Raw genomic sequence first — 57,671 nt, 5'->3', positions numbered from 1 at the left:
GGCAAGCCGGTCGAGGTCCACGACCCGTACAACCTCTACTTCACGCCGAACGGCAAGTACGCCGTCGTCATGGCCTCCCTCGACCGGGAGCTCGTCTTCCGCGACCCGCACACCATGGAGCGCGTCCACACCGAGCCCGTCTCCTGCTACGGCGTCAACCACGCCGACTTCTCCGCCGACGGCCGGTACTTCGTCGTCTCGTGCGAGTTCTCCGGCGAGCTCCTCAAGGTCGACACCGAGAAGATGAAGGTGATCGGCCAGCAGCGGCTGCCCTTCCGGGGCGCCATGCCGCAGGACGTGAAGCTCTCCCCGGACGGCAGGACCTTCTACATCGCCGACATGATGGCCCACGGCATGTGGGTGCTGAACGGCGACACCTTCGCCCCGCCCAGGCTGCTGCCCACCGGCAAGGGCTGCCACGGCCTCTACGTCTCGCGTGATTCCAAGGAGATGTACGTCTCCAACCGGGGCGAGGGCTCCGTCTCCGTCTACGACTTCGCGCGCGGCACGCTCACCAAGAAGTGGCACCTGCCGGACGGCGGCTCACCCGACATGGGCGGTGTCTCCGCCGACGGCAAGGTGCTGTGGCTGTCCGGGCGGTACGACTCCGAGGTGTACGCGATCGACACGACGACCGGCAAGCAGCTCGCCCGCATCCCGGTCGGCGGCGGCCCGCACGGCCTGGCGGTCTACCCGCAACCCGGCCGCTACTCGCTCGGCCACACCGGCGTCTTCCGCTGACCGCGCCTTTCCGGGCGCGGCCCCTGACCGCGGCCTCTCAGGAGGCGATGAACAGGGCCTCCGAGCCGACCGGGCGGTAGCCCGCCGCCTGGAAGGCGCGCACGCTGCGGGCGTTGCCCGGCGACTGCTGGGCCCACACCGCCGCGTCCGGCACCAGATGGCGGGCCGCGACGGCGAGGGCCGTGCCCAGGCCGCCGCCGCGCGCCTCCTCGTCGACCTCGACCGCCGCCTCCCAGCGCCCGGCGACGCCCCGCCCGAGGATCACCACACCGCCGTCGGCGGCCCAGACGCGTACGTCGTCGCGGAACTTCCACGCGCGCGCGACGCGGGGGTGGTCGGGGTCGGCGATCTCCCGCAGGGCGAGCTCCGGGGCGCCGGGCAGGGCGGGGGCGACCGTCAGCAGGTCGACGGTGTTCATGTGGCGGCCCGTACGGGCCAGGACCGCCGCGAGGAACACCGGGTTCATGGTGGCGGCCAGGGGGTCGCTCGCGGTGGCAGCGAGGGTGCCGCGTATCCAGTCCGGATCCTCGTCCGTGAAGATCACCGAGTGCGCGGTGAAGGCCAGCACCCCGGCGTCCCGGACGTTCGGCTGCGGAACCACCGTCACCGAGCCGTCGGCCGGTGGGAAGTGCCCGCGTGCCGCCGCTGCCAGGATGTCCGCCACCGCGTCGCTCATGCGTTCCATGGTGCCGCATGGCCCCCGGACCGGGTGCACGAGCCGCCCCGATAATCTGACCGGCGTCAGTTATGCACCAAGAAGGGGTGGACCTGTGGCGGACATCGAGTCGGCGCGCAAGGCATTCGAGCGGTTCGACGTGAACGGGGACGGGCTGATCTCGGCCGCCGAATACAAGAGCGTCATGGCGCAGCTCGGCGACTTCAACGTCACCGAGACCGTCGCCCAGGCCGTCATCAACAACCAGGACGGCGACGGCGACGGCCTGCTCACCTTCGACGAGTTCTGGGCGCACCTCAACAAGGCGTGACCCTCCGCACTGCCGACGGCGCCGTCCGGCGATCCGGGCGGCGCCGTACGCGTACGGCGCTCCTCGCCGGCGCGGGCACGCTCGTCGCGCTCGCGGTCGCCCTGTACGGCGCCCGCGTCGCCGCGCACGGCACCGGAGAGCTGCGCATCCCGGCCCCCGGAGCCACCACCTTCCTGCGCGCCGTCGTCTTCGCCGCCCTGGCCGTGCACCTCGGGGAACTCGCCTGTGCCCGGCTCGTCGGAGAGGGGCCCCGGCCCCGGCCGTGGGCGGTGTGGGCGGCGCTCGGCGGGGCCGCCGCCTCGGCCGGGCAGATCGTGGTCCTGGCCGCGGTCAGCGACCTCGACCTCACCGCCGCGTACGGCACCCGCGAGGGCGGGCTGCTGCTCCTCATGGCGAACGGCTTCGCCCTGGCGGCCGCCTGCGCCGCCTCCGGTCGTGTCCGCGCCCGGCCCCTCTGGGCGCTCGCGCCGCTCGCGCTGGTGACCGGCGCCGAGGCGCTGCGCGCGCACCCGGAGCCGTACACACCCGAGCTCGGCACGGCGCTCACCGTCGTCCACCTCACCGCCGGGTCCCTGTGGGTCGGCGGTCTGCTGTATGTGCTGCGCGTGGCGCACCTGCGCGGCGGCGGCGTACGGGGCGCCCGCGAGGCCCTGACGCGGTACGCGCGCCTCGCCGGCTGGCTCTACGCGGCGCTCGCCACCACCGGCACCTGCTCCACGCTGAGGCGCCTGCCCGCCGACGTCGTGCTCTCCAGCGCGTACGGCAGGGTGCTGATCGCCAAGCTCGCCCTGGTCGCGGTGGCGAGCGCCCTGGCGCTGACCGCCCGCCGCCGCATGCTCCGCCGCCGGGCCCGGCACGCCGGCGACGCGACGGGCCCCGCCCGCGCCGAGCTGGCGGTGCTCGCGGGGGTCGTGGTGGTGTCCGCGCTGCTGACGGTGGTGCCCGACCCGCACTGGATCAGCACCCGGCTCACCCTGCAGTGAGGAACAGTGATCACAGGTGGCCTAAAACGGCCACCTGTGATCACTGTTCCTTCACAAACAAGATCGCTTACTGTCCTCGTCGACAGCTCACGTGATCAAGGGAGTGCGACAGTGCGCAAGACCGGCAGATTCCTCACCACCGCGGCGGCCATCGCGGGTGGCCTGCTCCTCACCGCCGCACCTGCCGAGGCCGCACCGTACTGGCAGAGCGTGTCCACCAGCTCCAACTGGAGCTGCGCCCGAACCGTCGTCCACACCGCGAAGGCCGGTGTCGGCTTCCAGGCGTGCACCGTGCGGAACCACAACAACGACGCTCAGGTCGTGCTGGTCGTCGTGAACAACTCCACCTCGGCCGTGAACATCTCCGGCATCGTCGACTCGGACTTCGGGGACGGGAGCTGCGGCTCGTACAGCCTCGCGGTCGGCGAGCGCCGTGGCTGCTTCGGTCCCACCTCGACCGTTCCGTCCTGCCCGTTCGGAGCCGGGGTGCCGGATGACGCCGTGACGTACCACAACGGCACCGTGCGGCTCACGGTGAACGGCGTCGTCAACTCCATGGAGTCTCCCGAGACGCAGTGCGTCTACGGCTGATGCCGAGGTGAGGGGTGAGGGCCCCGCCCGGGGCCCTCACGCTCAGGCGGCCGGTCCGCGGCTCAGCACTCGATGATGTTCACCGCGAGACCGCCGCGCGCGGTCTCCTTGTACTTGACCGACATGTCGGCGCCCGTCTCCTTCATGGTCTTGATGACCTTGTCCAGGGAGACCTTGTGGCTGCCGTCGCCGCGCATCGCCATCCGCGCCGCCGTCACGGCCTTGACCGCCGCCATGCCGTTGCGCTCGATGCACGGGATCTGGACCAGGCCGCCCACCGGGTCGCAGGTCAGGCCCAGGTTGTGCTCCATGCCGATCTCGGCGGCGTTCTCCACCTGCTCCGGGCTGCCGCCCAGCACCTCGGCGAGCGCCCCGGCCGCCATCGAGCAGGCCGAACCGACCTCGCCCTGGCAGCCGACCTCGGCGCCGGAGATGGAGGCGTTCTCCTTGAAGAGCATGCCGATCGCGCCCGCCGCCAGCAGGAAGCGGACCACGCCCTCCTCGTCGGCGCCCGGCACGAAGTTCATGTAGTAGTGCAGGACCGCCGGGATGATGCCGGCGGCGCCGTTCGTCGGCGCGGTGACCACGCGGCCGCCCGCGGCGTTCTCCTCGTTCACGGCCATCGCGTACAGCGTGATCCACTCCATGGAGAGGGCCTGCGCGTCGCCCTCGGAGCGCAGCTTGCGCGCGGTGTTCGCGGCGCGGCGGCGCACCTTCAGGCCGCCCGGCAGGATGCCCTCGCGGGACATGCCGCGGTCCACGCACGCCTGCATGACGCGCCAGATCTCCAGCAGGCCCGCGCGGATCTCGTCCTCGGTGCGCCAGGCCTTCTCGTTCTCCAGCATCAGCGCGGAGATCGACAGGCCGGTCTCCCTGGTGAGGCGCAGCAGCTCGTCACCGGTGCGGAAGGGGTACTTCAGCACGGTGTCGTCGGGGACGATCGGGCTCTCGCCCTCCACCGCGTCCTCGTCGACGACGAAGCCGCCGCCCACCGAGTAGTACGTCTTCTCCAGCAGCGTCGCGCCGTCGGCGTCGTACGCCCACAGGGTCATGCCGTTGGCGTGGTACGGCAGCGCCTTGCGGCGGTGCAGGATCAGGTCGGCGTCGAAGTCGAAGGCGATCTCGTGGACGCCCAGCAGGCTGATGCGCCCGCCGCTCTTGATCCGCTCCACCTGCTCGTCGGCGGTCTCGACGTTCACCGTGCGCGGCGAGTTGCCCTCCAGGCCCAGCAGGACCGCCTTGGGGGTGCCGTGGCCGTGGCCGGTGGCGCCCAGGGAGCCGTACAGCTCGGCGCGTATCGAGACCGTGTGGGCGAGCAGGCCCTCGTTCTTCAGCCGGCGCGCGAACATCCGGGCGGCGCGCATGGGGCCGACCGTGTGGGAGCTGGACGGGCCGATGCCGATCGAGAACAGGTCGAAGACCGAGATGGCCACGGGGGACTCCTTGTGTGGAAGACGTCGCTGTCTGCCGGGGTGGTGCAGGGACAACGCGGGGTGGGGCGGGTGGGGCGGTGAGCGGGGGCAAGAGACGGGGCACCGCACTCACTGTTCAGTGTGCGCGGTGCCCCGCAGTTCAGTCTGTTGCGTACGTTACGTAACGCTTGAAGAGTTTACAGACCGGGGTAAAGCGGGTGCTTCTCGGCGAGCGCGGTGACCCGGGCCTTGAGCGCGGCCGCGTCGTAGTCCGGCTTCAGCGTCTCGGCGATGATGTCGGCGACCTCGCGGAAGTCCTCGGCCTGGAAGCCGCGGGTGGCCAGGGCCGGGGTGCCGATCCGCAGGCCCGAGGTGACCATCGGGGGCCGGGGGTCGTTCGGGATGGCGTTGCGGTTGACCGTGATGCCGACCTCGTGGAGCCGGTCCTCGGCCTGCTGGCCGTCCAGCTCGCTGTTGCGCAGGTCGACCAGGACCAGGTGGACGTCCGTACCGCCGGTCAGGACGGAGACGCCGTGCTCGGTGACGTCCGGCTGGACCAGGCGCTCGGCCAGGATGCGCGCGCCGTCCAGGGTGCGCTGCTGGCGCTCCTTGAACTCCTCGCTCGCGGCGACCTTGAACGCCACGGCCTTGGCGGCGATCACGTGCTCCAGCGGACCGCCCTGCTGGCCGGGGAAGACCGCGGAGTTGATCTTCTTGGCGAGCTCGGCCGTCGAGAGGATCACGCCACCGCGCGGGCCGCCCAGCGTCTTGTGCGTCGTCGTCGTGACCACGTGGGCGTGCGGCACCGGCGAGGGGTGCAGACCGGCCGCGACCAGGCCCGCGAAGTGCGCCATGTCGACCATGAGGTACGCGCCGACCTCGTCCGCGACGCGGCGGAAGGCGGCGAAGTCCAGCTGGCGCGGGTAAGCGGACCAGCCGGCGACGATCAGCTTCGGCTTGTGCTCCTTGGCGAGGCGCTCGACCTCGGCCATGTCGACCTGGCCGGTCTTGTCGTCGACGTGGTACGCGACCACGTTGTAGAGCTTGCCGGAGAAGTTGATCTTCATGCCGTGGGTCAGGTGCCCGCCGTGCGCGAGGTTCAGACCCATGATCGTGTCGCCCGGCTTGAGCAGCGCGAACATCGCGGCGGCGTTCGCCTGGGCGCCGGAGTGCGGCTGCACGTTGGCGTGCTCGGCGCCGAAGAGCGCCTTGATGCGGTCGATGGCGATCTGCTCGACCACGTCGACGTGCTCACAGCCGCCGTAGTAGCGGCGGCCGGGGTAGCCCTCGGCGTACTTGTTGGTGAGGACCGAGCCCTGGGCCTCCATGACCGCGACCGGAGCGAAGTTCTCCGAGGCGATCATTTCCAGGGTGGACTGCTGGCGGTGGAGCTCGGCGTCGACGGCGGCGGCGACGTCCGGGTCCAGCTCGTGGAGAGGGGTGTTGAGAAGCGACATCGGGAAGGGGTCCTTACTCGCCGGAGAACGCGGTGTACTCGTCGGCGGAGAGCAGGCCCTCCGGCTCCTCCGCGACGCGTACCTTGAAGAGCCAGCCGCCCTCGAACGGTGCGGTGTTCACCAGCGAAGGGTCGGCCACGACGTCCTCGTTGATCTCCGTCACGTCACCGGTCACCGGCGAGTACAGGTCGCTGACGGACTTGGTCGACTCCAGCTCACCGCAGGTCTCGTTCGCGGTCACCGTGTCACCGACCTGCGGGAGCTGGACGAACACCACGTCGCCGAGCGCGTTCGCCGCGTGCTCCGTGATGCCGACCGTCGACACGCCGTCCTCGGCGGCCGACAGCCACTCGTGCTCCTTGCTGTAGCGCAGCTGCTGGGGGTTGCTCATGACTGGGATTCTCCTGTACGCGGGGGAGTGCTGGTGAACGGGGGACTGGTCCGGAAGGGGCCGGAGGTCACTTCTGGCGCTTGTAGAACGGAAGCGCCACGACCTCGTACGGCTCATGGGTACCGCGGATGTCGACACCGACGCCCGCCGTGCCCGGCGCGGCGTACGCGGCGTCCACGTAGGCCATGGCGATCGGCTTGCCCAGCGTCGGGGACGGGGCTCCGGAGGTGACCTCGCCGACGACCTCGCCCTCGGCGACCACCTGCATCCCGGCGCGCGGGATCCGGCGGCCTTCGGCGACCAGGCCGACGAGCTTGCGGGGCGGGGCGATCTGGGCGCGCTCGGCGGCCGCCTCCAGCGCCTCCCGGCCCACGAAGTCGCCCTCCTTCTCGAACTTGACCACCCGGCCGAGGCCCGCGTCGAAGGGGGTGAGGGCGGTCGTCAGCTCGTGCCCGTACAGCGGCATGCCCGCCTCCAGGCGCAGCGTGTCGCGGCAGGACAGGCCGCAGGGGATCAGGCCGGCCGGGGCGCCGGCCTCCGTCAGCGCCTGCCAGAGCTTCTCCGCGTGCTGAGGCTCCACGAACAGCTCGAAGCCGTCCTCGCCCGTGTAGCCGGTGCGGGCGATCAGCGCGGGCACGCCCGCGACGGTGCCCGGCAGCCCCGCGTAGTACTTCAGCCCGTCCAGGTCCGCGTCGGTGAGCGACTTCAGGATGCCGGGGGACTCCGGGCCCTGGACCGCGATCAGGGCGTACGCGTCCCGGTCGTCGCGTACGACGGCGTCGAAGCCCGCCGCCCGCTCGGTGAGGGCGTCCAGCACCACCTGGGCGTTGGAGGCGTTGGCGACGACCATGTACTCCTGCTCCTGGAGCCGGTACACGATCAGGTCGTCGAGGATCCCGCCGTCCTCCTGGCAGATCATGGTGTAGCGGGCGCGGCCGACACCGACGCCGCCGATGTTGCCGACGAGCGCGAAGTCGAGGAGGGCGGCGGCCTGCGGGCCCGTGACCGTGATCTCGCCCATGTGGGACAGGTCGAAGAGGCCGGCCTGCGTGCGGACGGCGTTGTGCTCGTCGCGCTCGCTGCCGTACCGCAGCGGCATGTCCCAGCCCGCGAAGTCGGTCATGGTCGCGCCGAGCGCGCGATGCGTGGCATCGAGGGCGGTGAGGCGGGGGGAAGTGCTCATGGATAGGGCTCCCAGGGCATGGCTCGAAGACGATCCTCCCCATCTGTCATCGGAACCTGAGAGGTTCACCGTGACCGTACGGGGACGGCCTTCGGCTTGCACCTTGGGTGGAGCCGCCGCGGCGGCCCGCTTTTCAGATCTGCCTCATCCACGCGGTACGGGGCCTGAGAGATTCAAGGGAGGAACTTGCTCCTTCGGCGCCCGGGCGGGACCCGGGACTCTCCCGCGCGGATTCAAGCGGCCGGTATGCGGTTGTGCGCACCTGCGTGCGGTGGCGCGCACATCATTGCACGCGGGGTCTCATCGGCAAATCGCTTGTGCCTTATTACCCTTTCTTTACACTTCTTGGGCAAGGGTCGGGGAAGGCCGAGCCCGAGCAGGGGGAGTACGCGATGAGGTTCCAGCGGACAGGTGCCTGCGCGGCCACCGGTGCGGTGAGCGGCGCGATGACCGGCGCCGTGCCCGGCGCGGTGAACGGCGCCGTGACGGGCGCCGTGACCGGCGTGGGCGCGGTCGCCGTGCCCGCGCCCGTCCGCCCGCCCGCGCCCGTGCTGCGCGACCTGCGGGACCGCGCCGGGCGCTGCCCGCGCGAGCTGGGCTTCGCCGCCGGCGACCTGGTGGTCGTCTCCGGCCTGCCCGGCAGCGGCAAGTCCACCCTGATCGCCCGCGCGGCCGAGGGACGCGGCATAGATTCCCAGGACGCCCGCGAGCGGTGGGAGCGCCGCATGCCGCGCCTCCTGCCGTACGCGGTCTACCGCCCCCTCGTCCGGATCGCCCACTACGCCGGCCTGCGGCGCGCCCTGCGGTCCGGCGAGAGCGTCGTCGTCCACGACTGCGGCACCCAGGCGTGGGTCCGGCGCTGGCTGGCCCGCGAGGCCCGGCGGCGCGGGCGCGCCCTGCACCTCGTCCTGCTGGACGTCACACCCCAGGCGGCCCGCGAGGGCCAGCGGGAGCGGGGCCGGGGCGTCTCCGGATACGCCTTCGCGCGGCACCGCAGGGCGGTGGGGCGGCTGGTGCGGGACGCCGAGAAGGGCGTGCTGCCCGGCGGCTGCGCGTCCGCCGTGCTGCTCGACCGGCCGGCGGCGACGGCGCTGACCCGTATCACGTTCGGCTGAGCCGGGCGGTTAGGGTGCCCTGAACAAGCGCCGCACGGGTGGGAAGGACGAGGGGACACCAGTGGACACCGCATGGCCGGCCAATGAGCTCGAAGAGGTGCTCGCCGCCTCGCTCGGCAACCCCGCCGCCGGAGCCCGGCTCGTCGAGGTCCTGGGCCGCAGCCCCCTGTGGATCCCGCTCCCCAAGGGCGGCGGCCCCGACAGCCCGGACCTCGACCTGCCCACGCTGGAGCTGGACGGCCAGGCGTACGTCCCCGTCTTCAGCTCCGAGCAGCAGTTCCTGCGGTGCGTCGGGCCCCACATGTCGTACACCGTCGCCCCCGCCGTCGAGTTCGCGCGCGGTCTGCCCCCGCAGCTCGGCATCGCCGTCAACCCCGGCGGAGCCGTGGGCGCACCCCTGCCGCCTCCGGCCGTCGCCGAGCTGTGCCGGGTGGGCCGTACGCCGCTGGACGGGCCCGCGAGCGGCGCCCGGGTGCGGCTGTTCGAGCCCGACTGGCAGGAGGACCCGGTCGACTTCCTCGCCGCGGCGGCCGCCGAGTTCGAGGCCACCGGCACCGTGCTCACCGCCCGCCGGACCCTCGCCTCCATCGAGGGCGGCGCCCCCACGCTCTTCGTCGGCGTCCAGCTCTCCTCCTGGGAGGGCGCGGACCGCACCGTACCGATGGACGCCCTCGGCCGGGCGCTCGGCCGCGTGGCGGTGCCCTGGCCGGTCAACCTGGTCCTGCTCGACATCGCGCAGGACCCGGTGGGCGACTGGATGCTGGACAAGGTACGGCCGTTCTACCAGCGGCCTTAGCCCGCACAGCCGCCGGCTACAGGGCCACATACGCTGTGCTTCAGTTCCCGGTCGACTCGGACTTGTTCCACACCCTCTTCATGCCGCCTTCGCGCAGCCTCCGGACCTCGATCAGGGAAGGTCCTCCGCGCAGGCACCACAGGGCGATGACCGGATCACAGACGGCACATGCCAGGGATGCGTCGTGGTAGAACGGCAGGATCGGATAACCCTTGAGGTGGTGGGCCAGGTCCCAGGCCGTGTGGAGCAGCCAGCCGACGCCGATGAAGGTCCAGGAGTCCAGGCCGCGGTAGGCGACGTAGGCCATGAGTGCGACGAATGGGACCTCCCACGGGCCGAATCCGCCCCCGCTCAGATAGGCAGCGCCGGCTCCGCCCACCATGATCGCGTTGAAGTGGCGTCGGTGCGGTTCTCTGATCAGGGACATCAGCAGGCAGTAGATGATGCCGACGATCACCGGTGACACGAGGTTCATGAGGGGATGACTTCTTCCTCCACGCCGGCTGCTCCGGGGTGGTCTGGCGTTCGCCGGTGACCTTCGAAGACGGAAGGCGGCCGGCCAGCGATGCTCCGAAGTCAACCGGCTTCCCGGTTTCTCGCCCAGTGGCACTGGTGACACGTTTCGACGGAATAGTGCCAACACCTTCTCGAAGGGCGTGAACCGCGATGACATGGAGCTTCCGGAAGGGCGGCCCAGGTCCGTCAGGCTGATGGGGAGGTAGGTGCCGGCCATGCATACGGTCGCCGTTCTCGCGTTGGATCAGGTGATCCCGTTCGACCTGTCCACCCCGATCGAGGTCTTCTCCCGGACCCGCCTGCCCGACGGGCGGCCCGGCTACCAGGTCCGGGTGTGCGCCGAGCGCGACGAGGTGGACGCCGGAGCCTTCGTCCTGCGTGCCCCCTGGGGTCTGGAGGGCCTTCAGGGCGCGGACACGATCATCGTGCCGGGCGTCACCGATCTCGCCGCCCCGCTCTCTCGCGCCTTGCACGACGCGCTGCGGTCGGCCGCTGCCGTCGGCACCCGGATCGCGTCCATCTGCGTGGGCACCTTCCCCTTGGCTGCCACCGGGCTCCTCGACGGGCTGCGCGTCACAACCCACTGGCGCGCGGCCGGTCTTCTGGCCGCCACTCACCCGGACATCGACGTCGACCCGGACGTCCTCTACGTCGACAACGGCCAGTTGCTCACCTCGGCCGGTGCCGCGGCGGGTATGGACCTGTGTCTGCACATGATCCGCCGTGACTACGGCTCGGCCGTCGCCGCCGACGCCGCACGCCTGTCAGTGATGCCTCTCGAACGGGAGGGCGGACAGGCGCAGTTCATCGTCCACGATCACGCACCCACACCGCAGGGCTCCGAACTTGAGGTGCTGCTCACCTGGCTACAGGAGAACCTGGCCCGCGACCTCCCTCTTGCCGACATCGCCGAGCGGGCCGGGACCAGCACCCGAACCCTGATCCGGCGCTTCCGCGACCAGACCGGCACCACCCCGCTCCAGTGGCTCCACCGAGCCCGCATCCGCCAGGCACAGCACCTGCTGGAAACCACGGAGCACTCCGTGGAGCACATCGGCCGCCAGGTCGGCTTCGGCTCACCGACCACTTTCCGTGACCGCTTCAAACGCACCACCGGCGTCAGCCCGCAGACCTACCGACGCACGTTCAGCTGAACATGTACCGGGGAGCCGCCGTCGATCCGGACACCCCCTAGGGGTGTCGTTGGACCCCGCCGGGCTCGGCCCGATCCGCGGGACACCCCCTAAGCTGGTGCGGTGGACCGAAGAGGGGGACCCAGGGTGAGCGTGCAGAGCACCACGGCGGCGGGGCCGATCGAGCAGCTGCTGAGCAACGTCACGCCCGGACGCTACGACGCGTACGAGGCGTTGCTCACGGCCCTCGCCGAGGCCCCGCTCATGATGCTGCTCTGGCACGGCCAGGCCGGCTCGCCCGACGCCCAGTACGGCAACATGGAGGTCGACGGGCTGGGCTACGCGCCCTGCGTCACCTCCGCCCAGGAGCTCGCCGTCTCCGGCTGGAACCGCGCCCACGAGGTCATCACCGGCCGCGACATCGCCCGCGCGCTCTACCCCGACCGCTGGGGCGTCTGGCTCAACCCGCACGCCCCCGGTGGCGGCGTCGGCATCCCCTGGCCCGACCTCCGCCGCATCGCCACGGGCCTCGACCGGATGCCCGCGGGACCGCTCAAGCTGTCCGAACCCGGCATCCAGATCCCGCAGTTCTACGCCCTGCTCACGCAGAACGCCCACCGCACCCCGGCCGTCCGCTCCCTGCGCCGCGCCTGGGTCCAGCCCGCGCTCGGCTCGCCGTACCTCGCCATCGGCCTCGACCTGTACGACACGAGCCAGGCCTCGGTCGACGCGGTCCGCGCGATGATGCGCGAGTCGATCGTGGCGGTGCCGGACGGGCTGCCCGTCTCGACGGTCGCCATGTCCGACGAGTACGACCCCGTCACCCTGTGGCTGCGCGCCAACGCGCGCCCCTTCTACGACCGCGAGGCCCACGCGACGGCGCCGATGCTCCCGGGCGGCGGCTACGGCTACCCCCCGCGCGGCGCCTGACGGCCACCGCACGCGAGGGGCACCGCGCCGGGCGGGGGGAGGCCCGGCGCGGTGCGACACGTCCGGCTGTCAGGTGCCGGGCTTGGGGTAGAGCAGGTTCAGCACGCCGAAGTCGTCCGAGGACGGGTGCTGTGGGAACTCGGGTACGGACAGGCAGCTGTTGGTCGACCCGTTGTGGTCGAGGCCGAGCGCGTGCCCCATCTCGTGGCAGGCGACGCTGCGCCGGGCCGCGTAGGTGTTGGGGGTGATCTGGTCGTTGAGCTTGACGGTGACCGACCCGTCGACGAAGTAGCCGCCGGACGTCGTCGCCTCGGTCAGGCCGTACCATTCGCTGCCGTAACTGCCGCTGTACACGTGGACGCAGTGACGGCCGCCCCCGGGGCACCCTGCCGTGTGCCAGCGGTAGTACGCGTCGATGCCGGGCGCCTGGTACCAGTCGACCCGGGCGTCCGTCACCGGCCAGGAGTCGCTGGTGTGGTCGAGGAAGTACACCTGCGGGTCGTTGAACGGCCCGTAGGCCCATTTGGCCCCGCACCACGCGGACGCGGTCCCGACGTAGGGCGCGCAGCCGAACGCGCCGACGCCGGTCTTGCCGGTCTTGCCGTCGGCGTCCTGCACCCCGCGGACGCCCTGCCGCCGCAGGCTGGCCCCACCGCCTGGTGCGGCGGGGGGCGTGAACGGACGCCGGGCAAGACCGGGCAAGCATGGCATGCTCGCGTCAATACGGGAGCCGTGTGATTGCGCCACATCGCCCGCGCGGGCCGGGCCCACCCCTTGGACGCCCACCCCGCGACGCCCGCCTCCGCACCCCGCCGGAGCGGCCCGCCGAACCGCCCCACATGTCACGGGTGTTACGCCTCCCCACGCGCTTGTCCCGGAACTGACCGGTTTGGCGAGTGTCCGGGTCTCAGGTAGGTATCACCGCTATGCGGACTGTTCTCCGTCGACGTACGCCTGGGTAGTGTTCGGCCGGTCAAGACCACCACTCTCCCGTCACGGCGGAACCCCTGGGGGGACCCATGCGAATATTCAAGTCCCGGTCCGTCCGGGCGATCACGGCGGCGCTGGCCGTCGGGATGATCGCCACGGGCTGTGCCAGTGAGCGCGGCAAGGGCGACGACAAGGCCGGTGACAAGGACACCTTCGTGTTCGCCGGCGCAGGTGACCCCTCCTCCCTCGACCCCGCCCTGGCGAGCGACGGTGAGACCTTCCGGGTGACCCGGCAGGCGTTCGAGGCGCTGCTGGAGCACGAGTCGGGCGGCAGCAAGCTCGTCGGCGGGCTGGCCGAGAAGTGGTCGAGCGACCCGACCGGCACGGTGTGGACGTTCAACCTCCGCAAGGGCGTGAAGTTCCACGACGGCGAGGCGTTCAACGCCGCGGCCGTCTGCGCGAACTACGACCACTGGTTCAACTGGAAGGGTACGTACCAGTCCAGCGCGGTCTCGTACTACTGGCAGAGCATCCTCGGCGGCTTCGCCAAGAACGAGGACAAGGAAGCCCCGAAGCCGAACTACAAGTCCTGCGCCGCCAAGGACGAGAACACCGCCGTCATCACGGTGAACGAGCCCTCCGCCACGCTCCCCGGCGGCTTCTCCCTCCAGGCCCTGGCGATCCACTCGCCGAAGGCCCTCAAGGAGTACGAGAAGCAGGAGGCCACCGCCAAGGGCGAGGCCATCACGTACCCCAAGTACAGCCAGGAGGCCGGCACGGTCGCCGGCACCGGCCCGTACAAGATCGTGAAGTGGAACAAGGGCAACAAGGAAGTCACCCTCGAGCGCTTCGACGACTACTGGGGCGAGAAGGCCAAGATCAAGAACCTGGTCTTCCGCACCATCGACACCGAGGACGGCCGCCGCCAGGCCCTCCAGGCCGGTGACATCGACGGTTACGACCTCGTCGCCCCGGCCGATGTGAAGACGCTGGAGAACGCGGGCTTCCAGGTCCCCACCCGTGACGTCTTCAACATCTTCTATGTCGGCTTCTCGCAGGAGAAGAACCCGGCGCTGCAGAAGCCCGAGGTGCGCCAGGCCATCGCGCACGCCATCGACCGCGAGAACATCGTCAAGACGCAGCTCCCCGAGGGCGGCAAGGCGGCCACGCAGTTCATGCCGGACACGATCGCCGGCCACTCGGACAAGGTGAAGAAGTACCCGTTCGACACCAACAAGGCCAAGCAGCTCCTCGCGTCCGCGGGCGCGTCCGGTCTGAGCATCGAGTTCTGCTACCCGACCGAGGTCACCCGCCCGTACATGCCCGCTCCGCAGGACATCTTCGAGCTGATGAAGTCCGACCTGGAGAAGGCCGGCATCAAGGTCACCCCCAAGCCCATGAAGTGGGCCCCGGACTACCTGGACGCCACCGAGGCCGGTGCCTGCCCCCTGCACATGCTCGGCTGGACCGGTGACTACAACGACGGTTACAACTTCATCGGCACCTGGTTCGCCGAGTACGACAAGCAGTGGGGCTTCAAGGACGCCAAGGTCTTCGAGGCGGTGACCGCCGGCTCGAAGGAGGCGGACCCCGTCAAGCGCGTCGAGGCGTACAAGAAGGCCAACGAGGTGATCATGGACTACCTGCCGGGTCTGCCGATCTCCTCCTCGCCGCCCGCCATCGCGTTCGGCAAGAACGTCAACCCGCCGAAGGTCTCCCCGCTGACGCAGGAGAACTTCGCCGAGGTCTCCTTCAAGTAATCGCATCCCACGCGGGGTCCGCCCGGCCACGGCATCGTCGGTGGCCGGGCGGACCCGCATCTCACGCACGTTAAGAAAGGGGCATGCGGGGTGCTGCGACTCGTCGTACGAAGACTGCTACAGCTCATACCCACCCTGCTCGGCCTGTCGGTTCTGCTCTTCCTCTGGCTGAACCGGCTGCCCGGCGGACCCGCCTCAGCGATCCTGGGCGAGCGGGCGACCGAAGCCGAAGTGGCGCGCATCAACCGCATCCTGGGCCTCGACCAGCCGGTCTGGGTGCAGTACGGGCGCTTCCTCAAGCGACTCTTCGAGCTGGACCTCGGAACCTCCACCCAGACCGGGCAGCCGGTGTGGGACGAGTTCATCCTGCGCTTCCCGGCCACGGTCGAACTCGGCTTGGCGGCGATGCTCATCGCCGTCGTCGTCGGCATCCCGCTGGGGTACTTCGCGGCCCGGCGGCGCGGCAGCTGGCTGGACGTCACGGCGGTGTCCGGCTCGCTGGTCGGCATCTGCGTCCCGGTGTTCTTCCTCGCCCTGCTGCTCAAGGGCGTCTTCGCCGTCAACCTGGGCCTCTTCCCCAGCTACGGCCGGCTGTCGACCGGCATGGACGCCACCGAGGTCACCGGCTTCGCCGTCCTCGACGGGCTGCTGACCGGCGAGTTCGACGCCTCGTGGGACGCGCTCATGCACCTGGTGCTGCCGGCCGTCGCCCTCTCCTCCATCCCCCTGGCGGTCATCGTCCGCATGACCCGCGCCAGCGTCCTGGAGGTGCTCGGCGAGGACTACGTCCGCACCGCCGAGTCCAAGGGCCTGGAGAAGCGCGTCGTACGCGGACGGCACGTGCTGCGCAACGCGCTGCTGCCGGTGGTCACCACGATCGGCCTGCTGACCGGATCGCTGCTGTCGGGCGCGGTGCTCACCGAGTCCGTCTTCGCCTTCGGCGGTATCGGCTCCTTCATCCGGACCGCGATCGACGACCGCGACTACCCCGTGCTCGTCGGTTTCATCATGTTCATCGCCATGGTGTACGTCCTCATCAACCTGCTGGTCGACCTGGCGTACAGCCTCATTGACCCGAGAGTGCGGGTGCACTGACGTGAGCACCAAGACTGACAAGATCGACCGCCTCGCCCAGCTCACCGTACGGAGCGAGGCCACCGCCGGCGGCAGCCTGTGGCGTGAGGCGTTCCGCCGCCTCAAAGCCAGCAAGATGGCGCTCGTCGGCGCCGCGGTCATCGCCGTGTTCGTCGTCGTCGCCGTGATCGGGCCCTGGATCGCGCCGTACGCCCCCACCGCGCAGACCTGGCGGGGTGAGGTCTTCCCCAACCAGGGCAAGTTCGTCGGGCCGCGCGGCGACAACTGGTTCGGCCTGGACCACCTCGGCCGCGACCAGCTGTCCCGGTTCCTCGTCGGCGCGCGGCAGACCCTGCTCGTGGGTGTCGTGTCGATGCTCATCGGCCTGATCGTGGGCGCGCTCATCGGCCTGCTCTCCGGCGCCGCGGCGACGCTCGGCGGCCCGGCGGGCCGCCGGATCGACACCGTCGTCATGCGCATCACCGACATCATGCTGTCGCTGCCGTCGCTGCTGCTCGCCGTCTCCATCGCCGCGGTGATGGGCCAGTCCCTCACCACCGTGATGATCGCCGTCGGTGTGGTGCAGGTGCCGATCTTCGCCCGCCTGCTGCGCGGTTCGATGCTCACCCAGGGCGGTTCCGACTACGTACTCGCGGCACGGGCGCTGGGCGTGCGCAAGCGGCGCATCGTCATGACCCAGATCCTGCCGAACTCCCTCAGCCCCGTGATCGTCCAGGCGACCCTCAGCCTCGCCACCGCGATCATCGAGGCGGCGGCCCTGTCCTACCTCGGCCTCGGCAACCCGGACCCGGCCGTCCCCGAGTGGGGCGTGATGCTCTCCCAGGCGCAGCGGTTCTTCGACAACGCGCCCATGATGTCGCTCTTCCCGGCGATCGGGATCATCATCACCGCCCTCGGCTTCACGCTGCTCGGCGAGGCCATGCGCGAAGCCCTCGACCCGAAGCTGCGAGGCTGAACTGCCATGCCACTGCTCTCTGTGGACGAACTCACCGTCACCTTCGGCGGGCGCGGCCGTACGCCCTCGACGGCCGTGGACGGCGTCTCCTTCGATGTCGACCAGGGCCAGGTCGTCGGCCTGGTCGGCGAGTCGGGCTGCGGCAAGTCCGTGACCTCGCTCGCGCTGATGGGCCTGCTGCCGCGCAAGGGCGTCACGGTCACCGGCCGCGCCGCGTTCGACGGCGCCGACCTGCTGACCATGAGCCCCAAGCAACTGCGCGACATGCGCGGCAGCCAACTGGCGATGATCTTCCAGGACCCGCTGTCGTCGCTGAACCCGGTCGTACCGGTCGGGGTCCAGGTCACCGAGATCCTGGAGCGCCACCGGGGCCTGAAGGGCGAGCCCGCCCGCAAGGAGGCCGCGTCCCTGCTCGACCGGGTCGGCATCCCGGACCCGGCCCGGCGCCTCAAGGAGTACCCGCACCAGCTCTCCGGCGGTATGCGCCAGCGCGCGCTGATCGCCATGGCGGTCGCGTGCGCCCCCCGCCTGCTCATCGCCGACGAGCCGACCACCGCCCTGGACGTCACCATCCAGGCGCAGATCCTGGAGCTGCTCAAGGAGCTGGTGGACCAGGAGGGCACCGCCCTGCTGATGATCACCCACGACCTGGGCGTCGTCGCGGGCCTGTGCGACCAGGTCAACGTCCTGTACGCGGGCAAGGTGGTGGAGTCCGCGGGCCGCCGCGAGCTGTTCGCGCACCCCACCCACCCGTACGCGCACGGCCTGCTCGGCTCCATCCCCCGCCTGGACGCCCCCCGCGGCGAGCCGCTCAACCCCATCCGCGGCTCCATCAACGACAAGATCGCCTGGGCCGACGGCTGCGCCTTCGCGCCCCGCTGCGACCACTACACGATGGAGTGCCTCACCGGCACCCCCGAACTGACCGAACCACGAGCGGCCGGACACCAGGTGCGCTGCGTCAACCCGGTCCTGCCCCCGGTCCTGCCCACGGCGGAGGTCTCGGCATGAGCCTGCTCGAACTCAACGACCTCAAGGTCCACTTCCCCATCCGCAAGGGCATGCTCTTCGACCGTACGGTCGGCCATGTGTACGCGGTCGACGGAGTCTCGCTGTCCGTCGAGGCGGGCCAGACGTACGGGCTCGTCGGCGAGTCCGGCTGCGGCAAGACGACGCTGGGGCGCGCGGTGCTGCGCCTGGTCGACGTCACGGACGGCGAGGCCGTCTTCGACGGTACGGACCTGGCGAAGCTGCCGGACGAGGAGATGCGCCGCTTCCGGCGCCGCCTCCAGATGGTCTTCCAGGACCCGCTGGGCAGCCTCAACCCGCGCCAGAACATCGAGTCGATCCTCTCCGAGGGCATGGCCGCGCACGGGATCGGCGCCAACCAGGAGGAGCGCCGCGAGAAGATCAAGGCGATCCTCGCCCGGGTGGGCCTCCCGGACAACGCCCTGTCGCGCTATCCGCACGAGTTCTCCGGCGGCCAGCGCCAGCGCATCGGCATCGCCCGCGCGCTGGTCCTCGAACCGGACCTGATCATCTGCGACGAGCCGGTCTCCGCGCTCGACGTGTCGATCCAGGCCCAGGTGATCAACCTCCTGGAGGAGCTCCAGGAGCAGCTCGGCCTGACCTACCTGGTCATCGCGCACGACCTGGCCGTGGTGCGCCACATCTCGGACGTCATCGGCGTGATGTACCTGGGGTCGCTCGTGGAGGAGGCGCCGAGCGACGCGCTGTACGCCGCGCCGAAGCACCCGTACACCAAGGCCCTGATGTCGGCGGTGCCGGTGCCGGACCCGGAGGTCGAGGACCGCCGGGAGCGGATCCTGCTCCACGGCGACCTCCCGTCGCCCGCCGACCCGCCCACCGGGTGCCGCTTCCACACGCGCTGCCCGTGGAAGCAGGACACGCTGTGCGCGACGGACCGGCCGGAGCTGCGGGACGTGGGAGGCGGGCACAAGGTGGCCTGCCACTTCGCGGCCGAGATCGAGGCGGGCACGGTCGAGCGGACCCGCGCGACGGGCATCGAGGCGGTCACGGAGACGGCGGCGGTGGCGTCGGAGCCCGAGGCGCCGGCGTCCGGGGAGCCGGCCGCCAAGGTGGAGGACAAGGCCGGCGAGGTCGTGTGACGGCCCGGAGCACCGGACCATGTAGAACTGTCCGGTGCTCCAGGAACTCTTCACGCCCTCCGTCCAACACGCGCTCGAGCTCGTCGGGATCTTCGTCTTCGCGATCTCCGGCGCGCTGCTCGCCGTACGCAAGAACTTCGACGTGTTCGGCATCGCGGTCCTCGCGGAGGTCACCGCGCTGGGCGGGGGGCTGTTCCGGGACCTGGTCATCGGGGCCGTACCGCCCGCCGCCTTCACCGACCTCGGCTACTTCGTGATGCCGCTGGTCGCCACGGTCCTGGTCTTCTTCCTGCACCCGCAGGTGGAGCGCACCCAGACCGCCGTGAACGTCTTCGACGCCGCCGGCCTCGGCCTCTTCTGCGTGTCCGGGACGACGAAGGCGTACGAGCACGGCCTGGGCCTGACCTTCTCGGCCGTGCTCGGCCTCGCCACCGGCGTCGGGGGCGGCGTGCTGCGCGACGTACTCGCGAACGAGGTGCCCTCGCTGCTGCGCTGGGACCGGGACCTGTACGCCGTGCCCGCCATCGTCGGCGCCACCATGGTCGCGCTCTGCATCCGCTTCGAGATGCTGAACCCCTTCACCAGTGGTCTCGCCGCCCTCACCACGTTCGTCCTGCGCCTGCTCGCCCTGCGGTTCCACTGGCGTGCGCCGCGGGCGTGGAACCGCCGCTCCGCCCGCTCCGAGGACGAACTCCCGCAGAAAGCTACCGCTTAGTAGTTTCCTGCTGTACGGTTCCGTGCCATGAACAGCGAGTTCGAGTCCGAGTTCGAGTACGAGTTCGACCGCGACACCGCGGTGACCCTGCGCGAGCCGGGCGTCTACGACGCCGAGCTCTCCGCCGGCTGGACGATCATCCACGCCGTCAACGGCGGCTACCTCCTCGCCCTGTTGGGCCGCGCCCTCGGGGAGGCCCTGCCGCACCCCGACCCGTTCACGATCTCGGCGCACTACCTGACGCCCTCGGTGCCCGGACCCGCCGTCATCCGGACCGAGACCGTCCGCACCGGCCGGACCCTCTCCACCGGCCAGGCGTCCCTCTTCCAGTACGCGGACGACGGCTCCGAGGTCGAGCGCATCCGGGTCCTCGCCTCCTACGGCGACCTCGACGCGCTCCCCGACGACGTCCGCACCACCGCCAAGCCGCCCGCCATCCCGCCGCGCGAGCACTGCTTCGGCCCCTCCGACGGCCCGGCCCCGCAGATCCCGGGCTCGTCCGCGATCACCGAGCGCCTCGACATCAAGCTCGACCCCGCGACGCTCGGCTGGGCGCTCGGCGCCCCGTCCGGCAAGGGCGAGATGCGCGGCTGGTTCGGCCTCGCCGACGGCCGCGAACCCGACCCGCTGTCCCTCCTCCTCACCGTCGACGCGCTGCCGCCGACCTCCTTCGAGCTGGGCCTCACGGGCTGGACCCCGACCGTCGAACTCACCACCCACATACGCTGCCGCCCCGCCCCCGGGCCGCTGCGGGTCGCCATCACCACGCGCAACCTCGCCGGCGGCTTCCTGGAGGAGGACGCCGAGGTCTGGGACAGCGCCGACCGCCTGGTCGCCCAGTCCCGCCAACTCGCCCGCGCGCCCCGGCCGTAGGGGGGTCTCGCCGATCTTGCCGGGCTCGCGACGCCTGGCACCGCTCCCCCAGAGCTTCGCCTGGGGGTGCCCCCACGCCGCGTTGTCGTCGGTCGCCAATGGCCCCCGTAGCCCTGCGGGCAACGGGGGAGGCTCCCTCCTCCCCCTTGCGATCCGTCCCCTCGGCCCCAAGGGGCCTGGGGAGACCCCATGCACCAGACGCCGCTCCCTGATCCGGCCTGATCGACAAGACACCCCCTAGCCCCGGCCCGGCCGGGCGCTCGCGGTCGGCGCCGCCGCCCGGCCCCCGCCTCGTAGAATCGAGGCACCATGGCCTACCTCGACCACGCCGCGACGACTCCGATGCTCCCGGAGGCGATCGAGGCGATGACCGCCCAGCTCCCCGTCACCGGCAACGCGTCCTCGCTGCACTCCGCCGGACGCCGGGCCCGCCGTACCGTCGAGGAGGCCCGCGAGACCCTCGCCGAGGCGCTGGGGGCCCGCCCCAGCGAGGTCGTCCTCACCTCCGGCGGCACCGAGGCCGACAACCTCGCCGTCAAGGGCCTCTTCTGGGCCCGCAGGGCCGCCGATCCGCGTCGCGTGCGGGTGCTCGCCAGCCCCGTCGAGCACCACGCCGTCCTGGACGCCGTGCACTGGCTCGGCGAGCACGAGGGCGCCACGGTCGAGTACCTGCGCGTCGACGCGTACGGGCGCGTCCACCCGGACGCCCTGCGCGAGGCCATCGAGCGGGACCCGGGCAGCGTCGCGCTCGCCACCGTGATGTGGGCCAACAACGAAATCGGCACCGTCATGCCGGTCGCCGAACTCGCCGCCGTCGCGCGGGAGTTCGGTGTCCCCCTGCACTCCGACGCCGTGCAGGCCCTCGGCCAGGTCCCGGTCTCCTTCGCCGACTCGGGCCTCGCCGCCATGACGGTCTCCGGCCACAAGATCGGCGGCCCGTACGGCATCGGCGCCCTGCTGCTGGGCCGCGAGTACACCCCCGTCCCGGTGCTGCACGGCGGCGGCCAGGAGCGCCACGTCCGCTCCGGCACCCTCGACGTGCCGGCCGTCGCCGCCTTCGCCGTCGCCGGGCGGCTCGCCGCCGAGCGCCGCGAGGCGTACGCCCGCGAGGTCGGCGCCCTGCGCGACGCGCTGGTCGACGCCGTCCGCACGGCAGTCCCGGACGCCGTCCTCGGCGGCGACCCCGACCCGGCGGGCCGCCTGCCCGCCAACGCGCACTTCGCCTTCCCCGGCTGCGAGGGCGACTCGCTGCTGCTGCTCCTGGACGCCCAGGGCATCGAGTGCTCCACCGGCTCCGCCTGTACGGCCGGCATCGCCCAGCCCAGTCACGTCCTGCTCGCCACCGGCACCGACCCCGATCTGGCGCGCGGCACCCTGCGCTTCACGCTCGGCCACACGTCCACGTACGCGGACGTCGAGGCGGTCGCGAAGGCCATCGGCCCGGCGGTGGAACGGGCGCGGACGGCGGGCCTCAGCTAAGCGGAGGGCCTGAGCGAGCGGGGCCTCGGCCGGCAGACGGCCTGAGCGAGCAGACGGCCTCGGCCGGCAGACGGCCTCAGCGAGCGGCCGAGGCCCCGGAACCCGCCCCGGCGGCCGCGGCGGCGCGCACCAGCTTCATGTACCGGTCCCAGTCCCAGTGCGGGCCCGGGTCGGTGTGGTCCGTGCCCTCCACCTCGACATGGCCGATGATGTGCTCCCGGTCGGCGGGTATGCCGTACCGCGCGCATATCCCGGCCGTCAGCCGCGCCGACGCTTCGTACATCGCCGCCGTGAAGTCCTTCGGGCGGTCGATGAAGCCCTCGTGCTCGATGCCGATGCTGCGCTCGTTCATCTCCCGGTCGCCCGCGTGGAAGGCCACGTCGAGCTCGCGGATCATCTGGGCGATGTGCCCGTCCTTGCGGACGACGTAGTGGGTCGCGGCGCCGTGCCCCGGGTTCTTGAAGACCCTCAGCGCGGTCGGATAGCTGCCCTGGACGACATGGATCACGACCCGGTCGATGGTGTAGTCGTCAGGGCGGTCCGCGCGCCGCCAGTTGGCCCGCGCGGCCGCCGTCCACTCCGCGCCCTGGTGGTCCAGCTCGCCCTCGACGCGCTTCTTCTCCATGCCGGGCAGCCGCCACCAGGCACGCTCCAGCTCGTCACGGGCCAGCACCGCCGCGCCCGCCACGGCCGCGCCGCCGCCGATCAGCACCGCGCGCCGGCCGACCCGCCGCTTCCCCGCCCCGTCCGTACGCCCCATGTGATCGTGAACGCACGCGCGTACGTATTCGGTTCCCGGACGCTCCGCCCGGACCCGTACCCTGATAGGGCTATGACTCAGACTCCGCAGCGGACCACCCCCCAGCGCCCCCTCCGTGTCCTCGCCGCCATGTCGGGCGGTGTGGACTCCGCCGTCGCCGCCGCCCGTGCCGCCGAAGCCGGCCACGACGTGACCGGGGTGCACCTGGCCCTCTCCGCGAACCCCCAGTCCTTCCGCACCGGCGCGCGCGGCTGCTGCACCATCGAGGACTCGCGGGACGCGCGCCGCGCGGCCGACGTCATCGGCATCCCGTTCTACGTGTGGGACCTGGCCGAGCGGTTCCGCGAGGACGTCGTCGAGGACTTCATCGCCGAGTACGAGGCGGGGCGCACGCCCAACCCCTGCCTGCGCTGCAACGAGAAGATCAAGTTCGCGGCGCTGCTGGACAAGGCGCTCGCGCTGGGCTTCGACGCGGTCTGCACCGGCCACTACGCGACCGTGGTCACCAAGGAGGACGGCACCCGGGAGCTCCACCGCGCCTCCGACATGGCCAAGGACCAGTCCTACGTCCTCGGCGTCCTCGACGAGAAGCAGCTCGCCCACGCCATGTTCCCGCTGGGCGACACGCTCACCACCAAGGACGAGATCCGCGCGGAGGCGGAGCGGCGCGGCCTCGCCGTCGCGAAGAAGCCCGACAGCCACGACATCTGCTTCATCGCCGACGGCGACACCCAGGGCTTCCTGGCGTCGCGCCTCGGCAAGGCGGAGGGCGACATCGTGGACGAGTCCGGGACCAAGCTCGGCACCCACGAGGGCGCGTACGGCTTCACCATCGGCCAGCGCAAGGGCCTGCGCATCGGCCACCCGGCGCCCGACGGCAAGCCCCGCTACGTCCTGGACATCTCCCCGGTGAACAACACCGTCACCGTCGGCCCCGCCGAGGCCCTCGACGTCACGGCCCTCACCGCGATCAAGCCCCGCTGGTGCGGCACGGCCCCCTCGGCCCCCGGTACCTACACGGCCCAGCTCCGCGCCCACGGCGGCGAGACCCCGGTGACCGCCGCCCTCGTCGGCGACGAGCTCCACGTCGCCTTCGCCGAGCCGGTCCGGGGCGTGGCCCCGGGCCAGGCGATCGTCCTCTACGACGGCACCCGCGTGGTCGGCTCCGCGACGATCGCGACGACGACGCGCCGCGAGGCGCCGGAGCCGGCCACGACGGCCTGAGACCCGCCTCAGTCGGCTGCTTCCGCGAAGAAGCGCCCCAGCACCGGCGCCAGCACCTGCGGCGCCACCTCGTGCGTCTGGCCCGTCAGCGTGGTGTGGCGGGCGCGCGGTACGGCGGCGGCGACCGCGCGGGCCGTGTCGCGCGTGCGGGCCGGGCTCGCGCCGCCGTCGAGGACCAGCACGCGCGCGGTGACGGCGGCCAGCAGGGCGCAGGGCGGGGCCGGGTTCCCCGGTGCCGCGGCGCGCGCGCCCACGAGCGGAGCGAGCGCGGCGCCGTACGGCGGCTCGTACGCCGACAGCCGGCGGATCGGCAGCCCGGCCGCGGCCGCCTCCAGGGCGAGCGCACCGCCCGAGGCGGTGCCGTGTACGTAGGCGCTGCCGCCCGCCTCCGCGATGAGCGCCGCCAGGTCGCCGAGCTCGGCCGCGCCGCCGCGCCGGCCGTAGGTGTACGTGGTGAAGCGCGGCGCCAGCAGCCGCGCGAGCGCCGCCTCACCCGCGCCCGCGTCCGTGCCCGACGTACTGCCCACCAGGATCAACGGCGGCCCGTCGCCGCGCCGTTCGTACGCCGGCACCGTCCTGTTCAGTTTCTCCATACGGGGGCAGACCGGAGCCGGACGCGAAACTCATCGGCGCGGCGTCACACCACCTCGGTTTCGTAGAAACAGAGGTGGTCCTTGATCGCGGCGACCTCCGCCTTGGGGTCGGGATACGCCCAGGCCGCGTCCTTCGCCCCGGCCAGGGACCAGTAGGACGCCGTCCCCTTGAACGGGCAGTACGTGTGCGTGTCCGAGGGGGACAGCAGGTCCATCCGTACGTCCGCCGGCGGCAGGTAGTAGCGCACCGGGCAACCCGTCTCGCGCAGGACCAGCGGCCGCCGGCTCTCGGCGATCACCCGGCCCCCGTGGAGGACCCGTACGTGCTCCGTGCCCGGCTCGACGGTGATGCGGTGTCCTGTCGTCGTCATGACCGGTCCAACGGCGGCGCGCGGCCTCCGATTCCCCGTACCGTGGCGCCATGAACATCTGCGTCTTCCTCTCCGCCGCGGACCTCGACGACCGCTACACCGTGCCCGCCCGCGAATTCGCCGAGCTGCTGGCCAAGGGCGGCCACACGCTCGTCTGGGGCGGCTCCGACGCCGGTCTGATGAAGGTCGTGGCGGACGGGGTCCAGGAGGCGGGCGGGCGGCTGGTGGGGGTCTCCGTGGAGTTCCTGGTCCACAAGGCCAGGAGCGGAGTGGACGAGATGGTCGTCGCCAAGGACCTCGCCGAGCGCAAGGCGCTGATGCTCGCCAAGTCCGACGCTGTCGTCATCATGGTCGGCGGCACCGGCACCCTGGACGAGGCCACCGAGATCCTGGAGCTGAAGAAGCACGGCCTGCACACCAAGCCCGTGGTGCTGTTGAACACGGCGGGCTTCTACGACGGCCTGAAGGAGCAGTTCCGTCGGATGGACGCGGAGGGCTTCCTGCCCGTGCCCCTCACCGACCTGGTGTTCTTCGCGGAGGACGGCGTCGCGGCGCTCGCGTACCTGGAAGAGGCCGCCGGGATCCGCTGAGGCGCCGGGTGATGCGAGCATGGCCCGTATGGCTACACATCTGATCACCGGGGCAGGGTCGGGCATCGGCGCGGCGGTCGCGCGACGGCTGCACGCGCGGGGTGACGACCTCGTCCTGCTGGCCCGCGACGCCGGGCGCGCCAAGGAACTGGCCGAGACCTACCCCGGCGCCCGTACGCTCGTCGGCGACCTCGCCACCCCCGACCGCCTCTCCTGGGCCTTCTCGCACCAGTCCCTCCCGGACCGGCTCGACTCCCTGCTGCACGTCGCGGGCGTCGTCGACCTCGGCCCGGTCGGCGACCTGACCCCCAAGACCTGGCGCCACCAGCTCGACGTGAACCTGCTCGCCCCCGCCGAGCTCACCCGGCTGCTCCTGCCCCAACTGCGGCTCTCCCAGGGGCACGTCGTCTTCGTCAACTCCGGTGCCGGGCTCAACGCGCACGCCGAGTGGGCCGCGTACGCCGCCTCCAAGCACGGCCTGAAGGCCCTGGCCGACGCGCTGCGCCACGAGGAGCACGGCAACGGCGTACGCGTGACCTCGGTCTACCCGGGCCGTACGGCCAGCCCCATGCAGGCCAAGGTGCACCAGCAGGAGGGCAAGGAGTACGACGCCTCCCGCTGGATCGACCCGGAGTCCGTCGCCACCGCGATCCTCACCGCGATCGACCTGCCGCGCGACGCGGAGATCAACGACCTGTCGGTGCGACCGGGGCGGTAGGGGCGACGGGCCTCCTCACGCCGGCGCGTACGCTTCCCGGGTGAGCGAGAACAACGACTTCAGCTGGGGCCCGGCGACCGGGGTCGGGTCCATGCCGGGCGGCGACGCGCGTGAGGCCGTCAAGACCGTCACCGGGTCCTTCGAGGACTTCCCGTACCTCCCCGAACTCCCCGCGCGCGGCCCCGGCGCCGACATGATCGGGCGCACCCTCGGGATGCTGGTCGAGATGTACGCGCACGTCGAGCCGAGTGGCTGGCGGATCAGCGACCGCCCCGGCCGCGACACCCGGCGGGCCAGGTCCTGGCTCGGGGAGGACCTCGACGCCCTGGAGGAGTTCACGCAGGGGTACGGGGGTGTGCTCAAGGTGCAGGCCGTCGGCCCCTGGACGCTGGCCGCCGCGCTGGAACTGCGCGGCGGCGAGGCGGCTCTCGGCGACCCCGGCGCGTGCCGGGACCTGGCGGAGTCGCTGGCCGAGGGGCTGCGGGCCCATCTCGCGGAGGTACGGCGCCGGGTGCCGGGCGCGCGGGTGGTGCTGCAGCTGGACGAGCCGTCCCTCACCGCCGTCCTGCGTGGGCAGGTGCGGACCGCGAGCGGCTACCGGACCTACCGGGCGGTCGACCGGCAGGTGGTGGAAGGCGCGCTGCGGGACATCGTCGGGGTGAGCGACGGCCCGGTGATCGTGCACTCGTGCGCGCCCGACGTGCCCTTCGCACTGCTGCGCCGGGCGGGCGCCGCGGGCATCTCGTTCGATTTCTCCCTGCTTACCGAGCGTGACGACGACCAGATCGGTGAGGCGGTCGAGGGCGGCACGAAGCTCTTCGCGGGCGTCGTGGGGTCCACCGACGCTCCGTTGTCGGACCCTGCCGGTAGCGTCATGGGTGTCAGGACGCTGTGGCGCAGGCTGGGGCTGCATCCGGGGGCTCTCGCGGAGTCGCTGGTGATCACCCCGTCGTGCGGGCTGGCGGGCGCCTCGCCCGCCTACGCCCGGGCGGCGCTCGCCCACTGCGTCAGGGCGGCGAGATCGCTCGCGGACAACCCTGAGTAACGTAGGCAACGGGAGGATTACGGTGGCTGTCGAACAGCAGGACGCGGTGCCGGCCGAGGCACGGGAGAAGCACGCGCAGCTGGCCGAGCAGGTGGAGGAGCACCGCTTCCGGTACTACGTGAAGGACCAGCCGGTCATCAGCGACGCGGAGTTCGACAAGCTGCTGCGCTCGCTGGAGGCGCTGGAGGAGGAGTACCCGGAGCTGCGGACGCCCGACTCGCCGACCCAGAAGGTCGCCGGGGCGTACGAGACGGAGTTCACCGCCGTCGAGCACCGCGAGCGCATGCTCTCGCTGGACAACGCCTTCGACGACGAGGAGCTGGCCGCCTGGGCGGACCGCGTCGCCAAGGAGGTCGGCACCTCCGCGTACCACTTCCTGTGCGAGCTCAAGGTCGACGGCCTCGCCGTGAACCTGACGTACGAGAAGGGGCGCCTGACGCGCGCCGCGACGCGCGGCGACGGGCGCACGGGCGAGGACATCACGCCGAACATCCGCACCATCGCGGACGTCCCGGACCGGCTGAGGGGCGACCGGATCCCGGACCTCGTCGAGATCCGCGGCGAGGTCTACTTCCCGATGGAGAAGTTCGAGGAGCTCAACGCCCGCCTGGTGGAGGCCGGCGACAAGCCCTTCGCCAACCCGCGCAACGCCGCGGCCGGTTCGCTGCGCCAGAAGGACCCGAAGATCACCGCGACGCGCCCGCTGCACATGGTGGTGCACGGCATCGGCGCCCGCGACGGCCTGGAGATCGGCCGGCTGTCGGAGGCGTACGGCCTGCTGCGCGAGTGGGGCCTGCCGACCGCCCGGCACAACAAGGTGGTCGACGGCATCGAGGGCGTACGGGAGTTCATCACGTACTTCGGCGAGCACCGCCACTCCGTGGAGCACGAGATCGACGGCGTGGTCGTCAAGCTCGACGAGATCCCCCTCCAGGGGCGCCTCGGCTCCACCTCGCGCGCGCCACGCTGGGCGATCGCCTGGAAGTACGCGCCGGAGGAGGTCAACACCAAGCTGATCAACATCAGGGTGGGCGTGGGCCGCACGGGCCGGGTCACGCCCTACGCCCAGGTCGAGCCGGTCACGGTCGCGGGCTCCGAGGTCGAGTTCGCCACCCTCCACAACCAGGACGTGGTCAAGGCCAAGGGCGTGCTCATCGGCGACACGGTGGTGCTGCGCAAGGCCGGTGACGTCATCCCGGAGATCCTCGGCCCCGTGGTCGACCTGCGGGACGGCACCGAGCGGGAGTTCGTGATGCCGTCCGAGTGCCCCGAGTGCGGCACGCCGCTGCGCCCGATGAAGGAGGGCGACGTCGACCTCCGCTGCCCGAACGGGCAGACGTGCCCCGCCCAGTTGCGCGAGCGGCTCTTCTACCTCGGCAGCCGCAAGGCCCTCGACATCGAGAACTTCGGCTATGTGGCGGCGGCCGCGCTGACCAGGCCCCTGGAGCCGGCCGAGCCGCCGCTGGCCGACGAGGGCGACCTGTTCGACCTGACGATCGAACAGCTGCTGCCCATCAAGGCGTACGTCCTGGACCAGGACAGCGGGCTGCCCAAGCGGGACCCCAAGACGGGCGAGGAGAAGATCGTCACCGTCTTCGCCAACCAGCAGGGCGAGCCCCGCAAGAACGCCCTGGCGATGCTGGAGAACATCGCGGCGGCCAAGCAGCGTCCGCTGGCCCGGATCATCACGGGCCTGTCGATCCGCCACGTCGGCCCGGTGGCGGCGGAGGCGCTGGCGCGCGAGTTCCGCTCCCTCGACCGCATCGAGCAGGCGAGCGAGAAGGAGCTGGCGGCCGTCGAGGGCGTCGCCGACATCACCGCCGCCTCGGTCAAGCAGTGGTTCGAGGTGGACTGGCACCGCGAGATCCTGCGCAAGTGGCGGGCCGCCGGGGTCCGGATGGAGGAGGAGAGCACCGGGGAGGACGAGGGGCCGCGCCCGCTGGAGGGGCTGACGGTCGTCGTGACCGGCACCCTGCAGAACTACACCAGGGATGGCGCGAAAGAGGCGCTCCAGAGCCGCGGAGCGAAGGTGACGGGTTCCGTTTCGAAGAAGACGTCCTTCGTGGTGGTCGGCGACAATCCCGGTTCCAAGTACGACAAGGCGATGCAGCTGAAGCTTCCGGTTCTGGACGAGGACGGCTTCACCGTCCTGCTGGAGCAGGGTCCTGACGCGGCGAAGGACGCGGCGCTCCCGCTCGAGCAGTAGCCACGAAAGGGCGGGTTCCGGACACGGAACGATGGGAAATCATCACCCGTTCAGCGCATACCAGATGGATAAGGGTGGCCGGGTCGCATTCGGGCAAGAGCTGTAGAGCGGTGCCCGTCGAAGCCTTCCGCGGCCTACTGTTGAGACGTGCGCCTGTCGTGCACGGCCGCGGAGACCGGTTTCGGCCGTGGTGGCATGACAACAGGGCCATCACGTGGCAACGGCACAGCCGGCTGTGAGAGGGACGGAATGAAACCGACCGAGAGCGCCGCCCCGGTCTCACGGCCGTGTGTGTACGCGGCCTGCGAGGGCATCGCAGCGAGGCTTCCCGCCATGGTGGTGGTCCTGGCCGGGCTGCTGCTCGCGACCGGGCTCGTCAGCGCGGTCCGCGACGGTCACGCGCTCTTCCCCGGCGGCGCGGAGGGCTGGTCGCTCGCCGTGCTCACCGGCATCATCGTCGGCCACCTGGTGGCCCTGGGCCGCGACCGCTGGTGGGGCGGCACCGGCTCCGGCGCCGCGCTCACCCTCGCGGTGCTGCTGCTGTACGGATGGGTGCCCGCCGGACTGGTCAGCCTCGCCGTCGTCGTCCTGGTGGGCGTGGCCCGGCGTCACCGCTGGCGGCAGGGGCTGCTGCACGGCGCCGCGGACATCCTCGGCATCGGGGCCGCGGCCCTGGTGCTCGCCGCCTTCGGTGACGTACCGAGCGTCGAACGCCCGTGGCGGCCGCTCGAATGGGGGATCGAGGCCGTACCGGAGGTGGCGCTGGCGGCCACCGCGTATCTGGTGGTGACCCGGCTCTTGCTGTGGTACACGCTCGCCCCGCCGAGCGGCGGACTGCCCACGGCCGCCCGCACGGCGCTGCTGCGCCAGGGGCTCGTGGCGGTCGCCCTGCTCGGCATCGCGCCGCTGATCTGCGTGGTCGCGGTCTCCCTGCCGGTGCTGCTGCCGCTGTTCGCCGTCCCGCTGATCGCGCTGGACTCCACGCTGTGGATCGCCCGCGCGCGGGCCGAGGAGCAGCTGCGCGACCCGCTGACCGGGCTGCCGAACCGCCAGTGGCTGCTGGAGCGGACCTGGACCGCCCTGGAGGACGCGGAGGGCGAGGGCGTCCGGGCCGCGCTGGTCCTGATCGACCTCGACCGTTTCCGGTCGGTCAACGACACGCTCGGCCACCTGGCGGGCGACCGGCTGCTGCTCCAGATCGCCGACCGGCTCCGGCTGGCGTTGCCGCGCGGCGCGGAGGCGGCCCGGCTCGGCGGCGACGAGTTCGCCGTCCTCCTGCCGACCGCCGACTCCACGACCAGCGCCCAGCGCGTGGCCCGCCAGCTCGCCGCCGAGCTGTCCTCGCCGCTCGACCTCGACGGGCTCACGCTCGTCCTGGAGGCCAGCGCGGGCGTCGCGGTCTTCCCCGACCACGCGCGCGACGCCGAAGGGCTCCTCCAGCGCGCCGACGTCGCCATGTACCAGGCCAAGCGGGACCGCACGGGCGTGGAGGTGTACGAGTCCAAGCGCGACTCCAACACCCCCGACCGCCTCGGCCTCCTCGGCGACCTGCGCCGCGCCCTGGACGCCGGCGAGGTGGAGCTCCACTACCAGCCCAAGGTCGGCTTCGACGGGCACGTGGCCGGCCTGGAGGCCCTGGTCCGCTGGGTGCACCCGGAGCGCGGACGGGTCCCCCCGGACGAGTTCATCGCCATCGCCGAGTCCTCCGGCCTGATGCCCCACCTCACCGAGTACGTCCTGGAGACGGCCCTCGGCCAGGTCGCCAAGTGGCGCGCCCAGGGCCTGGAGGTCCCCGTCGCGGTGAACGTCTCCCCGCGCGACGTCCACAGCCCCGGCTTCGCCGGCGCCGTCGCCGCCCGGCTGGCCCGCCACGGGGTGCCCGCCGGATCCCTGCAACTGGAGATAACCGAGCACGTCCTCCTGGAGGACCCCCAGCGCGCCGCCGACACCCTGGCGGGCCTCACCGGCCACGGCGTCAAGATGTCGCTGGACGACTTCGGCACCGGCTACTCCTCCCTGGTCCACCTGCGCCGCCTCCCGGTGAGCGAGCTCAAGATCGACCGCTCCTTCGTGGCGCGCCTCGCCGTGGACAACGAGGACGCCGAGATCGTCCGCTGCACCGTCGACCTCGCCCACTCCCTCGGCCTCCTCGTCGTCGCCGAGGGCGTCGAGGACGACGAGACCTGGGAGCGCCTGCGGGACCTGGGCTGCGACGCCGTCCAGGGCTGGCTCGTCGCCGCCGCGATGCCCCCCGCCGAAACCACCGCCTGGCTCCGCGCCCGCGACCCCCAGACGCCCGCCCCGGCGCCCCTCGCCCCGGCCGAACTCCCGGCCGCCGCGCCCCCGTCCCCGCAGAACGCGAACCAGGTGGTCCAGTAGCCCCGCCCCGTGGGGCCCCCGTCGGGGGGCCGCCCGGCAAACCGTTTCACGGGCACGGGGCCCGGCCCCATAGGATTGGGCCAAAACCATCACACTCACCCCTGAGGATCGCTGCATGCCTGGCATCACGCGCGAGGAGGTCGCCCACCTCGCCCGGCTGGCGCGTCTGGAACTGAAGGGCGAAGAGCTCGACCACTTCGCCGGACAGCTCGACGACATCATCGGCGCGGTCGCCCGCGTCTCCGAGGTCGCCGACCAAGACGTACCGCCGACCTCCCACCCGCTGCCGCTGACCAACGTCATGCGCCCGGACGAGGTCCGTCCTTCGCTCACCCCCGAGCAGGCGCTCTCCGGCGCGCCCGCCCAGGAGCAGCAGCGTTTCAAGGTGCCGCAGATCCTGGGGGAGGACTAAGACCGCCATGACGGACATCATTAAGCTCAGCGCCGCCGAGATCGCGGAGAAGATCGCCTCCGGCGAGCTCACCGCCGTCGAGGTCACCGAAGCCCACCTCGCCCGGATCGAGGCCGTCGACGAGAAGGTCCACGCCTTCCTGCACGTCGACCGCGAGGGCGCCCTCGCCCAGGCCCGCGCCGTCGACGAGAAGCGCGCCAAGGGCGAGAAGCTCGGCCCCCTCGCGGGCGTACCCCTCGCCCTGAAGGACATCTTCACCACCCGGGACATGCCGACCACCGTCGGCTCCAAGATCCTGGAGGGCTGGATCCCGCCGTACGACGCGACGCTCGTGCAGAAGCTGCGCGCGGCCGACGTCGTCATCCTCGGCAAGACCAACATGGACGAGTTCGCCATGGGCTCCTCCACCGAGAACAGCGCGTACGGGCCCACGGGCAACCCGTGGGACCTCACCCGCATCCCCGGCGGCTCCGGCGGCGGCTCCTCCGCCGCCCTCGCCGCGTACGAGGCCCCGCTCGCCATCGGCACGGACACCGGCGGTTCCATCCGCCAGCCCGCCGCCGTCACCGGCACGGTCGGCGTCAAGCCGACGTACGGCGGCGTCTCCCGCTACGGCATGGTGGCGTTCTCGTCCTCCCTCGACCAGGGCGGCCCCTGCGCCCGTACGGTCCTGGACGCGGCGCTGCTCCACGAGGTCGTCGCCGGCCACGACCCGCTCGACTCCACCTCCATCGACGCCCCGGTTCCGCCGGTCGTCGAGGCGGCCCGCAACGGCTCGGTGCAGGGCATGCGCGTCGGCGTGGTCAAGCAGTTCCGCGGCGAGGGCTACCAGGCCGGCGTGCTCCAGCGCTTCGACGAGTCGGTCGAGCTGATGCGCGAGCTGGGCGCCGAGATCGTCGAGCTGGACTGCCCGTCCTTCGACCTCGCCCTCTCCGCGTACTACCTGATCGCCCCGTCCGAGTGCTCCTCGAACCTCGCCCGGTTCGACGGCCTGCGCTACGGCCTGCGGACCGGCGACGACGGCACGCGCTCCGCCGAGGACGTCACCGCCCTCACCCGCGAGGCCGGCTTCGGCCCCGAGGTCAAGCGCCGCATCATGCTCGGCACGTACGCGCTCAGCTCCGGCTACTACGACGCGTACTACGGCTCGGCGCAGAAGGTCCGCACGCTCATCACCCGGGACTTCGAGAAGGCCTTCGAGCAGGTCGACGTGATCGTCTCCCCGACGACCCCGACCACCGCCTTCCCGATCGGCGAGCGCGCCGACGACCCGATGGCGATGTACCTCGCCGACCTGTGCACCATCCCGACCAACCTGGCCGGCAACGCCGCCATGTCGCTGCCCTGCGGCCTCGCCCCGGAGGACAACCTCCCGGTCGGCCTGCAGATCATCGCCCCCGCCATGAAGGACGACCGCCTCTACAAGGTCGGTGCGGCCGTCGAGGCCGCCTTCGTGGCACGCTGGGGCCACCCGCTGCTGGAGGAGGCTCCGTCGCTGTGAGCGCACTGACCAAGGCCAAGGGCTTCAAGAAGTCCAAGACCGGTACGTATCTGTCCATCGGCACCACCGCTTTCGGCGCCGTCAGCGTGGTCAAGCAGCTGCGCAAGGCCCGCGGTGAGAGCGACACGCTCCTGCTGCTCGACGCCGTCGTGTCCGCCGCCGCCATCGCCACCGGCCTCGCCATCCTGATGCGCGAGCTCAAGCGCGCCGGTGACGACGACGTCCTGCTGGGCTGAGAGGGAAAGTTTCACCGTGACCGTCATCACCGAACTGGTGCCGTACGAGGACGCCCTCGCCGCCTACGACCCCGTCATGGGCCTCGAGGTGCACGTCGAACTCGGCACCAGGACCAAGATGTTCTGCGGCTGCTCGACCGAGCTGGGCGCCGAGCCCAACGCGCAGACCTGCCCGACCTGCCTCGGCATGCCGGGCTCGCTGCCGGTGGTCAACGCGACCGCCGTCGAGTCCGCCATCAAGATCGGCCTCGCCCTCAACTGCGAGATCGCCGAGTGGTGCCGCTTCGCCCGGAAGAACTACTTCTATCCGGACATGCCGAAGAACTTCCAGACCTCCCAGTACGACGAGCCGATCGCCTTCAACGGCTACCTGGACGTCCAGCTGGAGGACGGCGAGGTCTTCCGCGTGGAGATCGAGCGCGCCCACATGGAGGAGGACACCGGCAAGTCGACGCACGTCGGCGGCGCCACCGGCCGTATCCACGGCGCGTCCCACTCCCTGCTCGACTACAACCGCGCCGGCATCCCGCTGATCGAGATCGTCACCAAGCCGATCACCGGTGCCGGTGAGCGCGCCCCCGAGGTCGCCAAGGCGTACGTCGCCGAGCTGCGCGAGCTCATCAAGGCGCTCGGCGTCTCCGAGGCCCGCATGGAGATGGGCCAGATGCGCTGCGACGTGAACCTGTCGCTGCGCCCGCACGGCGTCGAGAAGTTCGGCACCCGCAGCGAGACCAAGAACGTCAACTCGCTGCGCTCCGTGGAGCGGGCCGTCCGCTTCGAGATCAGCCGCCACGCGGGCGTGCTGAACGCCGGCGGCACGGTCATCCAGGAGACCCGCCACTTCCACGAGGAGGATGGCTCCACGACCTCCGGCCGGGTGAAGGAGGAGGCCGAGGACTACCGGTACTTCCCGGAGCCCGACCTCGTCCCGGTCGCCCCGTCCCGCGAGTGGGTCGAGGAGCTCCGCCAGGGGCTGCCGGAGCTGCCGCGCGTGCGCCGCAACCGGCTGCGCGAGGAGTGGGGCGTCTCCGAGCTGGACATGCAGGCCATCCTCAACGCGGGCGCGGTCGACCTGATCGTCGCCACGACCGAGGCGGGCGCCCCGTCCGACCAGGCCCGCAAGTGGTGGATGGGCGAGCTGGCGCGCAACGCCAACGAGTCCGGCACCTCCCTGGACGCGCTGCCCATCACCCCGGCGCAGGTCGCCCGCATCACCGAGCTCGTCGCGTCCGGCGACCTCAACGACAAGCTGGCCCGCCAGGTCATCGAGGGCGTGCTCGCGGGCGAGGGCGACCCGGACACCGTCGTCGAGAAGCGCGGTCTGAAGGTCGTCTCCGACGAGGGCGCGCTGGGCGCGGCCGTGGACGAGGCGATCGCCGCCAACGGCGCCATCGCGGACAAGATCCGCGGCGGCAAGGTGGCCGCGGCCGGCGCCCTGGTCGGCGCGGTCATGAAGGCCACCCGCGGCCAGGCGGACGCGGCTCGCGTGCGCGAGCTGATCCTGGAGAAGCTCGGTGTGACCGAGGGCTGACCCGCCCCTGGCCGCCCCCTGGCCCGGCCCCCGGCCCCCGTACTCCCGCGCGGAGTGCGGGGGCCGGGCGCGTTCCGCCCCCGAAAAGGGTGCGGCCCCCTGCCGCCGGGGGGAAGAGCGGCAGGGGGCCGTCGGTGAGGGACGGATCACCGTCCCAGAGGGGGCTGCCGTGCTTGTGCCCCGGATCCTCCGGCCCATGCCTGGGCCGCGCCGGGTTTTCTTCGTTCCACTGTCGCCGACTCGAAGACGTGTGCGCCCGCCGGAGCGGGGCATACGGCGGAGCGGAGGTGGAAAACAATGGTTCCCTTGCTTCTCGTTCTTCTTCTCGCCCTGATCCTTTTCGGTGCGGGATTCGCACTGAAGGCTCTGTGGTGGATAGCCGTCATCGTTCTCGTGGTGTGGCTGCTCGGTTTCGTGATGCGGTCCACCGGGCCGACCGGAACGCGCGGTCGCTGGTATCGCTGGTAGGCGGTTCCGGTGCACCGGGACAAGGAGCTGCTGAACGGGCTGACCGTCGATGACAGCCGGCCCGAGCAGCCCATCCTGCTCGACGGGGACGGGAAACCCATCCGTACGTGGCAGGAGAATTACCCGTACGACCGCAAAGTGCGGCGCGCGGAATACGAGCACGCCAAACGCGTGCTGCAGATCGAGCTGCTGAAGCTCCAGCGGTGGATCAAGGACACCGGTGGGCGGCTGGCCGTGATCTGCGAAGGCCGGGACGCCGCGGGCAAGGGCGGGACCATACAACGGTTCATGGAACGCCTCAACCCCCGCGGCGCCCGGGTCGTCGCCCTGGACAAACCGACCGAACGGGAGGCCGGACAGTGGTATTTCCAGCGTTACGTCTCCCATCTCCCGGGACCCGGTGAGATCGTTTTCTTCGACCGGTCCTGGTACAACCGGGCCGGCGTGGAAAAGGTGATGGGCTTTTGCACGCAGGAGCAGTACGAACTGTTCCTGCGGCAATGCCCCCAATTCGAGCGGCTGTTGGTCGAGGACGGGATCATCCTGATCAAATTCTGGTTCTCGGTCTCCCGCGCCGAGCAGCGGACCCGATTCGCGATCCGTCAGGTGGATCCCGTACGGCAGTGGAAACTCTCGCCGACGGATCTCGCGTCCCTCGACCGGTGGGACGACTACACCGAGGCGAAGGTCGCCATGTTCCGGGCGACCGACACGGCGGAGGCGCCGTGGACGGTCGTCAAGTCCAACGACAAGCGCCGCGGACGCCTGGAGGCGATGCGGCACCTGCTCTGGCGCATCGACTACGACCGCAAGGACCCGGAGGTGGTCGGAGAGCCCGACCCGTTGATCATCGGGGCCGCGCAGACGCTGCTGGAGCCCGGTGAGGAGGACAGCGCCCTCTCGCCCACGCCACTGGCGGACAACATCACCGGACCGGGTGAGCACCCACCGCGCTGAGCGGTGGGAGGGGAGGGCGAGTGGACCCACGGGCGGTACGGCTGTCGCAAGGCGGCCGTACCGCCCGTCGGCGTTTCCTCGGGTCCGACCGGGCCGCCGCCGAGCTGGTGCGGACCTTCACCGGCCTCGGTCTGGACGCGGCGGTCTACCATCCGTACTCCCTCGACCAACTGGCTCCGGTCTACTCCGGCAGCGCCCTGCTCCGCTCCGTCGTCGCCGTGTCCCTCGCCGTCGTGACGATGACCGGCGCCGGCGTCATGCTGAGCGCCAAGGCGTACGGAGTGCAGCGGTTGCAGGGCAGGTCCTTCGGGCGAATGCTGCTCCGGGATCTGCGGCAGCTGGCCGTCTTCTGGGCGGCCGCCTTCGCCGGGGTGACCGCGCTGGCCCTGCTGCTGCTCGGCCTCTACGACGGCCTGGCCTGGATCGGCCCCTTCGCGGCCGTCGCCCTGGGTATCGGCCTCGCACTCGGTCTCCTCTCCGTCGCCGTCCACGCCGTCACGCTGCGTCTCCTCCAGCGGACCGAGCGCATGTACGGGTGCCGGGTGTACGGGGGCGCGTGTACGGGACGTGTCTTCCTGCGCGTGTGCGTGCGCGAGCGCTGTACGCGTACGGCCGCGTCGGCGCGGGTCGCCCGGTCCCGGCGCGGAGCTCGCCACCCGTGTGGGGTGGCGCGGGCGCGACCGGGGACCGGGCGATGTCCCGTGGGGGGTGAGGATCTGCTGCCCACTGTCGCGCGCGGCATGCGTCCAAGGCGTCTTCTGGCCAGGAACCGGCGGCTTGGCGGCGCCAATGGTCCGGCGTGGAACCACCCGCTGCCCCCGTCCGTCCGGCCCCCGTCCCTCGCTTGGACTTCCCTCACGACCTGTTGGACGTTCACCTTCCGTCCCTCCCGGGGCCTTCCCAGGTCCACGTGGGCTCACTACCGTCCGGCCCGTACCGCTCAATGGATCGCACCCGGACCATTGGGTGACCTTGGGACGTCGACTGGGAGGTCGGGCTTGTCACCGGAGAACCCGCGGGGGACATCGCGCAGGAACGTGCTCGCGCTCGGGGCAGGCGTCCTCGGCGCCGCTGCCGCTGGCTCGCTCCTGCCGCCGTCGTTGCGGGCCGCGCTCGCCGCCGAGCCGGCCGGCGGCGGGCTGCGTGCCGTGAAGCACGTGGTGATCCTGATGCAGGAGAACCGTTCCTTCGACCACTACTTCGGCACCCTGCGCGGCGTCCGCGGCTTCGGAGACCGCAACGCCGTCGAACTGCCCTCCGGCAAGCCGGTGTTCGAGCAGCCCGCGCCGCTCGGCCGCACTGTACTGCCCTTCCCCGTCCGGGACGCCGCCGAGGCGCAGAAGAAGGACCTCCAGTACATCGGCGACCTCGACCACTCCTGGAGCGGCGGCGCCAGGGCGTGGCGCGACGGCTGGATGGACGGCTGGGTCTCGGCGAAGACCGCCGCCACCATGGCGTACTACGACCGGCGCGACATCCCGCTGCACTACGAGCTCGCCGACACCTTCACCATCTGCGACGCGTACCACTCCTCCATCCACACCTCCACCAGCCCCAACCGCAACCACCTGTGGTCCGGCTGGACCGGCTTCGAGGCCGACGGGTCGCGCGCCGTGACGAACGCCGCGTACGCCGAGGGCACCCACCCCGGCTACCCGTGGCCGACCTACGCCGAGCGCCTGGAGAAGGCGGGCCGCAGCTGGAAGACGTACACGGAGTGGGAGAACTTCACCGACAACAACATCGAGTTCTTCACCACCTTCAAGAAGATCGCCCGCAAGGCCCTGGCCCGCACCGGCGGCCACACCTACATGGAGTCGTTCTACGCGGCCGTGCGCGACACCGGCGACGCCGCCGAGCGGGCCCGGCTGCTCGCCGCCCTGGAGGAGGGCGTCGCCACGCTCACCCCGCCGGAGCGCTCCCTCTTCGAGCGCGGGCTGCGGCGCGTCGAGTCCGGCACGCTCGCGGACGCCTTCCGGGCCGACGTGGCCGCGGGCGCGCTCCCCGAGGTCTCCTACCTCGTACCCTCCGCGATCGACTCCGAGCACCCCGGCTCCTCCTCCCCGATCGCGTCGGCCACCCTCGTCTACAAGGTCCTGGACGCCCTCGCCTCCCACCCGGAGGTCTGGCGCCACACCGTCCTGCTGATCAACTACGACGAGAACGACGGCTTCTTCGACCACGTCCCGCCGCCCGTGCCGCCCGCCGACGACACCGACGAGCGGTGGAAGGGCCTGCCCACCGGGCTCGGCATCCGGGTGCCGCTGCTCGTCGTCTCGCCCTGGACGGTGGGCGGCTACGTCTGCTCCGAGGTCTTCGACCACACCTCGGTGATCCGCTTCCTGGAGAAGTGGACCGGGGTGGAGGAACCCCAGATCACGCCCTGGCGCCGCCGGGTCACCGGCGACCTCACCTCCGCCTTCGACTTCCGGCGCGGCCGCCCGCAGCCGGAGGTCGACCGGCCGGGCGCGGTCCCGCCCTTCACCGGCCGCTGGCGGCCGCAGCCCCCGCTCGTCCAGCACATGCCCGTACAGGAGCCCGGTACCCGCCCCGCGCGCCCGCTGCCGTACCAGCCGGACGCGTACGGGCGCGTCGACGGCGACACCCTGACCGTCACGCTCAGCAACAGCGGCGCGGCCAGCGCGCCGCTCGCCCTCTATCCGTACGCGGGCGAGTTCGCCACCCCGCAGCACCGTGATGTAAGGGGCACGGCGCAGTGGAGGGTGCCCCTTACCGGGCTCACCGGGGGCGCCTACCGCTTCACGATCACCGGCCCCAACGGCTTCCGCCGCGAGTTCGCCGGCCCGGTCTCCGGCGGTGCCGAGGTCACCTCGTACCTCGACCCGGCCGAGCGCGACGTCCACCTCACGCTGCGCAACGACGGCACCGCCCCCGCCGCCTTCACCGTCCGCCCGCTCGGGTACGTCGACGAGGCCGACCTCGGCGACTGGACCCGCACCCTCACCGTGAAGCCCGGCCGCAGCCGTACCGTCGTGCACTCCGCCGCCGACGCGCACGGCTGGTACGACATCGAGGTGACGGGCCCCGACGGCTTCCGGCGCCGCCTCATGGGCCACATCGAGAACGGGCGCGCGAGCGTCTCGGGCTGAGTCCGGCGCGGGCCTGCTCACAGCCGTCGCGATCGGCGCTGTGAGTAAGCCCACGAAACGGACAAACGATCATTTTAGGCTGCCAGAGTGACTATCCGAAGGTCATGCGTTCTTTGCGGGCAGTTCCCGATAAAGAGCAAGAACCACTCAGGGAGCAAACCCGTTGGCAGCCCTCGCACGGTGGTGCATCAACCACCGCCTTGTCGCCGTCCTGCTCTGGCTCCTTGCCTTCGGCGGCGTCACGGCGGCCGCGAGCGCCGCAGGCCCCGCGTACTCCAACGACTACGGCGTCCCCGGCACCGAGTCCGGGCGCGCGGCGGCCCTCCTGGAGGAGGGCTTCGGCGCCACCGACGGTGACGGCGACACCATCGTCTGGCACACGGACCGCGGCAGCGTCCGCGCCACCGCTCTCGAACAGCGCATGACCGACATGCTGGACGAGGTCGCCGAGCTCCCCGGCGTCGCCGCCGTCACCAGCCCGTACGGCGCCGCCTCCGGCCAGATCAGCGAGGACGGCCGCACCGCCTACGCCACCGTCACCTTCGAGCACCCCGTCGACGACATCCCCGAGGAGCAGGCCCGGGCCGTCGTCGACACCGCGCGCGAGGCCGCCTCCGACGGCGTCCGGGTGGAGCTCGGGGGCAGCGCCATCGCGCTCACCGAGGCCCCCACCTCGCACACCGCCGAGATCGTCGGCGTGGCCGTCGCCGCCGTCGTCCTGTTCCTCGCCTTCGGCTCCCTCGCCGCCAGCCTCCTGCCCATCGCCACCGCGATCGTCGGCGTCGGCACGGCGTACGCGGGCATCGGACTGCTCGGCCACGCCATGACGGTCGCCGACTTCGCCCCCATGCTCGGCATGCTCGTCGGTCTCGGCGTCGGCATCGACTACGCGCTCTTCATCGTCACCCGGCACCGCAAGGGCCTCAAACGCGGCCTGTCGGTCGCCGAAGCCGCCGAGAACGCCGTCGCCACCACCGGCCGGGCCGTCGTCTTCGCCGGCGCCACCGTGTGCATCGCGCTGCTCGGCATGCTCATCCTGCGGCTCGGCTTCCTCAACGGCGTCGCCCTCGCCGCGTCGCTCACCGTCATCCTCACCGTCGCCGCGTCCATCACCCTCCTGCCCGCACTGCTGTCCTTCATCGGCATGCGGGCCCTCTCGCGCCGCGAACGCCGCCGCCTCGCCGAGCACGGCCCGCAGCCGGAGCTGCCCACCGGCTTCGCCGCCCGCTGGTCCGCCGTCGTCGAACGCCACCCCAAGCTGCTCGGCTCCCTCGCCGCCGTCGTCATGCTGGTCCTGGCCCTGCCCACGTTCGGCCTGCACCTGGGCACCTCCGACCAGGGGAACAACCCGGCCGGCACCACCACGCGCAAGGCGTACGACCTCCTCGCCGAGGGCTTCGGCCCCGGCGTCAACGGACCCCTCACCCTGGTCGCCGAGCTCGACGGCGCCGACGACCGGATCGCGCTGGCCCGGCTGCCCGAGGTGCTGCGCGCCACCAAGGGCGTCGAGGCGGTCAGCCCGGTCGCGTACAGCGGCAGCGGCAACACCGCCGTCCTCACCGTCGTACCGGACTCCGCGCCGCAGTCCCAGCACACCAGCGAGCTCGTCGAACGCCTCCGCGGCGACGTCCTGCCGAGCGCCGAGCACGGCACCTCCCTGGAGGTGTACGTCGGCGGCATCACCGCCGGCTACGACGACTTCGCGCAGGTTATCGTCGGCAAACTGCCGCTCTTCGTCGGCGTCGTCATCGCGCTCGGCTGTCTGCTGCTCCTGGTCGCCTTCCGCTCCCTCGGCATCCCGCTCAAGGCCGCCGCGATGAACATCGCCGCCGTCGCCGCCGCCTTCGGCATCGTCGTCGCGATCTTCCAGTGGGGCTGGGGCAGCGAGCTCCTCGGCCTCGGCCGGGCCGGCCCCATCGAACCCTTCCTCCCGGTGATCGCCGTCTCGGTCCTCTTCGGCCTCTCCATGGACTACCAGGTCTTCCTCGTCAGCCGGATGTACGAGGAGTGGCTGGAGACCGGCGACAACCGCCGCGCGGTCCGCGTCGGCCTCGCCGAGACCAGCCGGGTCATCAACTCCGCGGCCGTCATCATGATCGCCGTCTTCCTGGCCTTCGTCCTCTCCGGCGACCGCGTCATCGCGATGTTCGGCATCGGCCTCGCCGCCGCCGTCGCCCTCGACGCCTTCGTGCTCCGCACCCTGCTGGTCCCGGCCCTCATGCACATGCTCGGCGGCGCCAACTGGTGGCTTCCCCGCTGGCTCGACCGCCTCCTGCCCCGCATCAGCATCGAGACCCCCGACCGCCGCGCCACCACTCCGACGAGGATCGCCGGCCAGCGCGCGAGCGAGGACGGCGAACTGGTGCCGTGAGCCTTACCCGGTACCTCCCTAGGTAGGATCGGCCGGCGTCTAAGGCCCCCCGGGGCCCCAACATGCGGCACTCTCCCGATGTGGGAGCACCCCCTGGGACGCGAGAGTCGAGGCATGCGGCGAACGCGCCGCGAACCACACCTCGCTCAGGACTCAGGGAGACCGAGATGCTCACGTACGAACCGCACCGGGACCGCCACGCCGAACTTCTCCGCGAGGCCGACGCCGAGCGGCTGGCCCGGGCCGCGCGCAAGGCGCGGCGTACCGCCCGCCGCCGGTCCGGCGGCCACGGGCCCGAGGGGCGGGTGAGTACCGGCGGCGGCGGAGAGCGGGAGCGATTCGCCCCCGCCGCCTGAACCCCCCACCCGACGGAGGCAGTCGGGAAGCCGGGCCCCGTCGGGGGATCGGGGCCCGGCCCGGCCTCCGGCCTCCGGCCCGGTACGGGTACCGGTTCCCCGGCGGGACCGGGCCCCGTCCCGGTATGCGGGCCCCTCCGGAGAAACAGGTCCCGCGATGTCAGACGCCTCTGCGATGCTCGGCATCGTGGAAACCAGGTCCGTCAGCCCGGTGTTCGTCGGCAGAGCCGGTGAACTGACCGCGCTCACCGAAGCGCTCTCCCGCGCCGCCGCGGGGGAGCCACAGGCGTTGGTCGTCGGCGGTGAGGCCGGCGTCGGCAAGACCCGCCTGCTGGAGGAGTTCCTCGACGAGGTGTGCCGGCAGGGCGCCGTGGTCGCCGTCGGCGGCTGTGTCGAGATCGGCGCCGACGGCCTGCCCTTCGCGCCGTTCTCCACCGCGCTGCGCTCGCTGCGCCGCCGGCTCCCCGAGGAGCTGGCCGCCGCCGCCGAGGGCCAGGAGGGCGAGCTGGCCCGGCTGCTGCCCGAGCTCGGCGGCGACGCCTACGGCCACGAGCCGTACAACGAGGACAGCACCGCCCGCCTCTTCGAGCTGACCGTCCGCCTGCTGGAGCGCATCGCCGCCGACCGCACGGTCGTCCTCGCCCTGGAGGACCTCCACTGGGCCGACGCCTCCACCCGCCACCTGCTCGCCTATCTCTTCCGCACCCTGCGCCGCGGCCGGCTCGTCGTGGTCGGCACCTACCGGTCCGACGACATCCACCGCCGCCACCCGCTGCGGCCCCTCCTCGCCGAGCTCGACCGGATGCGCACGGTGCGCCGCATCGAGCTGTCCCGCTTCACCCGCACCGAGGTGCACCGCCAGCTGACCGGCATCCTCGCCGCCGAGCCCGCCCCCGCCCTCGTCGACGACATCTTCGGCCGCTCCGACGGCAACGCCTTCTTCGTCGAGGAGCTCGTCGTCTGCCGTGAGAGCGGCGCCCCCGGCGAGCTCAGCGACTCCCTGCGCGACCTGCTGCTGGTCCGCGTCGAGCGGCTCTCCGAGGACGCCCAGAAGGTCGTCAGGATCGTCGCCGAGGGCGGCTCCACCGTGGAGTACGGGCTCCTCGCCGCCGTCGCCCGGCTCCCCGAGGACGACCTCATCGAGGCGCTGCGCGCCGCCGTCAACGCCAACATCCTGCTCGCCGTCCCCGACGGCGAGGGCTACCGCTTCCGCCACTCCCTGGTGCGCGAGGCCGTCAGCGACGACCTGCTGCCCGGCGAGCGCTCCCGCCTCAACCGCCGGTACGCCGAAGCACTGGAGGCCGACCCCTGCCTCGTACGGGCCGACGAGCGCTCCACCCGGCTGGCCAGCTACTGGTACCACGCGCACGACGCCAGCAAGGCGCTCCCCGTCGTCCTGCGGGCCGCCTCCGAGGCCCGCAAGCGGCACGCCCACGCCGAGCAACTGCGGCTGCTGGAGCGGGCCATGGAGCTGTGGGACGACGTCCCCGCCCAGGTCCGCGCCTCCCTGCGGCCCATCGACTACGCCGACGCCTACCCCGCCTGCGGCTGCGACCCCGACAACACCCCCCTCAGCTACCTCGACCTGCTGGCCGAGGCCGCCGTCGCCGCCCGGCTGTGCGGCGAGCGCGAACGGGCCCTGAAGATAGTGAAGCGCGCGCTGCGCCTCCTCGACGGCGACACCGACCACCTGCGCGCCGCTTGGTTCTGGACCGAGCGCTCCCGGCTCATCTCGAACCTCGGGCGGGGCGACGGCTGGGCCGAGATCGCCACCGCCCAGGAGCTGGTACGCGGCCTGCCGCCGTCCGCCGTGCACGCCCAGGTGCTGGCCGTCGCCGCCGGCTGGGGCATGCTGCACGCCCCCGGCCCCGAAAGCCTCGCCGCCGCCGAACAGGCCGTCGAGTACGCCCGGCTCGTCCAGGCGGAGCCGATCGAGCTCAACGCCCGCCTCACCCTCGGCGGCCTCATGGTCGACGCCGGTGAGATCGAGTCGGGCCTCGCCGCGATGTACGCGGTACGCGACCGGGCCAGGGAGCTGTCCCTGCGCACCGAGGCCGGCCGCGCCTACGTGAACCTCTCCTCCTCCCTGGAGGCCTCCGGCCGGTCCCGCGAGTCGGCCCGCATCGCCACCGAGGGCATCGAGTACGCACGCACCCGCGGCCTCCTCGACAGCGAGGGCTGGGTCCTGGGCAACCTCATCGAGGCCCAGCTCTCCCTGGGCCACTGGGACGAGGCGAGCGAGAGCGCCGAGCGGCTCCAGCGCATCGCCTACAGTCCCAAGCCCCGCGGCACCGCCCACCTGAAGCGCGCCCAACTCGCCTTGCGCCGCGGTGAACTGACCCTGTGCGAGGAACACCTGGCCCTCGCCCGCGAGGCGTACGGCACGCACGACCCGATGATGCAGTACCAGCTGCCGGTGATCACCCTCGAACTCGCCCTCGCCGCCGCCCGCGGTCGCCTCGCCGACGTACGGGCCCGGCTGGCCGACACCGCCGGGGGCGGCTTCCCGACCACCGGCAGCTACCGGTACGCCTGGCCGCTGCTCCTCACCGCCGCCACCGCCGAGGCGGACGCCCTCGGCCTGCCCGCCGCGGACGAAGGGCGCCCCGAGGTGCTGGACCTCATCCGCACCCAGGCCAGGCGGCTCCCCACGCCCGTCGCCGTATGGCGGGCCTACAGCCTCTTCGTCGCCGCCGAACTGGACCGCGCCGGGGGCGGCGGCCGCGCCGACCGCTGGGCCGAGGTGGCCGCCGCCTTCGGCCCGCTGGAGCGCCCGTACGAGCTCGCCCGCGCACGCCACCGCTGGGCCGACGCCCTGCTGGCCGAGGGCGGCGGCCGGGACCGGGCCGCCGAGCTGCTGCGCGAGGCCCACCCGGTCGCCGTCCGCCTCGGCGCCCGCCCGCTGCGCGAGGACCTCGAACTGCTCGCCGCCCGCGCCCGCCTCCCGCTGACGACGCCCGCTCCCGGCCCCGCCGCCGAGCCGCGGGAGGAGGAGCCGGACGCCGGCTTCGGGCTCACGCCCCGCGAGCAGGACGTCCTGCGCCTGGTGGCGATGGGCCGGACGAACCGTCAGATAGCCGAGGAGCTCTTCATCTCGCCGAAGACGGCGAGCGTCCACGTCTCCAACATCCTCGCGAAGCTCGGCGTCTCCGGCCGCGGCGAGGCGGCCGCCCTGGCCCACCGCCTCCGCCTCCTCCAGGAGACCCCCGCCTGAGACCCCTCGCCCCGCGGCAACCTCGACGGCCTCGGCGACGACCAGGGTGTGCAACCGGTATCCGTCTTCGACGACGAAGGGCCAGGCGATGACGAGGACGAGGACGACGAGAACGAGGACGACGAGAACGGCGACGACGAGAACGGCGACGACGAGAACGGCGACGGGGAAGAGACGAACGGCCGCACTGCGACTCTCCGCGGCGCTGGCCACCGCGGCCCTCGCGGCCGCGGCCGGTGTGGCGCTGTCGGTACCCGAGGCGTCGGCGGCGACCGCCGGCGCCACCGGCTACGCCACCCAGAACGGCGGCACCACCGGTGGCGCGGGCGGCCAGACGGTACGGGCGACCACGGGAACCGCGATCCACGCGGCCCTGTGCGGCCGGGCGAGCAGCAGCACCCCGATCACCATCCAGGTCGAGGGCACCATCAACCACGCCAACACCGGCAAGGTGTCGGGCCCCAGCTGCAGCACCGCCGACGGCGTGATCGAGCTCAAGCAGATCAGCAACGTCACGCTCGTCGGCGTAGGCGGCGGCGCCGTCTTCGACCAGCTGGGCATCCACATCCGCGACGCCCGCAACATCGTCATCCAGAACGTGACCGTCCGGAACGTCAAGAAGTCCGGCTCACCCACGTCCAACGGCGGCGACGCCATCGGCATGGAGAGCAACGTCCGCAACGTCTGGGTCGACCACGTCACCCTGGAGGCCTCGGGCGGGGAGTCGGAGGGGTACGACGGCCTCTTCGACATGAAGGACAACACCCAGTACGTGACCCTGTCCTACAGCATCCTGCGCAACTCCGGCCGCGGTGGCCTCATCGGGTCCAGCGAGAGCGACCTCTCGAACGGCTTCGTCACCTTCCACCACAACCTGTACGAGAACATCGACTCCCGCGCACCGCTGCTGCGCGGCGGCACGGCCCACCTCTACAACAACCACTACGTGCGCCTCAACGACTCCGGCATCAACTCCCGCGCCGGTGCCCGCGCCAAGGTGGACAACAACTACTTCGAGGACTCCAAGGACGTCCTGGGCACGTTCTACACGGACGCTGCCGGCTACTGGCAGGTGAGCGGCAACGTCTTCGACAACGTGACCTGGTCCAGCCCCGGTACCGACTACAACCCGGCCGGCCCGAACCCCCGCTCCACCACCACGGTCGCCATCCCGTACGCGTACGCCCTCGACCAGGCCGCCTGCGTGCCGGGTGTCGTGAGCCGGACGGCGGGCGCCGACAAGGGGCTGCGCGTCTCGGACGGCGCCTGCTCGCCGCAGACGCCCACCCCCACGCCCACCCCGACCCCCACGCCCACCCCGACCCCCACGCCCACCCCGACCCCCACGCCCACCCCGACCCCCACGCCGGGGCCGACGCAGCCGGGCGGGACCAACCTCAGCATCGGGGCCGGCTCCGACGGCTCCGGCAAGGCCGACGGGACCAGCTACGGCAACGTCCGGGACGGTGACATGACCACCTACTGGTCGCCGGCCGGCCCGACCGGTTCCGTCTCGATCAAGTGGGGTTCTCCGGCCACGGTGTCCCTGATCGCCATCCGGGAGGCGGCGGGCGCCACCGGCAGGATCGGCACCTGGCGGGTCGTCAACGCCGACACCGGCGCCGTCCTGGCCTCCGGCAGCGGGGCGGGTGCCATCCCCGTGCCCCGTACCTCGCTGAGCAAGATCACCTTCGAGATCACCGGCTCGACCGCCACGCCCCGGGTCGCCGAGTTCGAGACCTATGCCGGCTAGCCGGTCGTCGCCCGGTGGCGGCTTCAGGAACGGGTGACGGCCTGTTCGAGCAGGCTCTGCAGGACTCCCTGCTGCTCGGCGGTGAGTCCGGCCAGCGGGGAGTCCTGGACCAGCAGCGCGAGGAGCCGCTCCCGCAGGGCTTCGCCCTCGGGGGTGAGCACGAGGTGCTTGGCGCGGCGGTCGGTGGGGTGGGCGCGGCGCTCGACCAGGCCCTGCTTCTCCAGCTTGTCGATGACGAAGGTGGCGTTGGAGGGCTCGCAGCTCATGCGCTCGGCGAGCTCCCGCATCGTCATCGGCCCGGTCATCTCCCGCAGGGCCGTCGCCTGAGCCGCGGTGAGGCCCAGGGTGACGGCGCGTTCGCGCACGTGCTCGGTGATGCGCTGGGCCAGTCCGTTCACCAGGCCGCACAGCTCGCGCTCGGCGGCGGCGGCCCGCGCTTCCGGCCGGGCGTCCAGCGGGGTCTCCGGCTGCTTCGTCATGGGCTCATGCTAGCAACTCCATCAAGCCAGAATGATTAAAGCTTGCATGGTTCTAGCTTGATGCTTATGGTGGCGTCGTCGCTCCGGCAGGGGCGGCGACACCACCAACGGCCCATGGGGAGAAGGCTGATGGCGAACACCACGACGGAGCGGCACGCGCCGGGCGAGCGGTCGCGACGACCGGCGGGCATCCGCTCGGTGCGGCTGGGCGACCTGAAGGTGACGTACGTACCGGACGGCGATGTGCGCCTCAGGCCGCGCGACCTGCTCCCGGACACCACCGACGCCGTGTGGGCCGCCCGGCCGGAGCTCCTGGACGCGTCCAGCTTCCTGGTGGCGAGCATCGGCGGCCTGCTGGTGGAGCACGGTGACCGTGCCCTCCTGATCGACGCCGGGTTCGGCCCCCGGGAGTGGCCGGCCGACCCGCAGGGCCCGCGCGGTCGGATCCACGGCGGCGCGCTGCTGGACAACCTGGCCCGACTGGGCCGCCGCCCCGAGGACGTCGAGGCCGTCGCCTTCACCCACCTCCACGCCGACCACACCGGCTGGGCCTCGTACCCCGCCCCGGGCGCGGACCGGCCCGCCTTCGCCCACGCCGCGCATCTGGTGACCGCACCGGAATGGGCGCCTCACGCGGCATCGGCGGCACGAGGCGACGCGGACGAGGAGATCGCCGCCCTGGCGCCCCGCGTCCGCACGGTGGCGGACGGGGAGGAGGTGTTCCCCGGCGTACGGGTACGGCTCACCCCGGGCCACACGCCCGGGCACGCCGCGTACACCCTCGCCTCGGGCGGACAGCGGCTGATCGCCTTCGGCGACGCCCTGCACTCCCCGATCCAGGCCGGCCACGCCGCATGGTCGTCGGCCTTCGACGGCGACCCCGTCCGCTCAGCGACCCACCGCCGTCGTCTCCTCGCCGAGCTGGAGCGCCCCGACACGATCGGCTTCGGCATCCACTTCGCCGACGTGCAGTTCGGACGGGTCCGGCGCGGCGGGGACGGCCCCGCCTGGCACCCTCTGGACACCTGACCCGGTACGCCGACCGGTGCCCGGCCCGACCGGTGCCCGGCCCGACGGCCGGTGGTCCGGCTACCGCTCCTCCCGCGTCTCCCGCTCCTCACGGGCCTCCGGTGCCGGGGCCTCGACGCGGATCGTGACCTTGCCCGAGCCGAGGTCTATCGGGCCGCGCGAGGGATCGTTGTCCCCGAGGTCCGCGCGGGTGAGCGCGAGCCGGCGCTCCTCGTCGCGGGTGTGCTTGCGTCCCGGTGCGAAGAGCTCCTCCATCAGGTTGAACACTGGCTGCCGCCTCTCAGGTCACCTCCAGCAGGAGGATCTTGTCGTCGCCAGGCCCCGGCGTGCCCCTCGTGTCCGTCTCGCTCGTGACCAGCCAGAGCTTGTTCCCGCCCGCCGGCACCACCGTGCGCAGCCGGCCGTACTCCTCTCCCAGGAACGCCTGCGGCTGCGCGGAAGGTTCCGCTCCGGCCAGCGGGACGCGCCACAGCCGCTCACCCCGCAGCCCCGCCAGCCAGACGGAGCCCTGCGCCATGGCGATACCGCTCGGCGAGGCCTCGGCCGGCTTCCACTGGGCGACCGGGTCTAGGTACCCCGACCGCCCGGCCTTGCCCTCGGCCTCGGGCCAGCCGTAGTTCCCGCCCGGCTCGATCACGTTCAGCTCGTCCCAGGTGTTCTGCCCGAACTCGGCCGCCCACAGCCGCTTGTCCGCGTCCCACGCAAGCCCCTGCACATTGCGGTGCCCCCACGAGTAGACGACGGAGTCCGCCGAGGGGTTGCCGTGGACCGGCTGCCCGTCCGGGGTCATGCGCAGGATCTTGCCGCCCAGGGACGCCCTGTCCTGCGCCAGGCCCGTCTCACCCGTCTCGCCCGTGCCCGCGTACAGCATCTTGTCCGGGCCGAAGGCGATCCGCCCGCCGTTGTGGACCGTCCCCTTGGGGATGCCCCGCAGGACCGTGTCCGGCGCGCCGAGCTGCTGTCCGGCCGGCTTCTTCTCGTCGTACAGCATGCGGGCGATGCGGTTGTCCGACTCGGTGGTGAAGTAGGCGTAGACGAGGTGGTCGGCGGCGTACGAGGGCGAGAGGGCGAGGCCCATCAGCCCGCCCTCGCCCGCCGGGGCCACCCCGGGTACGGAGCCGAGCACGGTCTGCTCGCCGCTCTCCCCGTCGACGCGCGTGATCGTCCCCTCGTCCCGGGAGGAGACCAGCAGATCGCCGTCGGGCAGCGCGGCCAGCCCCCACGGCGACTTCAGCCCCTCGGTGAGCGTCCGCACCACCTTCACCGTGCCCTTCGCGGGCGGCGCCGCGGGGGACGGGGAGGCGGGGGAGGCCGGTGCGGACGTGGCGGGCGCCGGGGACGCGGCGCTCCGGCCGTCCGTCGGACCGGCGCCGCCACCCCCCGAACAGCCGGCGGCCAACACGAGCGAGGCTGCGGCCGATACGGCCAACCCGGCCCTCACATCAGGACGTTGCACAGTACGAATCCCTTCGCCGGCGGCGGTGCGAGCTGCACGACACTCTTGATACACCGCGTGCGCCGCTCAGGCCGCCACGCGCGTGCGGTCAGTCCCACGAACCCTGCGCCGGCGGCAGCGCCGCGATCTCCGCGAGGTCCTCCGGTGCCAGCCTCAGCGCCGCCGCGCCCGCGTTCTCCACCGCCCACCGCTCGTGCTTCGTCCCCGGTACGGGCACCACGTGCGGTCCGCGCGACAGCGCCCACGCCAGCGCCACCTGCGCCGGTGTCACCCCGGCCGCCGGCCCGCCGTGCCGCGCGGCGACCCGGCGCAGGCCCGCCACCACCGGCTGGTTCGCCGCCATCATCTCGGCCGTGAACCGCGGGTGCCGGGCCCGCAGGTCCTCCGGCTCGAAACCACTGCCCGGCGTCAGCGTCCCGGTCAGGAAGCCATTGCCCAGCGGCATCGCCGCCAGGAAGCCCACACCCCGCGCCTCGCACCACGGCAGCAGCCGCCGCAGCGCCTCCGGCGACCACACCGACAGCTCCGCCTGTACGGCGCTCACCGGGAAGACCTGCTGCACCCGCTCCAGCTGGCGAATCGTTCCGTCGTAGAGATCCGCACCCACACCCGCGGCCCCCCGCCGCCCCGACCGCACCGCCATCGCGCACAGCCCCAGCGCCCGCACCTTGCCGGCCGTCACCAGCTCCGCCATCGCGCCCCACGTCTCCTCGACGGGCACCTCCGGGTCGGCGCGGTGCAGCTGGTACAGGTCGATGACGTCCGTCTGGAGCCGTCGCAGCGAGGCGTCGCACGCCCGCCGCACGTACCCCGGGCGGCCGTTGGCCACGATGTGCTGGTCTCCGACCAGCAGTCCGCACTTCGTCGACACGAAGGCGTCCGCGCGCCGCTCCTTCAGCACCCGCCCCAGCAGCAGCTCGTTGGTGAACGGCCCGTACATGTCGGCCGTGTCGAGCAGGGTCACACCGGCGTCGAGCGCGGCGTGCACGGTGCGCAGGGAGCGCTCGCCGTGCTGCTGAGAGGCGCTGTAGGCCCAGCTCATCGGCATGCAGCCCAGGCCGACCGCCCCCACCTCGAGCGCTGTCGCCCCGATTGTCCTGCGCTCCAACTCCCCGTACCCCTCCTCGTGCCGTTTCCCAAACTAACCTCCTGACCATGACTGCTGACGTGTGGCTCCCCGTTCCCGCCGACGAGATCGACGGCCTGCCCGCTCCCGCCGAATCCGGCCTGACCTACCGGTTCTGGGACGGCGCCCCCGACTTCCCGGCCGACCCCGCCGACTGCGTCTTCTACGTCGTCCCGTACATGAAGCCCAGCGAGATCGCGGTGCGCCCGCTCGCCGCCATGACCTCCGTACGCGTCGTCCAGACGCTCTCCGCCGGGATAGACCACGTGACCCCGGGCCTCGGCTCGCTGCCGCCCGGCGTGGCACTGTGCAACGCCAAGGGCGTCCACGAGGCCAGCACCGCCGAGCTCACCCTGGCGCTGATCCTCGCCTCGCTGCGCGGCATCCCCGGCTTCGTGCGCGGCCAGGACCGCGAGGAGTGGCGGGCCGGCTTCTACCCGGCGCTCGCGGACAAGTCCGTGCTGATCGTGGGGTACGGGTCCATCGGCGCCGCCATCGACGACCGGCTCGCGCCCTTCGAGTGCGCGCGGGTCATGCGCGTCGCGCGCTCCGCCCGCACCACCGAGCGCGGGCCCGTCCACGCGCTCACCGACCTGCCCGCGCTCCTTCCGCAGGCCGACGTCGTCGTCCTCGCCACGCCCCTCACCCCCGAGACCCGCCACCTCGCCGACGCGGGCTTCCTGGCCCGCATGAAGGACGGGGCCCTCCTCGTGAACGTCTCGCGCGGCCCCGTCCTCGACACCGACGCGCTCCTCGCCGAGGCCGAGCGTGGCCGGATCACGGCCGCCCTGGACGTCACCGATCCCGAGCCGCTGCCCGCCGGACACCCGCTGTGGCACGCGCCCGGCGTCCTGATCAGCCCCCACGTCGGCGGCTCCACCTCCGCCTTCATGCCCCGCGCCAAGCGGCTGCTGGCCGAGCAGCTCACCCTCTTCGCCAAGGGTGAGCCGCTGCGGAACGAGGTGCTCATTACCACGTGAACACGCTGCGCAGCCAAACGCGCGCGGTACGCGCCCGTAACTCAGATGATCGTTACGGAGCGTAGATAGCCCCTGTCCCTGCGTGACGGATCTGGTGTATCGTCCCGATCTGGGGGCACGCGTCGACACGGAAAGACGCAGGGGAGCGACGTGATTGCCGATCAGAATCCGAGGGGGGCGACGGGCGATGCACGGTCGATGGACCAACGAACCGACGCGACGGGGCACTCGGCTGCGATCCCGCCGCACACCGGTCGGCGCACCAGCCGGTGCACCGGCGAGCGCGCCGGCGCCCGCGTCGGCGCCGATCCGGCCGCCCCGGCGGCACACCCGCGCCGGAGCGTTCCGATGAGCGCCCCGGGCATGCTGATCGAGCGCCCGTCCGTCGCCCACGGCGGCGGCCACGGGCCGGGAAGGGGCGGTGAGACGGGCGGCGCGGGCAGTCTGGTCTGCCAGTTCGCCCTCGCCCTCGTCTGCGCGGCCTACGCCACCGGCGCCGCCCTCGGCTGGGGCTCCGACAAGATGGCCCAGGTGATGGGCGACTTCGGCCTCAGCGCCGCCGCGATCACCGCCTCCGTCTCCTGCCTCCTGTACGCCCGCGCGCGGGGGAGCCGCTTCCGCCCGGCCTGGCTCCTGTTCGCGTTCTCGTCGGCCATGGCCGCCGCCGGGAACTGCGTCTGGGGCTGGTACGAAGTCGTCCTGGACCGGCAGGTGCCGAGCCCGTCCCTCGCCGACCTGTTCTTCCTGCTCTTCGCGCCGCCCGCCATCGTCGGGCTGCTCGTCCTCGCCAAGCGCCCGGTCACCCGGGCGGGCTGGGTCTGCCTGGGGCTGGACTCCTGGCTCATCGGCGGCTCCCTGCTCACCCTGTCGTGGAGCCTGGCCCTCACGCACACGGCCCGCTTCGAGGGCGAGAGCGTCGCCCACGCCGCGCTCTCGCTCGCGTACCCGCTGCTCGACATCGTGCTGGTGAGCATGGTCCTGGCGCTGCACTTCCGGCGCTCCCAGGCCAACCGGTCCGCCGTCCACACGGCCATCGCGGCCCTCGCGCTGACCGTCCTGTGCGACGCCCTGTTCACCTCACCGCTGCTGCGCGAGAACTACCGCTCCGGCCAGCTGCTGGACGCCGGCTGGTTCGCCGGGTCGCTGCTGCTCGCGTACGCCCCCTGGGGCGCGCGCCGCACCGTCGAGAGCGCCGCGCCGCCGCGCGGCCCGCGCCACCTGGGGCACCCGCGCCACCCGGGCCGGCCCGTCGCCGGCTCCCTCGCCGCCCTCACGCCGTACCTGGCGGCGGCCGTCTGCACCCTGGGGATCCTCTACAACGTCATCGAGGGCCGCCGCGTGGACCGCGTCGTGGTCTTCACCGGCTGCACCGTCGTCCTCGCCCTCGTCGTACGGCAGGGCATCATGCTCGTCGACAACATCGCCCTCACCCACGAACTGGCCCAGAAGGAGAACCACTTCCGGTCGCTCGTGCAGGGCTCCAGCGACGTCATCATGATCGCCGCGCCCACCGGTGTCCTGCGCTACGTCAGCCCGGCCGCGTCCGGGGTGTACGGGCGAGAGGCCGACGAGCTCATCGGCTCCGAGCTCGCCTCCCTCATCCACCCCGACGACCTCGGAGCCGTGGTCCACGAGGTGCGGCGGTTCCTGGCCGCTTCCCCCGCGGAGGAGCCCACGACCCGCATCGAGTGCCGCTTCAAGTCCGGCACCGGCGAATGGCTCAACGTCGAGTCCACCGTCAACCGCCACCAGGGCGGCCTGATCTTCAACAGCCGGGACGTCACCGAACGGGTCCGCCTCCAGGCCCAGCTCCAGCACAACGCCGAGCACGACCCGCTCACCGACCTGCCCAACCGCGCCCTGTTCACCAAGCGCGTCCGCCAGGCCCTCAGCGGCCGCCGGGCCGGCGACTCCGGCACCGCCGTGCTCTTCATCGACCTCGACGGCTTCAAGGGCGTCAACGACCGGCTCGGCCACCAGGCCGGCGACGAGCTACTCGTCCAGGCCGCCCGCCGCCTCCAGGACTCGGTACGGGCCGGGGACACCGCCGCCCGGCTCGGCGGCGACGAGTTCGCCGCGCTCATCCTGGGCGACGGCGGCCACGAACAGGGTGAGCGCGAGATCCAGGTCCACGAGATCGCCGACCGCCTGCGGCTCACGCTCTCCGAGCCCTACCGGGTCGAGGGCCAAGAGGTGCGCGTCGCCGCCTCCATCGGCGTCGCCTTCGCGGAGCCCGGCATCAACGCCGGGGATCTCCTGCGCAACGCCGACCTCGCCATGTACCGCGCCAAGGCGGGCGGCAAGAACCGCGTCGAGCTGTACGCCCCCCAGATGCAGGCCGAGGTCGTCCGCCGTACGACCCTGGCCACCCGGCTGCGCAGCGCGCTGAAGGACGGCGAGTTCGCGCTGCTCCACCAGCCCGTGGTCGACCTCGCCACCGGCCGGGTCGCCGCCGTCGCCGCCCAGGCCCGCTGGCGCTCCCCCCAGGGCATCCTGTTCACCCCGGCGGAGTACCTCCGGGTCGCCGAGGACGGCGAGCGCACCGGCGAGCTCAGCCGCTGGCTGCTCGAAGCGGCCGTCGACGCGGCCGCCGAGCGCGGCCGCAGCGGCCACCACGTGCCCGTCACCGTCCGCCTGCCGGCCCGCGGGCTGCTCGACCGGTCCCTGCCGCTGCCGACCGTCGAAGCGCTGCTCACCCGGCACGTCCTGCCCTCCGGCGCCCTGATCATCGAGCTCGCCGACAGCGATCCGCGGCTCTCCTTCGACGAGCTGGAGCACCGCCTGGTGGCCCTGCGCCGCCTGGGCGTACGCGTCGCCCTCGACGGTTTCGGCAGCGGATACGCCGCCATCACCGCGCTTCGCCGCCTCCCCGTGGACATACTGAAACTGGACAGAGGTCTGGTCGAAGGTGTGGTCGAGTCCCCTCGGCTGCACAAGATCACCAGCGGGCTGCTCCGCATCGCCTGCGACCTCGGCATGCAGTCGGTCGCCGACGGCGTGGACGTACCGGAGCAGGTGCCGGCGCTGCGCGCGATGGGGTGCACGCATGGACAGGGAATGGCCTTCTCCGGGCCGCTCGACGAGTACCGGCTGCGCCGGGCGCTGGTCCGGGACGAGTTCCCGGTGCCCGGCGGCGTCGCCCTCCCCGTCCTCACCGGCTCCAGCACAGGCTGCTCGACCGGGTCCACCGTCGGCTCCACCGTGCCCGCGACCCTGCCCGTCCTGCCCGCGTCCCTTCCCCCGATGCGCTCACATAATGAGACGCGTGTCCCACCCACTTGACACTCATGGTGCGCCGGGTGGAGGGTCAATGCCATGCGCACCCGAATTCTCGTACTTGGAAAGCGCGTCGGCTGAGCACGGCCCCTCGATGGCCGTGCGGACCCACACCGGCGCGCTCCCCTCGCTTGCCTCACGGCACGAGGGGTTTTTTGTTGCACTGGCACCCCGCCGAACCAGCTAAACCCACGCAAAAACCCTCAGCTTCGAGAAGAGAATGCCGATGACCGAGCAGGCCACCGGGGCCCACCATCCGCAGCCGCGGCCCCGTACCGGCGGACAGGGAACCTCCTCCGCCACCGTTGAGCACGTCACGGGTGCGCAGTCCCTCATCCGCTCTCTCGAGGAAGTGGGCGCCGACACGGTGTTCGGCATCCCCGGCGGCGCCATCCTCCCCGCCTACGACCCGATGATGGACTCCACCAAGGTCCGTCACATCCTGGTCCGCCACGAGCAGGGCGCGGGCCACGCCGCGACCGGCTACGCCCAGGCCACCGGCAAGGTCGGCGTCTGCATGGCGACCTCGGGACCCGGCGCCACCAACCTAGTCACCCCGATCGCCGACGCCCACATGGACTCCGTCCCGCTGGTCGCGATCACCGGCCAGGTCGCCTCCAAGGCGATCGGCACGGACGCCTTCCAGGAGGCGGACATCTGCGGCATCACCATGCCGATCACCAAGCACAACTTCCTGGTCACCAAGGCCGAGGACATCCCGAAGACGATCGCCGAGGCGTTCCACATCGCCTCCACCGGCCGCCCCGGCCCGGTGCTGGTCGACATCGCCAAGGACGCCCTCCAGGCCAAGACGGTCTTCAGCTGGCCGCCGCAGCTCGACCTGCCCGGCTACCGTCCGGTCACCAAGCCGCACGCCAAGCAGATCCGCGAGGCCGCCAAGCTCATCACCCAGGCCAAGCGCCCCGTCCTGTACGTCGGCGGCGGCGTCCTCAAGGCCGGCGCCACCGCGGAGCTGAAGGTCCTGGCCGAGCTGACCCAGGCCCCGGTCACCACCACCCTGATGGCCCTGGGCGCCTTCCCCGACAGCCACCCGCTGCACGTCGGCATGCCCGGCATGCACGGCGCCGTCACGGCCGTCACCGCGCTGCAGAAGGCCGACCTGATCGTCGCCCTCGGCGCCCGGTTCGACGACCGCGTCACCGGCAAGCTGGACAGCTTCGCCCCGTTCGCCAAGATCGTCCACGCGGACATCGACCCGGCCGAGATCGGCAAGAACCGCGCCGCCGACGTCCCGATCGTGGGCGACGCCCGCGAGGTCATCGCCGACCTGGTCCAGGCCGTCCAGGCCGAGCACACCGAGGGCAACACCGGCGACTACAGCGCCTGGTGGAAGGACCTC

General features: G+C 72.1%; 51 protein-coding genes and 1 riboswitch (2 of these 52 cut by a window edge). Of the genes, 37 read left to right on the top strand and 14 right to left on the bottom strand.

The window, feature by feature from the left end; all coding sequences use genetic code 11:
* A protein-coding gene (locus AB0A69_RS11670; protein ID WP_361418746.1) for a YncE family protein crosses the window boundary here: on the top strand, window positions 1-741 show its 3' portion. It extends 462 nt beyond the left edge of the window; the window shows 741 of its 1,203 coding nt (coding positions 463-1,203); the start codon falls outside the window, past its left edge; it ends in the stop codon at window positions 739-741.
* Between the two features lie 37 nt (window positions 742-778).
* On the opposite strand, the gene AB0A69_RS11665 is transcribed toward AB0A69_RS11670, so the two are convergent.
* On the bottom strand, window positions 779-1,417 hold the full coding sequence (locus AB0A69_RS11665) for a GNAT family N-acetyltransferase (protein WP_361418743.1): 639 nt from the start codon (window positions 1,415-1,417) through the stop codon (window positions 779-781).
* 94 nt (window positions 1,418-1,511) lie between these two features.
* Between AB0A69_RS11665 and AB0A69_RS11660 the strand changes: the two genes are divergently transcribed.
* The 3 genes from AB0A69_RS11660 (at window position 1,512) to AB0A69_RS11650 (ending at window position 3,301) form a co-directional block, all read left to right on the top strand.
* On the top strand, window positions 1,512-1,727 hold the full coding sequence (locus tag AB0A69_RS11660; RefSeq protein WP_355358579.1) for an EF-hand domain-containing protein: 216 nt from the start codon (window positions 1,512-1,514) through the stop codon (window positions 1,725-1,727).
* Window positions 1,724-2,710, top strand: coding sequence for a CopD family protein (locus AB0A69_RS11655; protein ID WP_361418740.1), 987 nt, complete (start codon window positions 1,724-1,726; stop codon window positions 2,708-2,710). Before AB0A69_RS11660 ends, AB0A69_RS11655 begins: the two co-directional genes overlap by 4 nt.
* Before the next feature lie 111 nt (window positions 2,711-2,821).
* Window positions 2,822-3,301 (top strand): hypothetical protein, encoded by a 480-nt coding sequence (locus AB0A69_RS11650; RefSeq protein ID WP_361418737.1) that lies wholly within the window; start codon window positions 2,822-2,824, stop codon window positions 3,299-3,301.
* 62 nt (window positions 3,302-3,363) lie between these two features.
* On the opposite strand, the gene AB0A69_RS11645 is transcribed toward AB0A69_RS11650, so the two are convergent.
* The 4 genes from AB0A69_RS11645 to gcvT form a co-directional block, all read right to left on the bottom strand.
* The gene (locus AB0A69_RS11645; protein ID WP_361418734.1) at window positions 3,364-4,734 is read right to left on the bottom strand and encodes an L-serine ammonia-lyase; all 1,371 of its coding nucleotides are present in this window, start codon (window positions 4,732-4,734) and stop codon (window positions 3,364-3,366) included.
* Between the two features lie 176 nt (window positions 4,735-4,910).
* Complete coding sequence (gene glyA, locus AB0A69_RS11640; RefSeq protein ID WP_361418731.1) at window positions 4,911-6,170, bottom strand: serine hydroxymethyltransferase; 1,260 nt, start codon at window positions 6,168-6,170, stop codon at window positions 4,911-4,913.
* A 13-nt stretch (window positions 6,171-6,183) separates the two neighbouring features.
* Entirely contained in the window at window positions 6,184-6,561 is a 378-nt protein-coding gene (gene gcvH / locus AB0A69_RS11635; RefSeq protein WP_361418728.1) for a glycine cleavage system protein GcvH, read from the bottom strand.
* Window positions 6,562-6,628: 67 nt separating this feature from the next.
* Window positions 6,629-7,744, bottom strand: coding sequence for a glycine cleavage system aminomethyltransferase GcvT (gcvT, locus tag AB0A69_RS11630; RefSeq protein WP_361418725.1), 1,116 nt, complete (start codon window positions 7,742-7,744; stop codon window positions 6,629-6,631).
* A 143-nt stretch (window positions 7,745-7,887) separates the two neighbouring features.
* Window positions 7,888-7,980, bottom strand: a riboswitch (glycine riboswitch).
* Between the two features lie 156 nt (window positions 7,981-8,136).
* Here gcvT and AB0A69_RS11625 point away from each other — a divergent pair.
* Together AB0A69_RS11625 and AB0A69_RS11620 are read left to right on the top strand one after the other, a co-directional pair.
* Complete coding sequence (locus AB0A69_RS11625) at window positions 8,137-8,859, top strand: AAA family ATPase (protein ID WP_361418722.1); 723 nt, start codon at window positions 8,137-8,139, stop codon at window positions 8,857-8,859.
* A 61-nt stretch (window positions 8,860-8,920) separates the two neighbouring features.
* Window positions 8,921-9,655 (top strand): enhanced serine sensitivity protein SseB, encoded by a 735-nt coding sequence (locus AB0A69_RS11620; protein ID WP_361418719.1) that lies wholly within the window; start codon window positions 8,921-8,923, stop codon window positions 9,653-9,655.
* Window positions 9,656-9,695: 40 nt separating this feature from the next.
* Here the strand turns inward: AB0A69_RS11620 and AB0A69_RS11615 are convergent, their stop codons facing one another.
* A complete protein-coding gene (locus AB0A69_RS11615) occupies window positions 9,696-10,130 on the bottom strand; it encodes a DUF6010 family protein (RefSeq protein WP_361418715.1) in 435 nt (144 codons plus the stop codon).
* Window positions 10,131-10,386: 256 nt separating this feature from the next.
* Here AB0A69_RS11615 and AB0A69_RS11610 point away from each other — a divergent pair, with 256 nt between their 5' ends.
* Window positions 10,387-11,325, top strand: coding sequence for a helix-turn-helix domain-containing protein (locus AB0A69_RS11610; protein ID WP_361418712.1), 939 nt, complete (start codon window positions 10,387-10,389; stop codon window positions 11,323-11,325).
* A 126-nt stretch (window positions 11,326-11,451) separates the two neighbouring features.
* A complete protein-coding gene (locus AB0A69_RS11605) occupies window positions 11,452-12,234 on the top strand; it encodes an enhanced serine sensitivity protein SseB C-terminal domain-containing protein (protein ID WP_361418709.1) in 783 nt (260 codons plus the stop codon).
* Window positions 12,235-12,303: 69 nt separating this feature from the next.
* Here AB0A69_RS11605 and AB0A69_RS11600 read toward each other — a convergent pair whose 3' ends face one another.
* Window positions 12,304-12,936 carry a hypothetical protein gene (locus AB0A69_RS11600; RefSeq protein ID WP_361418706.1) on the bottom strand — a complete coding sequence of 211 codons (633 nt, stop codon included), beginning with the start codon at window positions 12,934-12,936 and terminating at the stop codon, window positions 12,304-12,306.
* 317 nt (window positions 12,937-13,253) lie between these two features.
* On the opposite strand from AB0A69_RS11600, the gene AB0A69_RS11595 reads away from it, so the two are divergent.
* From AB0A69_RS11595 to AB0A69_RS11560, 8 genes are all read left to right on the top strand, one after another.
* Window positions 13,254-14,924, top strand: coding sequence for an ABC transporter substrate-binding protein (locus tag AB0A69_RS11595; RefSeq protein WP_361418703.1), 1,671 nt, complete (start codon window positions 13,254-13,256; stop codon window positions 14,922-14,924).
* Window positions 14,925-15,014: 90 nt separating this feature from the next.
* Window positions 15,015-16,019, top strand: coding sequence for an ABC transporter permease (locus tag AB0A69_RS11590; protein ID WP_361418700.1), 1,005 nt, complete (start codon window positions 15,015-15,017; stop codon window positions 16,017-16,019).
* 1 nt (window position 16,020) lies between these two features.
* Window positions 16,021-16,974, top strand: a complete 954-nt coding sequence (locus tag AB0A69_RS11585; RefSeq protein WP_361418697.1) for an ABC transporter permease — start codon at window positions 16,021-16,023, stop codon at window positions 16,972-16,974.
* Window positions 16,975-16,980: 6 nt separating this feature from the next.
* Complete coding sequence (locus tag AB0A69_RS11580; RefSeq protein ID WP_361418694.1) at window positions 16,981-17,985, top strand: ABC transporter ATP-binding protein; 1,005 nt, start codon at window positions 16,981-16,983, stop codon at window positions 17,983-17,985.
* Window positions 17,982-19,103 (top strand): oligopeptide/dipeptide ABC transporter ATP-binding protein, encoded by a 1,122-nt coding sequence (locus AB0A69_RS11575; RefSeq protein WP_361418691.1) that lies wholly within the window; start codon window positions 17,982-17,984, stop codon window positions 19,101-19,103. The genes AB0A69_RS11580 and AB0A69_RS11575 overlap by 4 nt, the downstream gene beginning before the upstream one ends.
* A gap of 34 nt (window positions 19,104-19,137) precedes the next feature.
* On the top strand, window positions 19,138-19,818 hold the full coding sequence (locus tag AB0A69_RS11570) for a trimeric intracellular cation channel family protein (RefSeq protein ID WP_355358540.1): 681 nt from the start codon (window positions 19,138-19,140) through the stop codon (window positions 19,816-19,818).
* A 27-nt stretch (window positions 19,819-19,845) separates the two neighbouring features.
* On the top strand, window positions 19,846-20,691 hold the full coding sequence (locus AB0A69_RS11565; RefSeq protein ID WP_361418687.1) for a thioesterase family protein: 846 nt from the start codon (window positions 19,846-19,848) through the stop codon (window positions 20,689-20,691).
* 309 nt (window positions 20,692-21,000) lie between these two features.
* Window positions 21,001-22,170, top strand: coding sequence for a cysteine desulfurase family protein (locus AB0A69_RS11560; protein WP_361418684.1), 1,170 nt, complete (start codon window positions 21,001-21,003; stop codon window positions 22,168-22,170).
* A gap of 76 nt (window positions 22,171-22,246) precedes the next feature.
* Here AB0A69_RS11560 and AB0A69_RS11555 read toward each other — a convergent pair whose 3' ends face one another.
* A complete protein-coding gene (locus AB0A69_RS11555; protein ID WP_361418681.1) occupies window positions 22,247-22,930 on the bottom strand; it encodes an N-acetylmuramoyl-L-alanine amidase in 684 nt (227 codons plus the stop codon).
* A 72-nt stretch (window positions 22,931-23,002) separates the two neighbouring features.
* Here AB0A69_RS11555 and mnmA point away from each other — a divergent pair, with 72 nt between their 5' ends.
* Window positions 23,003-24,154: a tRNA 2-thiouridine(34) synthase MnmA gene (mnmA, locus tag AB0A69_RS11550; RefSeq protein WP_361418678.1), complete on the top strand. Its 1,152-nt coding sequence runs from the start codon at window positions 23,003-23,005 to the stop codon at window positions 24,152-24,154.
* An 8-nt stretch (window positions 24,155-24,162) separates the two neighbouring features.
* Here the strand turns inward: mnmA and AB0A69_RS11545 are convergent, their stop codons facing one another.
* Entirely contained in the window at window positions 24,163-24,747 is a 585-nt protein-coding gene (locus AB0A69_RS11545) for an alpha/beta hydrolase (protein WP_361418676.1), read from the bottom strand.
* A 44-nt stretch (window positions 24,748-24,791) separates the two neighbouring features.
* The gene (locus AB0A69_RS11540; RefSeq protein WP_361418673.1) at window positions 24,792-25,118 is read right to left on the bottom strand and encodes a DUF427 domain-containing protein; all 327 of its coding nucleotides are present in this window, start codon (window positions 25,116-25,118) and stop codon (window positions 24,792-24,794) included.
* 50 nt (window positions 25,119-25,168) lie between these two features.
* Between AB0A69_RS11540 and AB0A69_RS11535 the strand changes: the two genes are divergently transcribed.
* The 16 genes from AB0A69_RS11535 to AB0A69_RS11460 all read left to right on the top strand — a co-directional run bounded on the left by AB0A69_RS11535 (window position 25,169) and on the right by AB0A69_RS11460 (window position 47,965).
* Window positions 25,169-25,708: a TIGR00730 family Rossman fold protein gene (locus tag AB0A69_RS11535; protein WP_361418670.1), complete on the top strand. Its 540-nt coding sequence runs from the start codon at window positions 25,169-25,171 to the stop codon at window positions 25,706-25,708.
* Between the two features lie 28 nt (window positions 25,709-25,736).
* A complete protein-coding gene (locus tag AB0A69_RS11530; protein WP_361418667.1) occupies window positions 25,737-26,426 on the top strand; it encodes an SDR family oxidoreductase in 690 nt (229 codons plus the stop codon).
* 40 nt (window positions 26,427-26,466) lie between these two features.
* Window positions 26,467-27,471, top strand: coding sequence for a methionine synthase (locus tag AB0A69_RS11525; RefSeq protein ID WP_361418664.1), 1,005 nt, complete (start codon window positions 26,467-26,469; stop codon window positions 27,469-27,471).
* 22 nt (window positions 27,472-27,493) lie between these two features.
* Window positions 27,494-29,677 (top strand): NAD-dependent DNA ligase LigA, encoded by a 2,184-nt coding sequence (ligA, locus tag AB0A69_RS11520; RefSeq protein ID WP_361418661.1) that lies wholly within the window; start codon window positions 27,494-27,496, stop codon window positions 29,675-29,677.
* A 333-nt stretch (window positions 29,678-30,010) separates the two neighbouring features.
* Window positions 30,011-32,056, top strand: coding sequence for a bifunctional diguanylate cyclase/phosphodiesterase (locus AB0A69_RS11515; protein WP_361418658.1), 2,046 nt, complete (start codon window positions 30,011-30,013; stop codon window positions 32,054-32,056).
* A 115-nt stretch (window positions 32,057-32,171) separates the two neighbouring features.
* On the top strand, window positions 32,172-32,468 hold the full coding sequence (gene gatC / locus AB0A69_RS11510) for an Asp-tRNA(Asn)/Glu-tRNA(Gln) amidotransferase subunit GatC (RefSeq protein WP_355363428.1): 297 nt from the start codon (window positions 32,172-32,174) through the stop codon (window positions 32,466-32,468).
* A gap of 7 nt (window positions 32,469-32,475) precedes the next feature.
* Complete coding sequence (gatA, locus tag AB0A69_RS11505) at window positions 32,476-33,969, top strand: Asp-tRNA(Asn)/Glu-tRNA(Gln) amidotransferase subunit GatA (protein WP_361418654.1); 1,494 nt, start codon at window positions 32,476-32,478, stop codon at window positions 33,967-33,969.
* Complete coding sequence (locus tag AB0A69_RS11500; protein ID WP_361418651.1) at window positions 33,966-34,205, top strand: hypothetical protein; 240 nt, start codon at window positions 33,966-33,968, stop codon at window positions 34,203-34,205. Before gatA ends, AB0A69_RS11500 begins: the two co-directional genes overlap by 4 nt.
* A 16-nt stretch (window positions 34,206-34,221) precedes the next feature.
* Window positions 34,222-35,736, top strand: coding sequence for an Asp-tRNA(Asn)/Glu-tRNA(Gln) amidotransferase subunit GatB (gatB, locus tag AB0A69_RS11495; RefSeq protein ID WP_361418647.1), 1,515 nt, complete (start codon window positions 34,222-34,224; stop codon window positions 35,734-35,736).
* A 297-nt stretch (window positions 35,737-36,033) separates the two neighbouring features.
* On the top strand, window positions 36,034-36,204 hold the full coding sequence (locus AB0A69_RS11490) for a DUF5670 family protein (RefSeq protein ID WP_361418644.1): 171 nt from the start codon (window positions 36,034-36,036) through the stop codon (window positions 36,202-36,204).
* A 9-nt stretch (window positions 36,205-36,213) separates the two neighbouring features.
* Window positions 36,214-37,161, top strand: coding sequence for a polyphosphate kinase 2 (ppk2, locus tag AB0A69_RS11485; RefSeq protein WP_361418641.1), 948 nt, complete (start codon window positions 36,214-36,216; stop codon window positions 37,159-37,161).
* A 998-nt stretch (window positions 37,162-38,159) separates the two neighbouring features.
* On the top strand, window positions 38,160-40,271 hold the full coding sequence (locus tag AB0A69_RS11480; RefSeq protein WP_361419755.1) for a phosphocholine-specific phospholipase C: 2,112 nt from the start codon (window positions 38,160-38,162) through the stop codon (window positions 40,269-40,271).
* 163 nt (window positions 40,272-40,434) lie between these two features.
* Complete coding sequence (locus AB0A69_RS11475) at window positions 40,435-42,642, top strand: MMPL family transporter (RefSeq protein WP_361418638.1); 2,208 nt, start codon at window positions 40,435-40,437, stop codon at window positions 42,640-42,642.
* Window positions 42,643-42,809: 167 nt separating this feature from the next.
* Window positions 42,810-42,998: a hypothetical protein gene (locus AB0A69_RS11470; protein ID WP_361418635.1), complete on the top strand. Its 189-nt coding sequence runs from the start codon at window positions 42,810-42,812 to the stop codon at window positions 42,996-42,998.
* Window positions 42,999-43,155: 157 nt separating this feature from the next.
* Window positions 43,156-46,212, top strand: coding sequence for an AAA family ATPase (locus AB0A69_RS11465; protein WP_361418632.1), 3,057 nt, complete (start codon window positions 43,156-43,158; stop codon window positions 46,210-46,212).
* A gap of 88 nt (window positions 46,213-46,300) precedes the next feature.
* Complete coding sequence (locus AB0A69_RS11460; protein WP_361418629.1) at window positions 46,301-47,965, top strand: pectate lyase; 1,665 nt, start codon at window positions 46,301-46,303, stop codon at window positions 47,963-47,965.
* 23 nt (window positions 47,966-47,988) lie between these two features.
* Here AB0A69_RS11460 and AB0A69_RS11455 read toward each other — a convergent pair whose 3' ends face one another.
* Window positions 47,989-48,444 (bottom strand): MarR family transcriptional regulator, encoded by a 456-nt coding sequence (locus AB0A69_RS11455; protein WP_361418626.1) that lies wholly within the window; start codon window positions 48,442-48,444, stop codon window positions 47,989-47,991.
* A 129-nt stretch (window positions 48,445-48,573) separates the two neighbouring features.
* On the opposite strand from AB0A69_RS11455, the gene AB0A69_RS11450 reads away from it, so the two are divergent.
* Window positions 48,574-49,473 (top strand): MBL fold metallo-hydrolase, encoded by a 900-nt coding sequence (locus AB0A69_RS11450; RefSeq protein ID WP_361418623.1) that lies wholly within the window; start codon window positions 48,574-48,576, stop codon window positions 49,471-49,473.
* A gap of 60 nt (window positions 49,474-49,533) precedes the next feature.
* Here the strand turns inward: AB0A69_RS11450 and AB0A69_RS11445 are convergent, their stop codons facing one another.
* The 3 genes from AB0A69_RS11445 to AB0A69_RS11435 form a co-directional block, all read right to left on the bottom strand.
* Window positions 49,534-49,740 carry a DUF6191 domain-containing protein gene (locus AB0A69_RS11445; protein WP_361418620.1) on the bottom strand — a complete coding sequence of 69 codons (207 nt, stop codon included), beginning with the start codon at window positions 49,738-49,740 and terminating at the stop codon, window positions 49,534-49,536.
* A gap of 13 nt (window positions 49,741-49,753) precedes the next feature.
* A complete protein-coding gene (locus AB0A69_RS11440) occupies window positions 49,754-50,929 on the bottom strand; it encodes a PQQ-dependent sugar dehydrogenase (protein WP_361418617.1) in 1,176 nt (391 codons plus the stop codon).
* A gap of 88 nt (window positions 50,930-51,017) precedes the next feature.
* A complete protein-coding gene (locus AB0A69_RS11435; protein WP_361418614.1) occupies window positions 51,018-52,037 on the bottom strand; it encodes an aldo/keto reductase in 1,020 nt (339 codons plus the stop codon).
* 47 nt (window positions 52,038-52,084) lie between these two features.
* Between AB0A69_RS11435 and AB0A69_RS11430 the strand changes: the two genes are divergently transcribed.
* The 3 genes from AB0A69_RS11430 to AB0A69_RS11420 all read left to right on the top strand — a co-directional run.
* Window positions 52,085-53,035, top strand: a complete 951-nt coding sequence (locus AB0A69_RS11430) for a 2-hydroxyacid dehydrogenase (protein WP_361418611.1) — start codon at window positions 52,085-52,087, stop codon at window positions 53,033-53,035.
* 348 nt (window positions 53,036-53,383) lie between these two features.
* The gene (locus tag AB0A69_RS11425; protein ID WP_361419752.1) at window positions 53,384-56,317 is read left to right on the top strand and encodes an EAL domain-containing protein; all 2,934 of its coding nucleotides are present in this window, start codon (window positions 53,384-53,386) and stop codon (window positions 56,315-56,317) included.
* 214 nt (window positions 56,318-56,531) lie between these two features.
* Window positions 56,532-57,671, top strand: partial view of an acetolactate synthase large subunit gene (locus AB0A69_RS11420; protein WP_361418608.1) — the 5' portion only. 726 nt of this gene lie beyond the right edge of the window; 1,140 of the gene's 1,866 nt are visible here — the first part of the coding sequence; it begins with the start codon at window positions 56,532-56,534; the stop codon falls past the right edge of the window.

It is taken from the genome of Streptomyces sp. NPDC045431, assembly GCF_040646655.1.
In the GTDB taxonomy this organism is placed as follows: domain Bacteria; phylum Actinomycetota; class Actinomycetes; order Streptomycetales; family Streptomycetaceae; genus Streptomyces.
The sequence above is the reverse complement of the archived record's forward strand: the minus strand, read 5'-3'. Positions and strand labels throughout refer to the sequence as shown.

Bases quoted from the DNA above. Each gene is read 5' to 3' on its own strand.
- AB0A69_RS11565 (WP_361418687.1), top strand. From the start codon at position 19,846: ATGAACAGCGAGTTCGAGTCCGAGTTCGAGTACGAGTTCGACCGCGAC.
- AB0A69_RS11625 (WP_361418722.1), top strand. From the start codon at position 8,137: ATGAGGTTCCAGCGGACAGGTGCCTGCGCGGCCACCGGTGCGGTGAGC.
- AB0A69_RS11460 (WP_361418629.1), top strand. From the start codon at position 46,301: ATGACGAGGACGAGGACGACGAGAACGAGGACGACGAGAACGGCGACG.
- AB0A69_RS11560 (WP_361418684.1), top strand. From the start codon at position 21,001: ATGGCCTACCTCGACCACGCCGCGACGACTCCGATGCTCCCGGAGGCG.
- AB0A69_RS11540 (WP_361418673.1), bottom strand. From the start codon at position 25,118: ATGACGACGACAGGACACCGCATCACCGTCGAGCCGGGCACGGAGCAC.
- AB0A69_RS11665 (WP_361418743.1), bottom strand. From the start codon at position 1,417: ATGAGCGACGCGGTGGCGGACATCCTGGCAGCGGCGGCACGCGGGCAC.
- AB0A69_RS11470 (WP_361418635.1), top strand. From the start codon at position 42,810: ATGCTCACGTACGAACCGCACCGGGACCGCCACGCCGAACTTCTCCGC.
- glyA (WP_361418731.1), bottom strand. From the start codon at position 6,170: ATGTCGCTTCTCAACACCCCTCTCCACGAGCTGGACCCGGACGTCGCC.
- AB0A69_RS11575 (WP_361418691.1), top strand. From the start codon at position 17,982: ATGAGCCTGCTCGAACTCAACGACCTCAAGGTCCACTTCCCCATCCGC.
- AB0A69_RS11545 (WP_361418676.1), bottom strand. From the start codon at position 24,747: ATGGAGAAACTGAACAGGACGGTGCCGGCGTACGAACGGCGCGGCGAC.
- AB0A69_RS11515 (WP_361418658.1), top strand. From the start codon at position 30,011: ATGGTGGTGGTCCTGGCCGGGCTGCTGCTCGCGACCGGGCTCGTCAGC.
- AB0A69_RS11595 (WP_361418703.1), top strand. From the start codon at position 13,254: ATGCGAATATTCAAGTCCCGGTCCGTCCGGGCGATCACGGCGGCGCTG.
- AB0A69_RS11535 (WP_361418670.1), top strand. From the start codon at position 25,169: ATGAACATCTGCGTCTTCCTCTCCGCCGCGGACCTCGACGACCGCTAC.
- AB0A69_RS11465 (WP_361418632.1), top strand. From the start codon at position 43,156: ATGTCAGACGCCTCTGCGATGCTCGGCATCGTGGAAACCAGGTCCGTC.
- AB0A69_RS11430 (WP_361418611.1), top strand. From the start codon at position 52,085: ATGACTGCTGACGTGTGGCTCCCCGTTCCCGCCGACGAGATCGACGGC.
- AB0A69_RS11490 (WP_361418644.1), top strand. From the start codon at position 36,034: ATGGTTCCCTTGCTTCTCGTTCTTCTTCTCGCCCTGATCCTTTTCGGT.
- AB0A69_RS11530 (WP_361418667.1), top strand. From the start codon at position 25,737: ATGGCTACACATCTGATCACCGGGGCAGGGTCGGGCATCGGCGCGGCG.
- AB0A69_RS11455 (WP_361418626.1), bottom strand. From the start codon at position 48,444: ATGACGAAGCAGCCGGAGACCCCGCTGGACGCCCGGCCGGAAGCGCGG.
- AB0A69_RS11580 (WP_361418694.1), top strand. From the start codon at position 16,981: ATGCCACTGCTCTCTGTGGACGAACTCACCGTCACCTTCGGCGGGCGC.
- AB0A69_RS11425 (WP_361419752.1), top strand. From the start codon at position 53,384: ATGAGCGCCCCGGGCATGCTGATCGAGCGCCCGTCCGTCGCCCACGGC.
- mnmA (WP_361418678.1), top strand. From the start codon at position 23,003: ATGACTCAGACTCCGCAGCGGACCACCCCCCAGCGCCCCCTCCGTGTC.
- gatA (WP_361418654.1), top strand. From the start codon at position 32,476: ATGACGGACATCATTAAGCTCAGCGCCGCCGAGATCGCGGAGAAGATC.
- AB0A69_RS11450 (WP_361418623.1), top strand. From the start codon at position 48,574: ATGGCGAACACCACGACGGAGCGGCACGCGCCGGGCGAGCGGTCGCGA.
- gatC (WP_355363428.1), top strand. From the start codon at position 32,172: ATGCCTGGCATCACGCGCGAGGAGGTCGCCCACCTCGCCCGGCTGGCG.
- AB0A69_RS11615 (WP_361418715.1), bottom strand. From the start codon at position 10,130: ATGAACCTCGTGTCACCGGTGATCGTCGGCATCATCTACTGCCTGCTG.
- gcvH (WP_361418728.1), bottom strand. From the start codon at position 6,561: ATGAGCAACCCCCAGCAGCTGCGCTACAGCAAGGAGCACGAGTGGCTG.
- AB0A69_RS11610 (WP_361418712.1), top strand. From the start codon at position 10,387: ATGCATACGGTCGCCGTTCTCGCGTTGGATCAGGTGATCCCGTTCGAC.
- AB0A69_RS11555 (WP_361418681.1), bottom strand. From the start codon at position 22,930: ATGGGGCGTACGGACGGGGCGGGGAAGCGGCGGGTCGGCCGGCGCGCG.
- gcvT (WP_361418725.1), bottom strand. From the start codon at position 7,744: ATGAGCACTTCCCCCCGCCTCACCGCCCTCGATGCCACGCATCGCGCG.